The sequence below is a fragment of the Solimonas marina genome (genome assembly GCF_012241385.1).
GTDB lineage: Bacteria > Pseudomonadota > Gammaproteobacteria > Nevskiales > Nevskiaceae > Solimonas > Solimonas marina.
Window position 1 is genome coordinate 1 of record NZ_JAAVXB010000008.1, and the last position, 56,423, is coordinate 56,423.

The 56,423-nt window shown below is 64.6% G+C and carries 55 protein-coding genes and 3 tRNA genes (1 of these 58 running past the window's edge); 33 read left to right on the plus strand and 25 right to left on the minus strand.

What is annotated here, in order from left to right; genetic code table 11:
• Positions 1 to 147 precede the first annotated feature (147 nt).
• The 4 genes from G7Y82_RS13845 to hemP all read right to left on the minus strand — a co-directional run bounded on the left by G7Y82_RS13845 (position 148) and on the right by hemP (position 3,410).
• The gene (locus G7Y82_RS13845; protein WP_168148733.1) at positions 148 to 1,293 is read right to left on the minus strand and encodes an acyl-CoA dehydrogenase family protein; all 1,146 of its coding nucleotides are present in this window, start codon (positions 1,291 to 1,293) and stop codon (positions 148 to 150) included.
• 16 nt (positions 1,294 to 1,309) lie between these two features.
• Positions 1,310 to 2,122: a heme ABC transporter ATP-binding protein gene (locus G7Y82_RS13850; protein ID WP_168148734.1), complete on the minus strand. Its 813-nt coding sequence runs from the start codon at positions 2,120 to 2,122 to the stop codon at positions 1,310 to 1,312.
• Complete coding sequence (locus tag G7Y82_RS13855) at positions 2,122 to 3,159, minus strand: FecCD family ABC transporter permease (RefSeq protein ID WP_168148735.1); 1,038 nt, start codon at positions 3,157 to 3,159, stop codon at positions 2,122 to 2,124. Before G7Y82_RS13855 ends, G7Y82_RS13850 begins: the two co-directional genes overlap by 1 nt.
• A gap of 71 nt (positions 3,160 to 3,230) precedes the next feature.
• Entirely contained in the window at positions 3,231 to 3,410 is a 180-nt protein-coding gene (hemP, locus tag G7Y82_RS13860) for a hemin uptake protein HemP (protein ID WP_168148736.1), read from the minus strand.
• 139 nt (positions 3,411 to 3,549) lie between these two features.
• Here hemP and G7Y82_RS13865 point away from each other — a divergent pair.
• The 5 genes from G7Y82_RS13865 (at position 3,550) to G7Y82_RS13885 (ending at position 7,631) form a co-directional block, all read left to right on the plus strand.
• Positions 3,550 to 3,634 (plus strand) — tRNA-Leu (locus G7Y82_RS13865).
• A gap of 40 nt (positions 3,635 to 3,674) precedes the next feature.
• Positions 3,675 to 5,006 (plus strand): trigger factor, encoded by a 1,332-nt coding sequence (gene tig / locus G7Y82_RS13870; RefSeq protein ID WP_168148737.1) that lies wholly within the window; start codon positions 3,675 to 3,677, stop codon positions 5,004 to 5,006.
• A gap of 107 nt (positions 5,007 to 5,113) precedes the next feature.
• Positions 5,114 to 5,743, plus strand: a complete 630-nt coding sequence (gene clpP / locus G7Y82_RS13875; RefSeq protein WP_168148738.1) for an ATP-dependent Clp endopeptidase proteolytic subunit ClpP — start codon at positions 5,114 to 5,116, stop codon at positions 5,741 to 5,743.
• 90 nt (positions 5,744 to 5,833) lie between these two features.
• Positions 5,834 to 7,105 carry an ATP-dependent Clp protease ATP-binding subunit ClpX gene (gene clpX / locus G7Y82_RS13880; protein WP_168148739.1) on the plus strand — a complete coding sequence of 424 codons (1,272 nt, stop codon included), beginning with the start codon at positions 5,834 to 5,836 and terminating at the stop codon, positions 7,103 to 7,105.
• A gap of 52 nt (positions 7,106 to 7,157) precedes the next feature.
• The gene (locus G7Y82_RS13885; RefSeq protein ID WP_168148740.1) at positions 7,158 to 7,631 is read left to right on the plus strand and encodes a thermonuclease family protein; all 474 of its coding nucleotides are present in this window, start codon (positions 7,158 to 7,160) and stop codon (positions 7,629 to 7,631) included.
• A 6-nt stretch (positions 7,632 to 7,637) separates the two neighbouring features.
• Here the strand turns inward: G7Y82_RS13885 and G7Y82_RS13890 are convergent, their stop codons facing one another.
• Positions 7,638 to 8,528: a LysR family transcriptional regulator gene (locus G7Y82_RS13890; RefSeq protein ID WP_168148741.1), complete on the minus strand. Its 891-nt coding sequence runs from the start codon at positions 8,526 to 8,528 to the stop codon at positions 7,638 to 7,640.
• A gap of 140 nt (positions 8,529 to 8,668) precedes the next feature.
• On the opposite strand from G7Y82_RS13890, the gene cysC reads away from it, so the two are divergent.
• The 5 genes from cysC (at position 8,669) to G7Y82_RS13915 (ending at position 11,885) form a co-directional block, all read left to right on the plus strand.
• Complete coding sequence (gene cysC, locus G7Y82_RS13895; RefSeq protein WP_168148742.1) at positions 8,669 to 9,286, plus strand: adenylyl-sulfate kinase; 618 nt, start codon at positions 8,669 to 8,671, stop codon at positions 9,284 to 9,286.
• A 35-nt stretch (positions 9,287 to 9,321) separates the two neighbouring features.
• Positions 9,322 to 10,509: a sulfate adenylyltransferase gene (sat, locus tag G7Y82_RS13900; protein WP_168148743.1), complete on the plus strand. Its 1,188-nt coding sequence runs from the start codon at positions 9,322 to 9,324 to the stop codon at positions 10,507 to 10,509.
• Positions 10,510 to 10,614: 105 nt separating this feature from the next.
• Positions 10,615 to 11,583 carry a DHH family phosphoesterase gene (locus G7Y82_RS13905; RefSeq protein WP_168148744.1) on the plus strand — a complete coding sequence of 323 codons (969 nt, stop codon included), beginning with the start codon at positions 10,615 to 10,617 and terminating at the stop codon, positions 11,581 to 11,583.
• A gap of 134 nt (positions 11,584 to 11,717) precedes the next feature.
• Positions 11,718 to 11,793, plus strand: a tRNA-Ala gene (locus G7Y82_RS13910).
• Positions 11,794 to 11,809: 16 nt separating this feature from the next.
• A tRNA-Glu gene (locus tag G7Y82_RS13915) sits at positions 11,810 to 11,885 on the plus strand.
• Positions 11,886 to 11,977: 92 nt separating this feature from the next.
• On the opposite strand, the gene G7Y82_RS13920 is transcribed toward G7Y82_RS13915, so the two are convergent.
• Both G7Y82_RS13920 and ppsA read right to left on the minus strand, forming a co-directional pair.
• Positions 11,978 to 12,652 carry a ribonuclease T2 family protein gene (locus G7Y82_RS13920; RefSeq protein WP_168148745.1) on the minus strand — a complete coding sequence of 225 codons (675 nt, stop codon included), beginning with the start codon at positions 12,650 to 12,652 and terminating at the stop codon, positions 11,978 to 11,980.
• Complete coding sequence (gene ppsA / locus G7Y82_RS13925) at positions 12,649 to 14,985, minus strand: phosphoenolpyruvate synthase (protein WP_240954305.1); 2,337 nt, start codon at positions 14,983 to 14,985, stop codon at positions 12,649 to 12,651. The genes G7Y82_RS13920 and ppsA overlap by 4 nt, the downstream gene beginning before the upstream one ends.
• Before the next feature lie 219 nt (positions 14,986 to 15,204).
• Between ppsA and ppsR the strand changes: the two genes are divergently transcribed.
• The 3 genes from ppsR (at position 15,205) to recR (ending at position 18,511) form a co-directional block, all read left to right on the plus strand.
• The gene (gene ppsR, locus G7Y82_RS13930; protein ID WP_168148747.1) at positions 15,205 to 16,023 is read left to right on the plus strand and encodes a posphoenolpyruvate synthetase regulatory kinase/phosphorylase PpsR; all 819 of its coding nucleotides are present in this window, start codon (positions 15,205 to 15,207) and stop codon (positions 16,021 to 16,023) included.
• Positions 16,024 to 16,127: 104 nt separating this feature from the next.
• On the plus strand, positions 16,128 to 17,825 hold the full coding sequence (locus tag G7Y82_RS13935) for an alkaline phosphatase D family protein (protein WP_168148748.1): 1,698 nt from the start codon (positions 16,128 to 16,130) through the stop codon (positions 17,823 to 17,825).
• Between the two features lie 86 nt (positions 17,826 to 17,911).
• On the plus strand, positions 17,912 to 18,511 hold the full coding sequence (gene recR, locus G7Y82_RS13940; RefSeq protein WP_168148749.1) for a recombination mediator RecR: 600 nt from the start codon (positions 17,912 to 17,914) through the stop codon (positions 18,509 to 18,511).
• A gap of 30 nt (positions 18,512 to 18,541) precedes the next feature.
• Here the strand turns inward: recR and G7Y82_RS13945 are convergent, their stop codons facing one another.
• On the minus strand, positions 18,542 to 18,877 hold the full coding sequence (locus G7Y82_RS13945) for a 4a-hydroxytetrahydrobiopterin dehydratase (protein WP_168148750.1): 336 nt from the start codon (positions 18,875 to 18,877) through the stop codon (positions 18,542 to 18,544).
• A 131-nt stretch (positions 18,878 to 19,008) separates the two neighbouring features.
• Here G7Y82_RS13945 and orn point away from each other — a divergent pair, with 131 nt between their 5' ends.
• A complete protein-coding gene (gene orn, locus G7Y82_RS13950) occupies positions 19,009 to 19,563 on the plus strand; it encodes an oligoribonuclease (RefSeq protein WP_168148751.1) in 555 nt (184 codons plus the stop codon).
• A gap of 12 nt (positions 19,564 to 19,575) precedes the next feature.
• Here orn and G7Y82_RS13955 read toward each other — a convergent pair whose 3' ends face one another.
• The 11 genes from G7Y82_RS13955 to G7Y82_RS14005 form a co-directional block, all read right to left on the minus strand.
• A complete protein-coding gene (locus G7Y82_RS13955) occupies positions 19,576 to 20,958 on the minus strand; it encodes an ATP-binding protein (RefSeq protein ID WP_366515669.1) in 1,383 nt (460 codons plus the stop codon).
• Positions 20,937 to 21,614, minus strand: coding sequence for a response regulator transcription factor (locus G7Y82_RS13960; RefSeq protein ID WP_168148752.1), 678 nt, complete (start codon positions 21,612 to 21,614; stop codon positions 20,937 to 20,939). Before G7Y82_RS13960 ends, G7Y82_RS13955 begins: the two co-directional genes overlap by 22 nt.
• 42 nt (positions 21,615 to 21,656) lie before the next feature.
• Positions 21,657 to 21,926: a hypothetical protein gene (locus G7Y82_RS13965; protein ID WP_168148753.1), complete on the minus strand. Its 270-nt coding sequence runs from the start codon at positions 21,924 to 21,926 to the stop codon at positions 21,657 to 21,659.
• A 286-nt stretch (positions 21,927 to 22,212) separates the two neighbouring features.
• Entirely contained in the window at positions 22,213 to 23,568 is a 1,356-nt protein-coding gene (locus G7Y82_RS13970; RefSeq protein ID WP_168148754.1) for a DUF1329 domain-containing protein, read from the minus strand.
• Entirely contained in the window at positions 23,565 to 25,970 is a 2,406-nt protein-coding gene (locus G7Y82_RS13975; RefSeq protein ID WP_168148755.1) for an efflux RND transporter permease subunit, read from the minus strand. Before G7Y82_RS13975 ends, G7Y82_RS13970 begins: the two co-directional genes overlap by 4 nt.
• A 59-nt stretch (positions 25,971 to 26,029) precedes the next feature.
• Positions 26,030 to 26,665 carry a TetR/AcrR family transcriptional regulator gene (locus tag G7Y82_RS13980; protein ID WP_168148756.1) on the minus strand — a complete coding sequence of 212 codons (636 nt, stop codon included), beginning with the start codon at positions 26,663 to 26,665 and terminating at the stop codon, positions 26,030 to 26,032.
• Between the two features lie 136 nt (positions 26,666 to 26,801).
• Entirely contained in the window at positions 26,802 to 27,011 is a 210-nt protein-coding gene (locus tag G7Y82_RS13985; RefSeq protein ID WP_168148757.1) for a hypothetical protein, read from the minus strand.
• Between the two features lie 15 nt (positions 27,012 to 27,026).
• Entirely contained in the window at positions 27,027 to 27,455 is a 429-nt protein-coding gene (locus G7Y82_RS13990; protein ID WP_168148758.1) for a PspC domain-containing protein, read from the minus strand.
• Positions 27,442 to 27,681: an envelope stress response membrane protein PspB gene (locus G7Y82_RS13995; protein ID WP_168148759.1), complete on the minus strand. Its 240-nt coding sequence runs from the start codon at positions 27,679 to 27,681 to the stop codon at positions 27,442 to 27,444. The genes G7Y82_RS13990 and G7Y82_RS13995 overlap by 14 nt, the downstream gene beginning before the upstream one ends.
• 3 nt (positions 27,682 to 27,684) lie before the next feature.
• Positions 27,685 to 28,353, minus strand: a complete 669-nt coding sequence (locus tag G7Y82_RS14000) for a PspA/IM30 family protein (RefSeq protein ID WP_168148760.1) — start codon at positions 28,351 to 28,353, stop codon at positions 27,685 to 27,687.
• Between the two features lie 38 nt (positions 28,354 to 28,391).
• On the minus strand, positions 28,392 to 28,673 hold the full coding sequence (locus G7Y82_RS14005) for a hypothetical protein (RefSeq protein WP_168148761.1): 282 nt from the start codon (positions 28,671 to 28,673) through the stop codon (positions 28,392 to 28,394).
• 198 nt (positions 28,674 to 28,871) lie between these two features.
• Here G7Y82_RS14005 and pspF point away from each other — a divergent pair, with 198 nt between their 5' ends.
• The 8 genes from pspF (at position 28,872) to G7Y82_RS14045 (ending at position 37,909) form a co-directional block, all read left to right on the plus strand.
• Positions 28,872 to 29,930, plus strand: a complete 1,059-nt coding sequence (gene pspF / locus G7Y82_RS14010; protein WP_168148762.1) for a phage shock protein operon transcriptional activator — start codon at positions 28,872 to 28,874, stop codon at positions 29,928 to 29,930.
• A gap of 267 nt (positions 29,931 to 30,197) precedes the next feature.
• Positions 30,198 to 30,830 carry an ANTAR domain-containing response regulator gene (locus G7Y82_RS14015; protein ID WP_240954306.1) on the plus strand — a complete coding sequence of 211 codons (633 nt, stop codon included), beginning with the start codon at positions 30,198 to 30,200 and terminating at the stop codon, positions 30,828 to 30,830.
• Positions 30,827 to 32,053 (plus strand): CmpA/NrtA family ABC transporter substrate-binding protein, encoded by a 1,227-nt coding sequence (locus G7Y82_RS14020; protein WP_168148764.1) that lies wholly within the window; start codon positions 30,827 to 30,829, stop codon positions 32,051 to 32,053. Before G7Y82_RS14015 ends, G7Y82_RS14020 begins: the two co-directional genes overlap by 4 nt.
• Positions 32,054 to 32,215: 162 nt before the next feature.
• The gene (locus tag G7Y82_RS14025) at positions 32,216 to 32,416 is read left to right on the plus strand and encodes a hypothetical protein (protein ID WP_168148765.1); all 201 of its coding nucleotides are present in this window, start codon (positions 32,216 to 32,218) and stop codon (positions 32,414 to 32,416) included.
• Entirely contained in the window at positions 32,385 to 34,058 is a 1,674-nt protein-coding gene (locus G7Y82_RS14030; protein WP_168148766.1) for an amino acid adenylation domain-containing protein, read from the plus strand. The genes G7Y82_RS14025 and G7Y82_RS14030 overlap by 32 nt, the downstream gene beginning before the upstream one ends.
• Positions 34,055 to 36,913 (plus strand): tetratricopeptide repeat protein, encoded by a 2,859-nt coding sequence (locus G7Y82_RS14035; RefSeq protein ID WP_168148767.1) that lies wholly within the window; start codon positions 34,055 to 34,057, stop codon positions 36,911 to 36,913. The genes G7Y82_RS14030 and G7Y82_RS14035 overlap by 4 nt, the downstream gene beginning before the upstream one ends.
• Positions 36,885 to 37,580 (plus strand): tetratricopeptide repeat protein, encoded by a 696-nt coding sequence (locus tag G7Y82_RS14040; protein ID WP_168148768.1) that lies wholly within the window; start codon positions 36,885 to 36,887, stop codon positions 37,578 to 37,580. The genes G7Y82_RS14035 and G7Y82_RS14040 overlap by 29 nt, the downstream gene beginning before the upstream one ends.
• A 47-nt stretch (positions 37,581 to 37,627) precedes the next feature.
• A complete protein-coding gene (locus tag G7Y82_RS14045) occupies positions 37,628 to 37,909 on the plus strand; it encodes a hypothetical protein (protein WP_168148769.1) in 282 nt (93 codons plus the stop codon).
• 63 nt (positions 37,910 to 37,972) lie between these two features.
• Here the strand turns inward: G7Y82_RS14045 and G7Y82_RS14050 are convergent, their stop codons facing one another.
• The 6 genes from G7Y82_RS14050 to G7Y82_RS14075 all read right to left on the minus strand — a co-directional run bounded on the left by G7Y82_RS14050 (position 37,973) and on the right by G7Y82_RS14075 (position 42,611).
• Positions 37,973 to 38,959 (minus strand): FAD:protein FMN transferase, encoded by a 987-nt coding sequence (locus G7Y82_RS14050; protein ID WP_168148770.1) that lies wholly within the window; start codon positions 38,957 to 38,959, stop codon positions 37,973 to 37,975.
• A gap of 69 nt (positions 38,960 to 39,028) precedes the next feature.
• Positions 39,029 to 39,313 (minus strand): EF-hand domain-containing protein, encoded by a 285-nt coding sequence (locus tag G7Y82_RS14055; protein WP_168148771.1) that lies wholly within the window; start codon positions 39,311 to 39,313, stop codon positions 39,029 to 39,031.
• Positions 39,314 to 39,387: 74 nt separating this feature from the next.
• The gene (locus tag G7Y82_RS14060) at positions 39,388 to 40,242 is read right to left on the minus strand and encodes a PepSY domain-containing protein (RefSeq protein WP_168148772.1); all 855 of its coding nucleotides are present in this window, start codon (positions 40,240 to 40,242) and stop codon (positions 39,388 to 39,390) included.
• Positions 40,243 to 40,271: 29 nt separating this feature from the next.
• Positions 40,272 to 40,820 carry an FMN-binding protein gene (locus G7Y82_RS14065; protein WP_240954307.1) on the minus strand — a complete coding sequence of 183 codons (549 nt, stop codon included), beginning with the start codon at positions 40,818 to 40,820 and terminating at the stop codon, positions 40,272 to 40,274.
• 230 nt (positions 40,821 to 41,050) lie between these two features.
• Positions 41,051 to 41,524: a group I truncated hemoglobin gene (locus G7Y82_RS14070; protein ID WP_168148773.1), complete on the minus strand. Its 474-nt coding sequence runs from the start codon at positions 41,522 to 41,524 to the stop codon at positions 41,051 to 41,053.
• A 31-nt stretch (positions 41,525 to 41,555) separates the two neighbouring features.
• Entirely contained in the window at positions 41,556 to 42,611 is a 1,056-nt protein-coding gene (locus G7Y82_RS14075; RefSeq protein WP_168148774.1) for a DUF3034 family protein, read from the minus strand.
• A gap of 922 nt (positions 42,612 to 43,533) precedes the next feature.
• Here G7Y82_RS14075 and G7Y82_RS14080 point away from each other — a divergent pair.
• The 11 genes from G7Y82_RS14080 to moaCB all read left to right on the plus strand — a co-directional run.
• A complete protein-coding gene (locus G7Y82_RS14080) occupies positions 43,534 to 44,847 on the plus strand; it encodes an OmpA family protein (RefSeq protein ID WP_240954308.1) in 1,314 nt (437 codons plus the stop codon).
• 317 nt (positions 44,848 to 45,164) lie between these two features.
• Complete coding sequence (locus G7Y82_RS14085) at positions 45,165 to 46,529, plus strand: NarK family nitrate/nitrite MFS transporter (protein ID WP_206370719.1); 1,365 nt, start codon at positions 45,165 to 45,167, stop codon at positions 46,527 to 46,529.
• A 40-nt stretch (positions 46,530 to 46,569) separates the two neighbouring features.
• Entirely contained in the window at positions 46,570 to 49,131 is a 2,562-nt protein-coding gene (nirB, locus tag G7Y82_RS14090) for a nitrite reductase large subunit NirB (protein ID WP_168148776.1), read from the plus strand.
• On the plus strand, positions 49,131 to 50,717 hold the full coding sequence (gene nirD / locus G7Y82_RS14095) for a nitrite reductase small subunit NirD (protein ID WP_168148777.1): 1,587 nt from the start codon (positions 49,131 to 49,133) through the stop codon (positions 50,715 to 50,717). The genes nirB and nirD overlap by 1 nt, the downstream gene beginning before the upstream one ends.
• A gap of 62 nt (positions 50,718 to 50,779) precedes the next feature.
• Positions 50,780 to 53,494 carry a nitrate reductase gene (locus G7Y82_RS14100; RefSeq protein WP_240954309.1) on the plus strand — a complete coding sequence of 905 codons (2,715 nt, stop codon included), beginning with the start codon at positions 50,780 to 50,782 and terminating at the stop codon, positions 53,492 to 53,494.
• A gap of 20 nt (positions 53,495 to 53,514) precedes the next feature.
• Positions 53,515 to 54,108 (plus strand): molybdenum cofactor guanylyltransferase MobA, encoded by a 594-nt coding sequence (gene mobA / locus G7Y82_RS14105; protein WP_168148778.1) that lies wholly within the window; start codon positions 53,515 to 53,517, stop codon positions 54,106 to 54,108.
• Positions 54,081 to 55,070 carry a GTP 3',8-cyclase MoaA gene (gene moaA, locus G7Y82_RS14110; RefSeq protein WP_168148779.1) on the plus strand — a complete coding sequence of 330 codons (990 nt, stop codon included), beginning with the start codon at positions 54,081 to 54,083 and terminating at the stop codon, positions 55,068 to 55,070. The genes mobA and moaA overlap by 28 nt, the downstream gene beginning before the upstream one ends.
• Positions 55,071 to 55,074: 4 nt before the next feature.
• Complete coding sequence (locus G7Y82_RS14115; RefSeq protein ID WP_206370720.1) at positions 55,075 to 55,323, plus strand: MoaD/ThiS family protein; 249 nt, start codon at positions 55,075 to 55,077, stop codon at positions 55,321 to 55,323.
• Positions 55,324 to 55,373: 50 nt separating this feature from the next.
• On the plus strand, positions 55,374 to 55,721 hold the full coding sequence (locus G7Y82_RS14120) for a zinc ribbon domain-containing protein YjdM (protein WP_168148780.1): 348 nt from the start codon (positions 55,374 to 55,376) through the stop codon (positions 55,719 to 55,721).
• A gap of 27 nt (positions 55,722 to 55,748) precedes the next feature.
• Entirely contained in the window at positions 55,749 to 56,261 is a 513-nt protein-coding gene (locus tag G7Y82_RS14125) for a molybdenum cofactor biosynthesis protein MoaE (RefSeq protein ID WP_168148781.1), read from the plus strand.
• Positions 56,262 to 56,283: 22 nt separating this feature from the next.
• Positions 56,284 to 56,423, plus strand: partial view of a bifunctional molybdenum cofactor biosynthesis protein MoaC/MoaB gene (moaCB, locus tag G7Y82_RS14130; RefSeq protein ID WP_168148782.1) — the start only. It continues 784 nt past the right edge of the window; 140 of the gene's 924 nt are visible here — the first part of the coding sequence; its start codon is at positions 56,284 to 56,286; the stop codon falls past the right edge of the window.

A 56,423-nucleotide genomic window follows, 5' to 3' on the forward strand; every position in this document is an offset into this window, starting at 1 on the left:
TTCGGCCTGGTCGGCGACCTGTTCCAGGTCGTGCCGGAGCTGCAGTCCAAGGTCTGATCCCGCAGCTGCGGGATCACCTGAGAAAAAGGCCGGCGTCATGCCGGCCTTTTTCGTTGCGGCGGCGCCTTCCGCAGCGCGACCTGCGCCTCAGTAACCGAGCTGCCGCGCGGCGAGGTCTTTCATGATCTCGCGCGAGCCGCCGCCGATGGTCAGCACTTTGGTTTCGCGGTAGATGCGCTCGACGGCGCTGCCGCGCAGGTAGCCGGCGCCGCCGAGCACCTGCATCGCCTCCGACGCGACGGCCTCGAGCGTCGACGTCGCCAGATTCTTCAGCAGGCACAGTTCGGCGATCGGCACATCGCCTTGCATGACGCGCCAGGCGAGCAGGTCGAGCTGCGCCTTCACCGCGTCGATCTGCATGCGCATGTCGACCAGCTTGTGGCGGATCACCTGACGCTGGATCAGTGGCCGGCCGAAGGTTTCGCGCTGCCGCGCGTAGGCCAGCGACTCGTCGTAGCAGACCTCGGCGAACGCCCAGGCCTGCGCGGCCAGCATGATCCGCTCGTGGTTGAAGTTGCGCATGATCGCGACGAAGCCCTGGTTCTCCGGGCCGATGCGGTTGGCGACCGGCACGCGGCAGCCGTCGAAATACAGCGTCGCGGTGTCCGAGCAACACCAGCCCATCTTCTGCAGCGGCGTGCGCGACAGCCCCGGCGTATCGCCCTCGATCACCAGCAGCGAGATGCCGCCCAGACCGTCGCCGCCGGTGCGCACCGCGACGGTGAGTAAATCGGCGCGCATGCCGGAGGTGATGAAGGTCTTGCTGCCGTCGACCACGTAGTGCTCGCCGTCGCGCACGGCGCGGGTTTTCAGATTGGCGACGTCGGAGCCGCCGCCGGGTTCGGTAATCGCCAGCGCGGCGATCTTGTCGCCAGCCAGCACCGGTTCGGCAAAGCGCTTCTTCTGCTCGGCGCTGCCGAGCGCCGCGACCGGCGGGGTGGCGATGCCGTGCGACATCAGGCTGGCGATCAGGCCGCCGCTGCCGGCTCGCGCGAGTTCGCCGGTCAGGACGATTTCGTAAAACAGATCGGCGCCGTCGACGCCGCCGCAGTCGGCGGGAAAACCGATCTGCAGCAGCCCGGCGTCGGCCGCCAGACGATGCAGTGCGCGCGGCAGTTCGCCGTCCGTTTCCCAGCGCTCGATGTGCGGCGTGATCTCGCGCGCAACAAAACGCCGCACCTGCTCGCGAAAGTCGGCGTGTTCGGCCGTGTAGAAGGGGCTGCTGGCGCCCATGACGGGTCTCCTCTCTTTATTGATGATTTTGGGCGTGCCTGCACTCCGCGCTCGCGGCCGCGCGGATTGCCAGCCACGGCGCGTCGCGGGTGTCGTGCAATGCTTCGGCCTGCAGGCCATAAAGCTGCTGCATCAGGTCCGGCGTGATGACGCCGCGGGGGGCGCCGCCGGCGATGGGGTGGCCGTCGGCGATGACACTGACGTGATCGGCATAGGCCAGCACCAGATTCGGATCGTGCAGCACGGCGATGACGCCGACGCCTGCCTGTGCCCAGCGTCGCGCCAGGCCCAGGCAGGCGTGCTGGAAGGCGAGGTCCAGGTGGGCCGTCGGCTCGTCGAGCAGCAGATAACGCGGTGCGTCGGAGGGTTCCCAGATCTGTGCGAGCACGCGCGCCAGCTGCACACGGGCACGTTCGCCGCCGGACAGCTCAGCGTACGAGCGAGATGCCAGTCGCGTCATGCCGCAGGCTTCGAGTGCGGCGTCGACGATCTGCCGCTCCCGGGTCACGGTGCCGCGTCGTGCGTGCAGGCGGCCGAGCGCGACCACCTCATGGGCCAGAAACGGGAAGCTCAGGCCGTGCTGCTGCGGCAGCAGCGCGCGGCGCTGTGCCAGCGCGGCGCTGGACCAAGCGCTCAGCGGCTTGTCGTCGAGCGTGACGCGGCCGCTGCTGCACGCCCATTCCGCCGACAGCAAGCGCAGTAGGCTGGACTTGCCGGCGCCGTTGGGGCCGAAGATGGCATGCAGCTGCCCCGGCATGAAAGACAGGTCGATCGCGTCGAGGATGCGCTGGCCGTTGCGGGTCAGGCCAGCCCGTTCGGCGCGCAGCATCAGACCAGCTCCGGCAGGCGGCGGTCGCGCAGCAGCAGGCCGAGGAAGAACGGGGCGCCGAGCAGCGCGCAGACGATGCCGACCGGAATTTCGGCGGGCTGGACGACAGCGCGCGCCATGGTATCGGCGATGGCCAGGAGCAAGGCGCCACCGAGTGCCGACAGCGGCAGCAGGCGGCGGTGGTCGGGGCCGATCCACAGCCGCAGCATGTGCGGCACCATCAGCCCGACGAAGCCGATGATGCCGGCCAGCGCCACGGCGATCGCCGTGCACAGCACCGCCAGGCCGATCGCGACGATGCGCAAGCGCCGCACGTCGACGCCCAGATGGCCGGCTTCGGCATCACCGAGCAATAGCGCGTTGAGCGATGGCGTCAGACGCCAGAGCAAGATGATGCCGATCACGATCGCTGGCGCACCGATGACCAGCTCCGGCCAGCCGGCGCGCGCGAGTGAGCCGAACAGCCACAGCGTGATTGCACGTAGCGTCGGGTCGTTGGCGGTGTAGGCGATCAGGCCGAGCAGGCCGCCGGCCAGGGCATTGATCGCCAGACCCGCGAGCAGCAGGGTCACCGCCTGGGTCTGGCCGTCGACGCGCGCGATGCGAATGACGAGGACGGCGCTGCCGATGCCGCCGGCCAGTGCAGCCAGCGAGACCAGCAGCTGCGGCGCCACCGGCAGGGCGGCCAGCTGCCCGAGCCCGGCCAGGCAGGCGGCGGCCGCAACGGCCGCGCCGCCGGACACGCCGATGAAGCCGGGATCGGCCAGCGGATTGCGGAGGACCGCCTGAAAGACGCAGCCGGCGACCGCCAGACCGCTGCCGACAACCAGCGCCGCGAGTACGCGCGGCAGCCGCAGCGTGAACAGCACGCTGTGCTCGGCCGGCGACAAGGTCGACGGCGACAGCAGCACGTTGATGGCCTGCTGCCAGGGCAGCGGAAAGGGCCCGGTGCCGAGCGCCCAGACGACGACGACGGCGAGGCCTGCAATCAGAATCAGCGCGCTGGGCCACGCGCGGCGGCGGGGGACGGTGGTCATGCGCCGGCATTGTGCCAGCGCGTCCGACTGGCGGCGCGGCCGATGTGCCGCGCCGCTGCGTCCGAACTGCGTTATTTGTTGAGGATCAGCCGATCATTGCGCGTGCGCAGCAGGCGATACTCCTGGCCGCGGTGCTCGATGATGATTTCCCGAAAGCCGCGCAGCAGTTCATCGCTACGCACACGAGGCGCCTGGCCGGTGATCGGCGTGCTGATCGAAGTGGTAGGGGGCGTCGCGCGAAAATCGTCCATGGCACATCTCCTCAGTGGGTGAGAAGATGATATTGATTCTCATTACATAGTCAAGCGGTGCCGTGGATCCTCAGCGGCACGTTCGGTTATTCGAAGGGCCGTGCCAGCGCTCAAGCGACTGATATACTTGCGCCCCTTTGCGAGAGTGGCGGAATTGGTAGACGCCCGGGATTTAGGTTCCCGTGCCGCAAGGCGTGCGAGTTCGAGTCTCGCCTTTCGCACCAGTTCTTTTCTTAATAATCATTAGCCTTCAGAGTGTTACGAATGGAAGTTCAAGTCGATTCGCCGGGTGGACTGCGCCGGCAGATGCGTGTCCGCGTCCCCGCCGACCAAGTTGCCAAGGCCGTTGACGAGCGACTGAACAATGTCGCGCGCCGCGCCAAGCTGCCGGGTTTCCGCCCGGGCAAGGCCCCGCGCAAGGTCATTGAGCAGCAGTACGGCGCCTCGGCACGCATGGAAGCGATCTCCGACATCGTCCAGCAGACCTACCCGGAAGCGCTGGGCCAGGCCGGCGTCAACCCGGCGGGGCAGCCGCAGATCGAAATCCAGGCCGAGAAGGCCGGCGAGCCGTTCGAGTACGTCGCGAACTTCGAGGTCTACCCGGAAATCACGCTGAGCGCGCTCGACGCGCTGCAGATCGAAAAGCCGGCGGTCGAGATCACCGATGCCGACATCGATCGCCTGGTCACCAACCTGCGCAAGGCTCGCCGCACGTTCGACGCCGTCGAACGCCCGGCTCGGGAAGGCGATACCGTCAAGCTCGATTTCCTCGGCAAGGTCGACGGCGAGGCGTTCCCGGGCGGTGAAGGCAAGGACATCGAGTTCGAGCTCGGCGAAGGTCGCTTCCTGCCGGACCTCGAGAAGGGCATCGCCGGCCACGCTGCGGGCGAGAGCTTCACGGTCGACGTGAACTTCCCCGAGGACTACCGCGCCGAGAACCTGCGCGGCAAGACGGCGCAGTTCGAAGTAACGCTCAAGGAAGTCCGTGAGCCGAAGCTGCCGGACGTTGACGCCGAGTTCCTGCAGGCGCACCAGGTCGACGAGGCCGCCGGTGAAGCGGGCCTGCGCGACAAGTGCAAGCAGGCGCTGGAGAAGGAGCGCGAGAAGGCGGTGCGCAACCGCCTGAAGAACCAGGCGCTGGAACAGTTGCTCAAGGCCAACCCGATCGATGTGCCGGAAGCGCTGGTGCAGCAGGAAATCCCGCGCATGCGCAGCGACGCCGCGGCGCGCATGAACATGGGCAACATCGAGCCGGAAAAGGCAGCCGAACTGCTGCCGGATGCGCTGTTCGAGCAGGGCGCCAAGCAGCGCGTCGCGCTCGGTCTGCTGATCGGCGAGGTCATCAAGGCCCGTGACATCAAGCTCGACAACGCGCGCGTCGAAACGGCGCTGGACGGCATCTCCGGCGACTATGAGCAGCCGGACCAGGTCAAGGCGTACTATCGTTCGCGCCCGGAAATGATGCAGGGTCTGCGCGCGATGGTGCTCGAGGATCAGGTCGTCGACAGTCTGGTCGATGGTGTGACGCCGATCGAGGTGCCGATGTCGCTGGAGACGCTGCTCAATCCGCCGACGCCGGAACCCGCGGCTGAATAAGCCACAATCGGTGATCGAGAACGCGCCTTGAATGGCGCGTTTTCGTCTCCACTGCGTCTCAAGGGAACCCTGGCGGTTCTCCTCACTCCAATAACCAGAGCCACGCCATGACCGATACTGTGACCCGCGCCCAGCACTCCGCCCAACTGGTCCCGATGGTCGTCGAGCAGACCGCCCGCGGCGAGCGCGCGTTCGATATTTATTCGCGGCTGCTGAAGGAACGGATCATCTTCATCACCGGGCCGATCGAGGACTACATGGCGAACCTCGTCGTCGCCCAGTTGCTGTTCCTCGAGTCCGAGAATCCGGACAAGGACATTCATCTGTACATCAACTCGCCGGGCGGCGTGATCACCGCCGGCATGTCGATCTACGACACGATGAAGTTCATCAAGCCCGATGTGTCGACCATGTGCGTCGGTCAGGCGGCCAGCATGGGCGCGTTCCTGCTCGCGGCCGGTGCCAAGGGCAAGCGCTATGCGCTGCCGAATGCGCGCGTGATGATCCACCAGCCGTCCGGCGGCGCGCAGGGCCAGGCCAGCGATATCGAGATTCAGGCCCGCGAGATCCTGTATCTGCGCGAGCGGCTCAACGGCATCATGGCTGAGCACACCGGCCAGCCGCTCGAGAAGATCGAGCGCGATGTCGAGCGCGATTACTTCATGAACGTCGAGCAGGCCAAGGACTACGGTCTGATCGACCATGTGGTGGTCCAACGGGGCGGTTCAGCCGCCTGAACGGGCGCCGTACGACGGCGGTTTTGCAGAAAAATGACCCTGTGCTATACAGGAGTCGACGGGCGACTGAAGCCCGGATGAGGATGTGAGATGACGAATGAAACGCGGAGCAACGGCACCCACAGCGGTCGGGTCCTGTATTGCTCCTTTTGCGGCAAGAGCGAGCACGAGGTGCGCAAGCTCATCGCAGGGCCTTCGGTGTACATCTGCGATGAATGTGTCGACCTGTGCAACGACATCATTCGCGAGGAGGTCCACGCCAAGCCGCAGACCAAGGGTCTGCCGAAGCCGCAGGAAATCCGCGCGGTCCTCGACGAGTACGTGATCGGGCAGGAGACTGCCAAGAAGATTCTGTCGGTTGCCGTCTACAACCATTACAAGCGCTTGTCGCTCAAGGGTTCGGACGGTGTCGAGATTGCCAAGTCGAACATTTTGCTGATCGGCCCGACCGGTTCGGGCAAGACGCTGCTGGCCGAAACGCTGGCGCGCCTGCTCGATGTGCCGTTCGCGATCGCCGACGCGACGACGCTGACCGAAGCCGGCTACGTCGGCGAGGACGTCGAGAACATCATTGCCCGCCTGCTGCAGAAGTGCGACTACGACGTCGACAAGGCGCAGCGCGGCATCGTCTACATCGACGAAATCGACAAGATCTCGCGCAAGAGCGAAAACCCGAGCATCACCCGTGACGTGTCCGGCGAAGGCGTGCAGCAGGCACTGCTGAAGCTGATCGAAGGCACGATCGCTTCGGTGCCGCCGCAGGGTGGGCGCAAGCATCCGCAGCAGGAGTTCCTGCAGGTCAACACGGCCGGCATCCTGTTCATCTGCGGCGGCGCGTTCGCGGGCCTCGACAAGGTCATCCAGCAGCGCTCCGAGCGCACCGGCATCGGCTTCGCCGCCGAGGTCAAGTCGGACAAGGACAGCAAGCACGTCAACCAGCTGATGTCCAAGGCCGAGCCGGACGATCTGATCCGCTTCGGCATGATCCCCGAGTTCATCGGTCGTCTGCCGGTCTGCGCGGTGCTCGAAGAGCTCGACGAAGAAGCGCTGATGTCGATTCTCAAGGAGCCGAAGAACGCGCTGGTCAAGCAGTACGCCAAGCTCTTCACGATGGAAGGCGTGCAGCTGGAGATCCGCGAGGACGCGCTGCGTGCGATCTCGCGCAAGGCCAAGGAGCGCAAGACCGGCGCTCGCGGTCTGCGCACGATCATGGAGAACATGCTGCTGGACGTGATGTACGACCTGCCGTCGATGCAGAATGTCAGCAAGGTGGTCGTTGACGAAGCGGTCGTGAAAGGCGAGGCCAAGCCGTTCATCGTCTACGAGAACAGCGAGCCCAAGCGTGAGAGCACGGCGGCCTGAGCCTCCGCTTTCATTGCCGCACCAAGAGCCCCGCAATGCGGGGCTCTTTGCTATGGGTGCGCGGATCGTGGCGGCCCTGGCACTGCTCGCGGTTGCGCGAGCGTCGGCCTGGGACTGCGCGGCGGCGACGGTGCTGCGCGTGCACGATGGCGACACCATCACCGTGCGCTGTGGCGACGCGGCGCCGGTCAAGGTCCGCTTCGCCGACATCGACGCCCCGGAGCTGCATCAGGCCCATGGCGAGGCCTCGCGCGATGCACTCACGCGGCTGATCGGTGGCCGGCGTGTGCAGCTGCAATCGCGGGCCGTCGATCGCTATCACCGCATCATCTCGGCGGTGCGCGTGGGCGACGACGATCTCGGGCTCGAGCTGGTCGGGCAGGGCCTGGCCTGGTGCGGGCAGCGCCCGACCCACGTCTGCCGTCAAGCGTTGCGGTCCGCACAAGCTGCGCACCGTGGCCTGTGGGCCGATGTCAATCCGCAGCCGCCGTGGCAGTGGCGGCGCGAGCATCCGCGAAACGATTGAGGGCGGTTAATGAGCTGTCGCGCCGGCATGGCGCAGATAGGGCAGAAAGGCTTCGAGGGTCGGGCCGGGCGCCACGTCCTTGAGCTGCACGCGATACAGCGGCCGGCGGATGTGCAGGCCGCGGACCGGCACCACGGTCAGCGTATGCGCACGCAGTTCGGTCTGCACCGCGCGTGACGAGAGGATGGCCAGGCCGACGCCGGTGGCAACGGTATGTTTGATCGCCTCGGTGCTGGCCAGCGTCATCGCCGGACGCACGGTCAGCCCCTTGTCGGCCAGCGCCTTTTCGGTGACGGCGCGCGTGCCGGAGCCGGTTTCGTGCATCAGCAGCCCCAGCCGCGTGAGCTGTGCCAGTGTCGGCGGCTGACGCGTCGCCGGATGCGACGGGGCGGCGATGACCACCAACTCATCCTGCGCGAAGACGCGATAGTCGAGCATTTCGCTGCGCTCGATGCCTTCGGCAAAGCCAATGTCGATCTCGCCGGCCAGCAGCTTGTCCTCGATCGCTTGGGTGTTCTCGACCTGCAGCGCCAGCTCGACGCCCGGATGGTCATGACGAAACGCCGCGAGCACGTCGGGCAGCATGTAGGCGCCTATCGTACGGCTGGCGCCGATCGCGATACGGCCGCGCGCCACCTGGCGCAGATCGCGCAACACTTGCTCGGCCTCGGCCTCGATCGCAAACAGGCGGTTGGCGTAGCCGAGCAGCAAGCGGCCTGCTTCGGTCGGGCGCATGCCGCGTGGCAGTCGCTGGAACAGGCTGACGCCGAGGGCGCGTTCGAATTCCGCCAGCTGCTTGGAGACTGCTGACTGGCTGATGTGCAGGTGCCGCGCGCCGCCGCTGACGCTGTTGTTGGCGGCCACCGCCTGGAAGATCGCGAGGTGGTTGAGATTCATCGTCGCCGGCCTGCTTTGGCATGATTAAAAGAGAACGATTGATTGAATATATTAAATTTTTAATATGGACGTCAGGCGCCTATCATGAGCGCCCTTGCGCCGTGATGCGCATGCAATCACTTCAAGAACCGCACCCTCACATGACCGAACAGAAAGCAACGAACGTCCATTGGCACGAAGGCGAGGTGACGCGCGCCGACCGCGGCAAGCTGCTCGGGCAGCAGGGCGCGACGATCTGGTTCACCGGCCTGTCCGGCTCCGGCAAGAGCACGGTCGCCGTGGCGCTCGAAAAGGTGCTGCACGCGCAGGGCCGCCTGGCCTACCGCCTCGACGGTGACAACGTGCGCATGGGCATCAACAAGAACCTCGGGTTTTCGGCCGAGGACCGCGCCGAGAACATCCGCCGCATCGGCGAGGTCGCCAAGCTGTTCGTCGACGCCGGCGTGATCGTGCTGTCGAGCTTCGTCTCGCCGTATCGCGCCGACCGTGATCTGGTGCGCAAGCTGCACGAGGAATCGGGCATGGCCTTCATCGAGGTTTACGTCGACGTGCCGCTCGAAGAAGCCGAGAAGCGCGACCCCAAGGGTCTGTACAAGAAGGCGCGCGCCGGCCAGATCAAGAATTTCACCGGCATCGATGACCCGTACGAGGCGCCGGCGCAGCCGGAAATCGTGCTTCCGAGCCACGAGATGAGCCTCGAAGCCGAAGTCGAAGCGCTGCTCAAGCTGCTCGCCGAGCGCGGCATCGTCGCCGCCTGAATCCACCTGTATCCGCAAGAAAAATCTCAACGAACATGATCAAGCCCCACGGTTCCGACGCGCTGCAGCCGCGTTTCGTCTACGACACCGTCAAGCACGAGGCCCTGAGCAAGGAGGCCGAGTCGCTGCCGAGCCTACTGCTGAACTCGGCTGCCGCCGCCAACGCCGTGATGCTCGGCGCCGGCTACTTCAACCCGCTGTCCGGCTACATGAACCTGGCCGATGCGCTGTCGGTGGCCAAGGACCTGAAGACCACATCGGGTCTGTTCTGGCCGGTGCCGATCGTCAACATCACCAAGGAGTCGGGCATTCAGGCCGGTCAGCGCATCGCGCTGCGCGACCCGAACGTCGAAGGTCACCCGGTGCTGGCGGTGATGGACGTGCAGGCCGTCGAGACGGTGACCGACGAGCAGTTGCGCGACATGGCCAAGGACATCTTCGGCAACCTCGACGACGGCCATCCGGGCGTGCAGACTTTTTTGTCGCTCGGCAACACGATGCTGTCTGGCCCGGTCGATGTGCTGAACTTCAGCTATTTCCAGAGCGAGTTCCCGGATACCTTCCGCACCGCCGTCGAAATCCGTAACGAGATCGCCGAGCGTGGCTGGAACAAGGTCGTCGCGTTCCAGACGCGCAATCCGATGCATCGCGCGCACGAGGAACTGTGCCGCATGGCGCACGAGCGCCTCGGCACCGATGGCATTGTCATCCACATGCTGCTCGGCAAGCTGAAGAAGGGCGACATCCCGGCGCCGGTGCGCGATGCCTGCATCCGCACGATGGTCGAGAATTACTTCCCGAAGAACACGGTGATGATCACCGGCTACGGCTTCGACATGCTCTATGCCGGCCCGCGCGAGGCGGTGCTGCACGCGGTGTTCCGCCAGAACATGGGCGCCAGCTATTTGATCGTCGGCCGCGATCACGCCGGCGTCGGCGATTACTACGGCCCGTTCGATGCGCAGACAATCTTCGACGAGAAGGTGCCGGCCGGTGCCCTCGACATCGAGATCTTCCGCGCCGACAACACCGCGTACAGCAAGAAGCTCGACCGCGTGGTGATGATGCGCGAGGCGCCGGATCACACCAAGGAAGACTTCATCGCGCTGTCCGGCACCAAGGTCCGCGAAATGCTCGGCAAGGGCATTGCGCCGCCGCCGGAGTTCTCGCGCCCGGAAGTGGCCAAGGTGCTGATGGCGTACTACCAGAGCATCGACGGCTGATCGCCGGCGCTGTTGCTGCTTGATTCAGGCCGCGCCTTTACCGCAGGGCGCGGCCTTTTTTCGATCCGCTGCATTGTGGATCCCTGATTCCGAACGGAGACCGGCATGGCCGATATCGATGTCTTCAATGGTGATGCCGATGGCATCTGTGCGCTGACGCAGCTGCGCTTGGCCGAACCGCGCGACGCGCGCCTGGTGACGGGCGTGAAGCGCGACATCGCGCTGCTGGCGCAGGTCGAGGCCGGCGCCGGCGATCGCGTCACCGTACTCGACATCTCGCTCGACAAGAACCGCGACGGCGTCGTGCGCCTGCTGGCGTCCGGGGCCGAGCTGCTCTACGTCGACCATCACTATGCCGGCGAGCTGCCGACCGGTGAGCGTCTGACGGCCCTCATCAACGAGGCGCCGGACGTCTGTACCAGCCTGCTCGTCAACGGCCACCTGAAGAACCGCTACCTGGCCTGGGCCGTGGTTGGTGCGTTCGGCGACAACCTCAAGAAGAGCGCCGAGACGATGGCCAAGGGCCTCGAGATCAATGCGGAGCAACTGCGCCAGCTCGAAGACCTCGGCACGTACCTGAACTACAACGGCTACGGCGAGTCGGTCGGCGACCTGCATTTCGCGCCGGACGCGCTGTTCCGCTTGGTCAGCCAGCACGAGTCGCCGTTCGGCTTCATCGGCGGCGATGGCCATGAGCATTTCGCCAAGCTGGCCGACGGCTATGCGACGGACATGGGCCGCGCCGCGGCGACGCAGCCGGAAACGACGTCGACCGCGCATGCCGCGCTATTCATCCTCCCGGATGCGCCGTGGGCACGTCGCGTCAGCGGCGTCTACAGCAATGACCTGACCAACCAGCATCCGGACCGCGCGCACGCGGTGCTGACCGAGAAGGCCAACGGCCACTACCTGATCAGCGTGCGCGCGCCGCTGAACCGCAAAAAGGGCGCCGACGAGCTGTGCCGGCAGTTCCCGACCGGCGGCGGTCGCGCGGCGGCGGCGGGCGTCAACGACCTGCCGGCCGATCAGCTGGGGGCATTCACCGACGCGTTCACCACGCAGTTTGCGATCTGAAATCGTGCTGGAAACAATGGTCGACGGGGCTGGTTGCCGGCCCCTCGATCGGGGTTTCAGACAGGCTGAAAAGAAAATATCGCAAAGAGGCTTTTCAACGTGCTTTCATTGGGTATAATGCGCGCCCCTGTCGTGGGGCTATAGCTCAGCTGGGAGAGCGCTTGCATGGCATGCAAGAGGTCGTCGGTTCGATCCCGACTAGCTCCACCAAATTCAGGACTGCCTCGTCCCCATCGTCTAGAGGCCTAGGACATTACCCTTTCACGGTAAGTACCGGGGTTCGAATCCCCGTGGGGACGCCAGATCTGCATGACGTGTGCATGCGACGCGGCACACGTAAAAAAGCCAGCCTAGCGCTGGCTTTTTTGTTGTCCGCTCTCGCAGCGACGCTGGCTTAGTTGTAGCTGCTGCGCGCGCGTAGCTTGATCTTGCCGTCGCAGTCGTCTTCGACCTCGGCCAGGCATTCATGCGGCTGCATGTCGCGTCCGTAGCAGATCTTCACCTCGCGCAGCCAGTGCCCGGCGCAATTCAACGCGAAGTCGTTGCGTTCGAATCGTGGATTGGTCTGCTGTAGCGCATCGAGCAGCGCCGAGCGTGTGGTGACCGCCTGCTCGTCGGTCCGATCAAAGGACGATGGTATTTCCAGCTGTCGCCGGGCGCGGTCGATGGTGTCGAAATAGGCGCGCTGATCGAGGCCCGAGCAGCTGCCGTGTTGACGCCACTCGTGCTGGATGCGCCGATGGTCGAGCATCAACGCCTGCATGTCGTCGATGACGGCATCATCAACGCGCGCCAGGCGCGGCCCGCAGTCTTCCGGCGAATCACCGTGCTCGTTCTTCGGCGCCAGCCCATAGACGAAAAAGCCGCTCTCGTCGCCGCGCTGGCACATGTCTTCGGCGAGATTGTTCTTGCAGAACTCTGGGAGCCACGACAGCGTCAGGACCCAATAATCAAAACGGCCGGGGCTAGCCCCGGCCGTGATCGATTGCGAACTGCAGCTCGCGGCGAGCAGCGCTCCGCAGAGCGCTGCCAGCAGCGGGTGTCGCGCCTGACGTGGCGTTGTCGTCAAGCCTTCTGTCCAGCCAGGAACAGCCAGGTCTCGACGACCGTGTCCGGATTCAGCGACATCGACTCGATGCCCTCGTCGAGCAACCAGCGCGCCAGATCCGGATGGTCGGACGGGCCCTGGCCGCAGATGCCGATGTACTTGCCCTGCTTGCGGCAGGCGTCGATCGCCATGTGCAGCATGCGTTTGACCGCTTCGTCGCGCTCGTCGAACAGATGCGCGATCAGACCCGAGTCGCGGTCCAGGCCCAGCGTCAGCTGCGTCATGTCGTTGGAGCCGATCGAGAATCCGTCGAAGTATTCGAGGAACTTGTCGGCGAGCACGGCGTTGCTCGGCAGCTCGCACATCATGATCAGCTGCAGGCCGTTGTCGCCGCGCTTGAGGCCGTTGGCCGCGAGAATCTCGTTGACCTGACGCGCCTCGTCGATCGTGCGCACGAACGGGATCATGATCTTGACGTTGGTCAGGCCCATCTCGTCGCGTACGTACTTGAGGGCTCGGCACTCGAGTTCGAAGCACGGGCGGAACGATTCGGCGATGTAGCGCGACGCGCCACGGAAGCCGATCATCGGGTTCTCTTCGTGCGGCTCGTAGCGCTTGCCGGCGATCAGGTTGGCGTATTCGTTGGACTTGAAGTCCGACATGCGCACGATCACCGGTTCCGGCGCGAACGCGGCGGCGATGGTCGCCACGCCTTCGGCGAGGCGCTTGACGAAGTATTCGATCGGATCGCCGTACGGCGCGATCATCGGGTCGATGATGCGACGCAGATCGGCCGGCTGCTTGTCGAGTTCCAGCAGCGCCTGCGGGTGAATGCCGATCTGGCGGTTGATGATGAATTCGAGGCGGGCCAGGCCAACGCCCTTGTTCGGCAGTGATGCGAAGTCGAACGCCTGCTCGGGCGTGCCGACGTTCATCATGATCTTGACCGGGACGTCCGGCATCTTGTCGAGCGCGATCTCGTCGACGGCGAAGTCGATGTTGCCCTCGTAGACGAAGCCGGTGTCGCCCTCGGCGCACGAGACCGTGACCTTGGCGCCGTCCTTGAGGATGTCGGTGGCATTGCCGCAGCCGACGACCGCCGGAATGCCCAGCTCACGGGCAATGATCGCCGCGTGGCAGGTGCGGCCGCCGCGGTTGGTGACGATCGCGCTGGCGCGCTTCATGATCGGCTCCCAGTCCGGGTCGGTCATGTCGGTGACGAGTACGTCGCCGGCCTGCACGCGATGCATTTCCTCGATCGAGTTGAGCATGCGCACGGTGCCGGCACCGATCTTCTGGCCGATCGCGCGGCCCTCGGTCAGCTTCGGCCCCTTGCCCTTGAGCTTGTAGCGGCGCAGCACGTTGGCCGACGCGCGCGACTGCACGGTCTCCGGACGCGCCTGCAGGATGTAGAGCTGGCCGTCGACGCCGTCCTTGCCCCACTCGATGTCCATCGGCCGGCCGTAGTGCTCCTCGATCGTCAGCGCCTGCACGGCCAGCGCCTCGACTTCCGCATCGTTCAGCGAGAAGCGGTTGCGCTCCTCGGTCGAGACCTGCGCGAATTCGATGGTCTTGCCGATCGACTTGTCGGCCGAGTAGATCAGCTTCTTGGCTTTCTCGCCGAGGCCGCGCTTGAGGATCGCCGGCTTCTTGGCGCGAATGTTCGGCTTGTAGACGTAGAACTCGTCCGGGTTCACCGAACCCTGCACGACGGCTTCACCGAGGCCGTAGCTCGACGTCACGAACACCGCCTCACGGAAGCCCGATTCGGTGTCCATCGTGAACATGACGCCGGAAGCGCCGAGGTCCGAGCGGACCATGCGCTGCACGCCGGCCGACAGTGCGACCGAGGCGTGATCGAAATTGTGGTGAACGCGATAGGCGATCGCGCGATCGTTGTACAGCGACGCGAACACCTCCTTGATCGCGTGCAGGACATTGTCGATGCCCTGGACGTTGAGGAAGGTCTCCTGCTGACCGGCGAACGAGGCGTCCGGCAGATCCTCGGCGGTGGCCGATGAACGCACGGCGACCGAAATTTCCTTGCCGGATTCGGCGACCAGCTCGTCGTAATGCGAGCGGATGTCTTTCTCCAGGTCGGCCGGGAAGGGCGCCTTGAGCACGGCTTCGCGGATCGCCTTGCCGGTCTTGGCCAGCGCGGCAACGTCATCGACGTCCAGTGACGACAGCATGCCGTTGATGCGGTCGGCCAGACCTTCGTACGTCAGAAACTGGCGATACGCATCGGCGGTTGTCGCAAAGCCGTTGGGAACCCGGACGCCGGACTGCGCCAGATTGCGGATCATTTCGCCGAGCGAGGCATTCTTGCCGCCGACGATTTCGACGTCGTGCATGCCAAGTTCGGAGTACCAGAGGACGTTACGGGTCACAATTGAATCTCGCTGATGGGTGGGGTTGTGCACGTCGGGAACCTCGGGGCTGAAGGGCAAACGCCTCGAATATCCTTGCTCGACACTGTCTCAAAACTGAAAAAGCATGGCTAAAGACCGGGCGGCCAGCTCGCCGATGGTCCCCGGCTGGCAAATCCGCTCGAAAAACAAGACACTGCGCGAATGACACAGCGATCCGTTTTCTTCGTTTCCGATGGCACCGGCATTACGGCCGAAACTCTCGGCAACACGTTGTTGACGCAATTCGATGGCTTGGCGCTCGAAAAAACGACGCTTCCATTCATCAACTCCGCTGAGCGGGCGCGCAGCATAGTCGACTATATCAATTTCGTCGCGACCGAGACGGGAATGCGGCCGCTGGTCTTTAGTACGACCGTTAACGACGAAGTGCGGGAAATTCTCCGTAACGTCAATGGCTTGTTCCTCGATCTTTTTGATCATTTCATCCATGTCCTGGAGGCTGAGGTCGGTCAGGATTCGTCGCACGCCACCGGCCGCGCGCACGGCGGCGCCAACACCGCGCGCTACAACGCGCGGATCGCGGCGATGAACTACACGATGGAGCACGACGACGGTGCGTCGACGCGCGAGCTCGACAAGGCCGACGTGATCCTCATTGCCCCGTCGCGCTGCGGCAAGACACCGACCAGTCTGTATCTGGCGCTGCAGCACGGTATTTACGCCGCCAATTTTCCGCTGACCGAAGACGATCTCGAAAACCTCAAGGTGCCCAAGACCCTGCAGGGCCGTGAGCATCTGTGCTTCGGTCTGACCATCGATCCCGAACGGCTCGCGCAGATCCGCAACGAGCGCCGACCGGGCTCGCGCTATGCATCGCTGGCGCAGTGCTCGTACGAGTTGCGGCAGGCCAGTCAGCTCTATGACCGGCTCGGCATCCCGTCGGTGGACTCGTCGAACATGTCGGTCGAGGAGATCGCCGCGACCGTCATGCAGGAGAAGAACCTGCGTCGTTTGAATTAATTTCTGACGGCTTTGTCAGTCAAATCATTGAAATGATTGCACATTAGGCTCCCCGGTTTGCGGCCGCCATGCAGCGCGCCGGTTCAGGGAATCAGGGAGCTTCCATGTCGGGTCCTCGCAAGCCGCGCCGTCGCGGCTATTCGCGTCGTGCGTTTCTGAAAAAGGCCGGCATGTCGTCGGCCGCCGCCGGGCTGCTGCCGCTGTTGCCGGGCTGCGGTTCCAGCGACGCGCCGGGCGGGCGTTCCGGCGGCAGCAAGGCCGAGTTCCGTCATGGCGTCGCCAGTGGCGACCCGCTGCCGGATGCGGTGATGCTGTGGACCCGCGTCAGCGGCATCGAACAGTCGCAGGCTGTCGACTACGTGGTGGCGCGCGACACGAGCCTGGCCGATGTGGTGCTGCGCGGTAGTACGACGACCGACGCCTCGCGGGACTATACGGTGAAGGTCGACGCGACGGGCCTGGAACCCGGCGTCACGTACTACTACCGCTTTTCGGCAGGCGCGGCGGACTCTCCGGTCGGCCGTACCAAGACGGCGGCCGACGGTAGCGTGCAGCGCCTGCGCGTCGGCGTCGTTTCCTGTGCGAGCCTTGCGCACGGATATTTCAACGCCTACGGCCGGCTCGCGCAGCGCGCCGACCTCGACGTGATCCTGCATCTGGGCGACTACATCTACGAGTACGGCACCGGCGAATACGGCGATGTGCGCGACTACGAGCCGTCCTACGAAATCCTGACGTTGGACGATTACCGTACCCGGCACGCGCAGTACAAGCAGGACGCCGATGTGCAGGCCATGCACCGCCAGCATCCGATGATCGCGGTCTGGGACGACCACGAGACTGCCGACAACTCCTGGCGTGACGGCGCCAACAATCACACCGAAGGCGCCGAAGGGGCGTGGACCGACCGCAAGGCGGCCGGCATCCAGGCGTATTACGAGTGGATGCCGATCCGCCAGATCGATCCGACCACGCGCACGCGCATTTTCCGCACCTTCCGCTACGGCGATCTCGCCGACTTCGTGATGCTGGACACGCGTCTCTACGACCGCGATCTGCAGGCCGGTCTGACCGACGCCAGTTCGATCAACGACGAGGCGCGCACGCTGATCGGCCCGACGCAGATGGCCTATCTCGGCAACGAGCTGGCGGCGCCGGGGGTGACCTGGAAGATCATCGGTCAGCAGGTGATGTTCGGTCAGCTGCGCATTCCGAGCCTGCCGGAGCTGTCGGTGCTGACCAACATCCCGGTCGCGCAGCTGCAGGAGTTGTTGCAAGGACTGCCGGTCATCAGCACTGGCGGGCTGGTCATCAACACCGACCAATGGGATGGCTACGGCGCCGAGCGCTCACGGGTGTTCGACCTGCTCGAGGCTTACCAGGTGTCGAATCCCGTGGTGCTGACCGGCGACATCCACACCTCGTGGGGCATGGACCTGTCGCGCGATCCGGCCAATCCGCTGGTCTACAACCCGCTCACTGGCGAGGGCTCGCTCGGCGTCGAGTTCGTCAGCACGTCGGTGACGTCGCCCGGTCTGGAAGCGCTGGCGCAACTATCGCCGGTGATTCAGGCCATGAACCCGCACATGAAGTACATCGACCTGGCGCAGAAGGGATATCTGTTGCTCGACATCACGCCGGAGCGCACACAGGGCGAGTGGTGGTACGTCGACACCGTGGCCGCGACCAGCGACGGCGAGAGCTTCGGCGCCGGCTATGTCGTGGCGGCGGGCAGCCATCATCTTGTGGCTGCCGATGCGGCAACCGAACCGGCCCTGGATGCGCCGCCGCTGGTCAGCTGAACCGGGCGCTGGCCGCAGCGGCGCGGACGTTATTGCGGGTATTCTGTGCGGATGATCCTTGTTGTTTCTGCCCGCGCCCTGACGCCGTGAGCCTCTACAGTCCGCGCCTGACCCGCTTGATCGATGCGCTGCGACGCCTGCCGGGCGTCGGCCCGAAATCTGCGCAGCGCATGGCCTTTCATTTGCTCGATCGCGACCGCGATGCGGCGCGGCTGCTGGCAACGGCGCTCGACGATGCGCTGTCCGGCATCGCCCGCTGCCCGGATTGCCGGATGTTCAAAGAGGACGACGAATGCCGTTACTGCGGACCGGCACGGCGTCAGAGTGGGCAGCTCTGCGTCGTCGAAGGGCCGGCCGATCTCGTCGCCATCGAGCAGGGCACGCCGTTTCGCGGCCGTTACTTCGTGCTGATGGGGCGCTTGTCGCCGCTGGATGGCATGGGGCCCGACGAGTTGGGCCTGCCGCGGCTGGCCGAGACGCTGGGCGAGGGCGATGTGCAGGAACTGATCATCGCCACCAACCCGACCGTCGAGGGCGAGGCGACGGCCTACTACCTCGCCGAAATGGCCAAGAGCCGCGGCATTCGTGTCACGCGCATTGCGCACGGCGTGCCGATGGGCGGTGAACTCGAATACGTCGACGGCGGCACGCTGTCGCATGCGCTGAGCGGTCGCCAGCCCGTCTGAGTGGCGGAAGTGCCCGGCGCCTGTCCGCGCTTATTCGAGCAGGGCGTCCACCTTGGCGGCGCAGATGAAGTCATTCTCCGTCAGGCCATCGACCGCATGTGTCCAGTAGCGCACGCTGCAGGTGTTGTAGCCGAAGCTGATGTCCGGATGATGGTCCGAGGTGTGGGCGATCCACGCCACGGCGTTGACGAAGGCGGTGGTCTGCCAGTAGTTGTCGAACTGGAACAGCGCTTCGACGGCCTTGCCTTCGCGCGCCCACTTCCAGCGTGATTCGAGCTGTTCCTTGAGCTTCGCCGCAGCCGCCAGATCGAGTGACGGGACTCCGCCTTCACAGGGCTTGCAGCGACGTTCAGCGAGTTCTTTCATGGTCAATTCCGGCAGTGCAGTCCGTGATTTTAGTCGGGGAACGGGCTGCGGTCGCGGATTAAATTTTTGCATCTGGATGAACGGCCGATACACTCGTTCTCCCTGCCGCCGACAAAAGCGAACGATTGCCTGTGAACCAGAATCCGCAGCATCTCATCTGGATCGATCTGGAAATGACCGGCCTGGTTCCGGAGCAGCATCGCATCATCGAGATCGCGACGGTCGTGACCGACGTGCACCTGACGGTGCTGGCCGAGGGCCCCGTGCTGGCACTGCGCCGCGAGCCGGAGGAGTTGGCGATCATGGATGACTGGAACGTCAACCAGCATGGGCGGTCGGGGCTGATCAAGCGCGTCAAGGACAGCGAGATCGACGACGCGCAGGCCGAGCGCGAGACGATTGCGTTTCTCGAAAAGTGGGTGCCGGCCGGAAAATCACCGATGTGCGGCAATTCGATCTGTCAGGATCGGCGGTTTCTGGCGCGCTGGATGCCGGCGCTGGAACGCTTCTTCCACTACCGCAATCTCGATGTCAGCACGCTCAAGGAGCTGTGCTCGCGCTGGGCGCCGGAAATCGCGCGCGGCTACAACAAGCAGAGCAAGCATCTGGCGCTCGACGACATCAAGGAGTCGATCGAGGAGCTGCGCTACTACCGCAACCACTTCCTGCGCTTTCCGGCCATCTGACGCGGCTGAATTTCAGCGGATCGGTACCAGCACACTGACGCGGCCGCCGCCGAACATCGAGCGCTCCAGCAGCAAACGGCCGCCGTAGGCCTGCACGATTTCATTGACGGCGGCCAAGCCGATGCCTTGGCCGGGCAGGCGGGTGTCGGCGCGGGCGCCGCGTTCGAGCAGCTTTTCCGGCGCCTCGCTCGGAAAGCCCGGACCATCGTCGTCGAAGTCGAGGCGGCAGATGTTGTGATCGACCTGCGCCGCAACGCGCACACGCTGGTTGCCGTACTTGGCAGCGTTTTCGATCAGGTTGCCGAGCATTTCGTAGAGGTCGCCTTGATCGGCGCGCAGGCGCAGTATCGGATCGAGTTCGTTTTCGAACGTGATGTTGCGGCTCGCGTAGACCTTGCTCAGTGCCGACATCAGCTTGTCGACCAGTGGTTTGAGTGCCACCGGCTCGGTCAGCGTGCGGCTGCCGGCAGCGGCGGCACGGCGCAGCTGATGATCGACGATGTGCTGCATGCGGCCGACCTGCTCGTCGAGCTGGCGTTGTTGGGCGCCCGGAATGTCGGGTTCGCTGCTGATGCCCCTTAATACCGCGAGCGGCGTCTTCAGCGTGTGGGCGAGATCGCCCAGGGCATTGCGATAGCGGGTCTGCTGGTTGCGCTCGCTGACGATCATCGCGTTGAGGTCGCGCGTCAGCTGCTTCAGCTCGTCGGGGTACGACCCTTCGATTTCGCCCTGCAGACCGGATTCGATCATGTGCAGTTCGCGGCCCAGGCGCTTGAGTGGCGCCAGACTCCAGCGCAGGATCAGCAGCAGGATCACCACCAGCGCGACGACAGTGCCACCGAGCCAGGTCCACAGCGTGCGACGGAAGATGCCAAGTTGGCGATCGAAGGCGCTGGTGTCGTCGATGACGCTGACGGTGTACAGCCGCGGCGTGTTGCGGTCTGAGTCGATCCAGCGCAGGCCGAAGCTGAGACGGAACGCGTCGGGCTTGTCGAGACGCTGGAAGTTCCACTGACCAACCGCCAGCTGCGGCGGTGGCGGCATGTCCAGCGACTGATTGGAGCTCCAGACCATGATGCCGAGCTCGTTGAACAGCGCCGCCTGCAGACCGGACAAGGGCTCGCGCAGGCGCCGGTCCGGCACCGCGTCGAGCGAGATCGTCAGTTCACCGTCCGGCGTCGTCGACGCCGCGCCGAGCAGCGCATAGATCAGGCCTTCGAGCTTGTCCTGCTGCGCCTGCAGCAGTGCACTCTCGAAGGCCTTTTCCAGCGCCAGGCCGCCGAGGCCGACGAAGGCGAGCAGGACGATCGCCGTCGAGACCAGTAGCCGGGCGCGTAGGGACGTGACGCGCGGGCGGCGCGCGGCGGTCGCCTTCAGGCGCGCGGCAGGTCCCACCGGTAACCCGCGCCGCGCAGCGTCGTGATCGGGTTGTACTGGCTGTCGGCGTCCAGCTTCGAGCGCAGTCGGCGGATGAACACCTCGATGACGTTGCTGTCGCGTTCCTCGTCTTCGGTATACAGATGCTCGGTCAGCTCGCTCTTCGAGATGACCTTGCCGGCATGCGTCAGCAGGTATTCGAGGACGCGAAATTCATAGCTGGTCAGATCGACCGGCTTGCCGTCGACCATGACCGACTTGGCGCTGGTATCGACGACGTATGGGCCGGAGTTCAGCGTCGCTTGCGTCCAGCCGCCGACACGACGCACCAGCGCGCGCACGCGGGCGATCAATTCCTCGCGATGGAAGGGCTTGACCAGATAATCGTCGGCACCGGCCTCGAGGCCCTCGACCTTGGTCTGCCAGCCGTCGCGAGCGGTCAGGATCAGGATCGGGTACTTGCGGCCGGCCTTGCGCACCTGGCGGATCAGGTCGATGCCGGGCATGCCCGGTAGACCGAGATCAACGATCGCGATGTCGGCCGGATACTCCTCGGCCATGTAGGCGCCGTTGTCGCCATCGGCGGCGACGTCGACGGCAAAGCCGTCGTCACTGAGAAACTTGGAGACCTGCTCGCGCAGATCCGGATCATCTTCGATTACGAGCGCACGCATGGACGCTATCTCTCCCTGTGGTGCCGCCGCAGGCCCGGCCTGCTATGGATCAACCTGATAGATACGAACTTCACCGTTCTTCAGCATCTTCACCCGATACCCGGCGCCATCCGGCTGTACCGCCAGCACCCGTCCGCCGTGGCGGCGCTGGATTTCCCGCGCTGCCATGTCCGGCGACAGTTTCGGCGCACCGCCGGTTTCGCGGGTGCCAAGCATCGGAAATGGCAGTGACATGCCGTTGCCGCGCTGCTTGCCTGGCTCCCGATCCTTTCCAGGATGCGCAGCCGCCGCGATCGCCGTGTTGAAGAGCACGGCGCTCGCCAGACAGATCGCAGTGAAGGTAGGCAGACGCATGAATGGACAGGTCAGGGATCGGTTACCCGCGCTCCCACACTCCGGACCGCATGCGGCGGTCTCGAAGGGCGGAGCGCCCAGGGCAGGACGTTCCGGCGGCGATGTATTGCGAAATCATCATGCGCCTCCGGGCGTGGGCATCGATGCACATACTGTGCCTGCAGCGTAGCGCGATTAACTGAATTCGTCCTTAATTTTTTCGTGCTATTTCAGGAACTAAGGCGTTCACAACGGAGCCGGCCTGTCAATTTGCAGTGGTCGCGAAGCGCTTCAGCGCCGGTGGCGTGAAGTGCGAGGGATCGGCGTGCCAGTCGTACTCGATCAGCTTTTTCTCTTCATTCGTGAGGCCAACGATGACGTAGCGGCGTGACTGCAGGTCGTAGTGAACCTGCACGCCGTTGACGACCACCGGCACGTTGGCGAATGCGATCGAATGCGATTCGGCCGTGCGCCAGAACGCACCGCGCTCGTCGTACATGTCCTCGGCATGGACGATCCACGAATCCTCATCGAGATAGAAGATGCGCTTCTTGTAACGGTGCGAGTAGCCGGGTTTGACGTTGGCTTCGATGACCCAGACGCGATGCAGCTCGTAGCGCGCGAGGTCCTGATTGATGTGGCCGGCGCCGATGATCTGTTTGTACTTCAGCTTCGGGTCGTACAACAGGTAGCTGTTGTACGGAATCAGCATTTCCTTCTTGCCGACCAGCTTGATCGTGTAGCGATCAAGCGGACCGTTGAACATGTCGAGCTGGTCCTGCGTCATCAAGCCGTCGTAGAGCGGATTGTCGTAGCCGACCTCACCGATGCGGCGTGGCCGGCCGACGGTATTGTTGTAGACCCAGACGCCGGTCTGATTGGCGATACGGTCGATCGGCACGTGCAGCAGATGCGCTTCGCCGGCGAGATTCGGCGGTGCGATGGTCTTCTGCAGCGCGAACAGGTTCATGCCGTCGATCGACTTCACCGTCGCGTCCGGATCGTTGTACATGAACGCCAGTTCGACGTAGTCGCGCTGTGTGACGAAGCTGCCGTCCGGCGCCGTCACCGCCGAATCGATGTAGCCACGAAAGCCGCGCGTGTTGTAGCGCATGATGTGATTCCACATCACCTCCGTGCCGTTCTTCGGAATCGGGAATGGGTAGCCCTGCGCGGTGCAACAAAAGCCGTAGCCGTTGTCGGTCAGGTCCACGGTCGTCGCGTTTTTCTTGGTCGCGTCGTAGAACCACTGGGGATACGACGCGCTGCGGCGCGTCGGATAGACGTTCATCTTGTAATCGGGATACGTCTTGAATAACGCCTTGTAGCCTTCGGTGAGGATGCCGGCGTATTTCGTGTAGTTCTGTGCCGTGATCGTATACAGCGGCTTGTCGGCGGCGAACGGGTTGCTGCCGCGCGGCATGTCCTTCTGCGGCAGGCCGCCGGTCCAGGCCGGGATCGTGCCGTCGGCATTGCCGGCGCGTTCGGCGCCGAGTGGCGTCAGCTCCTTGCCGAGTTTGGCGGCTTCGTCGGCCAAAACCTTGGCGCTGGACGGCAGGCTGATCAGCAGGCCGAGCGCCAGCAGCGGCAGGGCCAGTGTGCAGGGCAGGGTGGATCTCATGTCGTTTCCGGCCGCGAGGCGGCCGCCTCCTTCCTTGAATCATCATGCGCCGCCGGCGCGTCCGGCGGCAGGCGTCGGTGCAGGGCCAGCCAGGCCAGTGCCGGCAGCAGCACAATGGCACCGAGCAGGTTGGTGCTGAACATGAACAGCAGCAGCAGGCCCATGTCGGCCTGAAACTGCAGTCCCGAGAACAGCCAGGTGAAGACGCTGAGCAGCAGTGATGCCGAGGTGAAGATCACGGCCTTGCCGGTGTGCCGCAGCGCGTCGAAATAGGCCTCGCGCAAGCTCGTGCGCTCGGCGAGCCGTCTGGAGAACACGCTCCATAAATAGATGCTGTAGTCGACGCCGATGCCGACGCCGAAGGCGGCCACCGGCAGCGTCGCCGGCTTCATGCCGATGCCGAGCGTCGCCATCAGGCCGTAGGTCATCAGCGAGCACAGCACCAGCGGCGTGAGAATGCACAGCACCGCGACGCCGCTGCGGAACGACAGCCAGGCGAACAATGCCAGCGTCGCGTGCACCCAGATAATGACCAGCAGCTCGCGCGCGCGGATTTCTTCGTTGGTCGCGGCCCAGACGCCGACATTGCCGGATGCCAGCTTGAAGTCGACGCCTTGGCCGACGTTGTCATGCTGGAAGGTTTTCACGGCGTCGACAATCTGCGAAATCGTCGTCGCACGATGATCGCGCGTGAAGATCAGGACCGGCATCACACTGCAGTCCGGGTTCGACAAACCAAGCTGGCTGGGGATTGGCGAGACCAGTTCGGACAAGCTCTGCGTGCGTGGCAGCACGCGCCATTTCGGCGCCGCTTCAAACCAGCCGGAGCGTACCTGTTTGGCCAGCTGCGGCAGCGACAGTACCGAGCGCACGCCCGGCGTGTTTTGCATGTGCCAGGCGAAGCGGTCGATCGTTTCCATGGTCGCTGGATCGACGCAGCCGTATTGCTTGGTAACGGCGAAAACCTTGAGGATGTCGACGCCGATCGCGAAGTTGCGGCCGATCGCGCGCGAGTCGACGTTGTAGCGGCTGTCCGGGCGCAGCTCCGGCACGCCGGCCTGTCGGTCGCCGACGATCAGCTTCGGATACATCCACAGTGCCCAGCTCAGCGCCAGCAATGCCACGAACAGCGTCGGGATCGCCGCGCGCGCGGTGGCGAAGGCCGACAGCCGTTGCCAGAGCCGATCGGAGAGGGCGACGCGACGCTGCTGGCGTGCGCGAAACGCGTCGACGTCACGTACCCGCGCCCACGACAGCACGATCGGCAGCATCATCTTGTTGGTGATGATGACGGCCGCCATGCCCATCGCCGCGTTGAACGCCATCTCGCGGACGATGTCGATCTTGATGAACGCCAGCGTCGCGAAGCCGATCACGTCGGTGAGGATCGCCACGGTGCCGGGAATGAACAGTTGGCGAAAGGTCGCGATCGATGCGTCGCGCGACGCCAGGCCGTGCACGGCGACCTCGTAGCGCCAGGCGTTGACGTACTGCACGCCGTGCGACACGCCGATGGCCAGGATCAGGAACGGTACGAGGATCGCGAACGGGTCGAGTCCGAAGCCGGTCAGCTTCAACAGGCCCAGCTCCCAGATCACGGCACACAGTGCCGCGAACAGTGGCAGCGTGGCCAGCCGCCACGAGCCGCAGAACATCCACAGCAGTGCGAAGGTCGCCAGTAGTGCAATGGCAAAGAACATCATCACTTCGTGGCCGGCATCGCTGACGTCGCCGACAACCTTGGCGAAGCCGATGATGCGGATGTCGAAGCGGTCGTTCTCGTACTGCGTGCGGATCGCCTCGAGTTTGTCGGCGACCGCGCGGTAGTCGAGCTTCTTGCCGGTCGACGGATCGTGCTCGAGTAGCTCCGCCGTCACCATCGCGCCGCGCTGATCGAGCGATACCAGACGGCCGATGACGCCGGCCTTGCCGACGTTCGAGCGGATCTGCGCCAGCATTTCCGGCGTTGGCCGGTAATTGCGCGGAATCACGTCGCCGGTCGAAAAACCGTCCTCGACGACTTCCATGTAGCGCACGCCAGGCGTGAACAGCGAGGTCACCCGGGAGCGGTCGACGCCGGGTAAAAAGAACACCGCATCGGTGACCTTGTGCAGCGTGTCGAGGAAGTCCGGCGTGTAGATGTCGCCCGGCACGCCGGGCTTGAGCATCACCGCGATCGAGATCAGATTGGCACCGCCGAAAGCCTTCTCGTACTGCTTGAAGACCTTCATGTACGGGTGATCGAGCGGAATCTGCTTCTCGAAGCCGGCATCCGGCTGCAGTCGGCTGGCGAGGACGGCCATCGCCAATGTGAACGCCATCAGGATCGCGAATGTCAATCCGCTACGGGCATAGACCAGCACTTCGGCACTGCGCAGAATCCGCTCGGCGTAACGGCCCACCTCGTCCTCCGTCTTGTCGTCTGCGTGCCGGTGCGGCCGGCGGTCACTCAGGCGATGGATCAGATCGCGAGCGCGAGTTTCAGCAGATCATCTGTTTTTGCGTAGGCGCGGAACAGGGTTCGCGCCAGAACGGCAAGAATGCCACGCATTTCATCGGCGCTGTATTGCCGTAGCGGCACAACGCAAGCTTCGATCAGTGCAATGACGGCACGCGCCATTTCGTCGGCTTCGCCGCTGAGTTCCAGCAGTCCGCGCTCTCCGGCTTCCTGGAATTTGTGGCGCAGCACTTCGATCGCGGCGTCCTCGAAGCTGCGCTGCGCGGCGGTCAATGCCGCCGTTTCGGGACGCGACGGAATCAGCCAGTAACCCGCCACGCCCTTTTCGACGCGTGGGTCGCGCAGCAGCTTCTGCAGGCCGCTGAAAACATGCATGACCGCCAGCACCGGGTCGGCTTCGGCGCGCATCGGGTCGAAGACGTATTGGTCGAAGATCGCGTGGAGACGCTTCAGGCAGTCGAGGTAGAGCGCTTCCTTGCCGTCGAAGTGCCAGTACAGCGCGCCCTTGGACAGCTTGGCGGCGCTGGCGATATCGCCGATCGAGACGCCCTCGTAGCCGTAGCGACCGAACAGTTCGAATGCGTGATCCGTGATGGCCTTGATCGTGTCGAACTGTTCGTGAGCGGGTTTGCGGGGCATGGCGATTCTGATGGCGAAGCGGCGATTTTACAGGCCCCGTCAGCAAGATGGCGACCGCAGAAGCCTGCGGTCGCCATCGGAGTTTGCCGAAAATGCTGCACTTCGTCCGCGGCGCGCAGCCGCCGCGAGCGTGAGGCTAGTGCGCCGGACGGTGTCCGAGCAGGCGTGCCGGCAGATAGAACAGGGCCGCGACCAGCGCGAACATGCCGCCGACGCAGATACCGATGAGGCGTAGCGGCAGGCAGATCAGCCAGACCAGTGGCGCGATGAATAGCGCCAGCAGCGCCAGCGGCCAGCACAGCACCAACAGCAGGAGCCAGCCGACGGTGAGTAGCAGGGTATTCATGCTTGTGCTCCTTACTCAGGTTTCGAGTTCGCGGAACTGGCGGCGCAATTCGAGTTCTTCGTGCGTGACGCAGGCCTCGATCTGCTGCAGACGGCGTTCGAGATGATCGAAGCGCGCCTTGGCCGCTGCCGGGGAAACAGCGGGGCCGCCGGGCGGGCTGCCGGATGGGCCGCGTGACGACGGTCCTCCGTTGCGCGGGCTGCCGCTCGTGGCGTTGCCGTCGGCCGGGTCCATCAGATACCACAGCGCGATGTAGACCACGCCGACCGGGAAGAAACCGCTGAAGATGAAGGCGAGAATCACCAGCACGCGGATGATTTTCACGCTCCAGCCGAAGTAGTCTGCGACGCCGGCGCAGACGCCGGCAATCCAGCCGTCCTCGGGGTAGCGGCGCATGGCCGACAGGCCGCCGTCGTGATCGCGGGGGGCTTTAGCGGTGCTCATGATGCTTTTCTCTCCAGCCGGGGGCTTCGACGTCGAGCAGGCGCTCAAGCGTGTCGATACGTTTTTCCATGCGATCCGCCAGATCGACCAGATCCTGATTGACGGTCCCCACGGGCTGCTGCGTATCACGCCGATGTGCGAGGTGGCGGAACAGCAGCACCGGGAAGACAACGAAAATGCCGGTGACGGCGATCAGCGGAATCAGATTGTCCAGAAAGGTTTCCACCCATCACTCCTGCGCGTTGTTCTTGCCAGCCCTGGCGCGCAATCTTGCCAGTTCATCTTCGATCTTGTCGTCGGCGAGGCGCGCGAATTCGTCGCGTAGCCGGTCGGCGCCCAGTTCGTAGGCGTCGACCCGTGATTCGAGTTCGTCGGCGGCGCGTTCAGCGTCGTCCAGTGCGGCCTGGGTCGTGGCGCTGCGCTTGTCGTCCATCTGCTCGCGCAGCTTGATGCGCGAACTGGCGGACTGGCTGCGCAGGTTGATGTTCTTCTGTCGTTGCCGTGCTTCCGACAGCTTGGCGCGCAGCTTGGCAATGTCCTCGTCGAGCTTGCCGACTTCGAGTTCGACCTGCTTGAGCTCGCGCTGCGCCTCGTCGATACGATCGCTGGCGCGGCGCTTGGCGGCGAGGGCGCCGCGCGCCAGATCGTCGCGATCCTTGCGCACCGCCAGCTCGGCCTTGGTTTCCCAATCTTCAGCCTCGGCGCCGAGGGTCTCGATCGCGCGCTGAAGTTCCTTTTTGCGGGCCAGAAAGCGCACCGCGGTCGACCGGACTTCCACCAGCGTGTCCTCCATCTCCTGGATGATCAGCCGCGCCATCTTCTCCGGATCCTCGGCCTTGTTCAGCAAGGCGCTCAGATTCGAGTCGATGACATCACGCGTTCTCGAAAAAATTCCCATCAATCGTTCCTCTGGAACTGCCGCTCGGGCAGTTGGACCTAGCGCTGCGCGACCATCAGCGCTGGCGTTTCGGTGTTGATCTGCGGCATCAGCAGGCTGACGTTGCCGGCGATATTGTCCCGCACCTGCGTCTGGCTGTTCTGCAGCGCCAGCTGCAGGTGGCTGTCGATCTGACGGCTGGCGACGCTCTGTACGAAGCCGGCCTTGGTCTGGGTCGGCACCTGGCCAACATAGGTGGTCAGGCTACCGAAGGTGCTGACGGTCATGATGGCGGCGACGGCGGCGCTGAAGATCGGCGCAGAGTAAGTGGTGTTGAACATGGCGTGTATCCCCTTTGTTGTTTCGGTGCAGCGGTGTGTGTGGGATCAATATCGCCAGCTCCGTGCCAGTCATGCCATGACCGTTAACATGTTGAAATTAAATGATTTATAGTTTTCCTGGTGGCAGCTCTGCGATGGCGTCGTGAGTTTTTGTGCCGACATGTGGTGATATTCGCCAACTTCTAGCACAATGGCCATATGGAGCTCCGCGACTCGCCCGATCCGATCCTCGGACAGGCCGACAATTTTCTCGCCGTCCTTGAACGAGTGTCGCGAATCGCGCCGCTATCCAAGCCCGTGCTCATCATCGGCGAGCGCGGTTGCGGCAAGGAGTTGATCGCGGCGCGCGTCCATTATCTGTCGGAGCGTTGGGCGCGCCCTTATGTGAAGTTCAATTGTGCCGCGCTCAACGAGGAGTTGCTCGAGTCCGAGTTGTTTGGCCACGTCGCTGGCGCGTTTACCGGTGCCGCCAAGGCGCGCATCGGTCGTTTCGAGCTGGCCCACCGCGGCTCGATCTTTCTCGACGAGTTGGCATCGATGTCCCTGCGCCTGCAGGAGAAGCTGCTGCGCGTTGTCGAATACGGCGAGTTCGAGCGTGTTGGCTCCAGCGAGACCATCAAGGTCGACATCCGCCTGATCGGCGCCGCCAACGTCGACCTGCCGGCGATGGCCCGCGCCGGCAAGTTTCGCGAGGATTTGCTCGACCGTCTGTCGTTCGACGTCATCACCGTGCCGCCGCTGCGCGAGCGGCGCGAGGACATTGCGCTCCTCGCGCAGAAATTCGCGGAAGGCATGGCCAAGGAACTGGGACGTGAGTACTTCGCCGGTTTTGCGCCGGCCGCGGAGCGGGCGATGCTGCAGTACGGCTGGCCGGGCAATATTCGCGAATTGCGCAATGTCGTCGAGCGCGCAGTCTATCGGCTTGAGCACGAGCGGCATTCGGTCGAGAGCATCGAATTCGATCCATTTGCCTCGCCATATCGACCGCGCGGCATGGCCTCGCAGCTCGCGGTGCCGGCGGCCGACCCACAGCCTGCCGCTGCGCCGCCCACGCCAACCCCAACCCCAGTGCTGGACGCGACGCCCGAGCTGCCGGCCGTGTTCGGCGAGGCGGTCGCCGCCTTCGAGACCCGGCTGCTGCGTCAGGCGCTTGAAGACAGTCGCTATAACCAGCGCAAGGCGGCCGAACTGCTGCATCTGACCTACCACCAGCTGCGCGGTTTGTTGCGCAAATACAAGCTGTTGGACGGCGAATAATCAGAAATTTCCTACATCCGTCTGGCACGGAAATCGCTGCGCTATGGACAGGGGCTGCGGCAATGTGGCCGTGCCGGTGAGAGCCGGCCCCGGCTCCGTTTCGATTTTTGCGTTTCTTTTCTTTTATCGCAGGGCAATGGCGTCCGCTGCGTGATGGGTCAGCTGCCAGCTGTTGGGCGGCGTCGGCCTACACCTCACGAATGTGCCACTGGGATAAGGGGATTGCAGATGCTCGACGAAGCGGAGCGATCGAGAAGTAGACGTGATATGGCGGCGGCCAGGCCCGCTGCCAGCCTGCGCATGGTGCTCGTCGATGACGATGCCGATCGCGCAGCTTTCGTGACGCAGGCGCTGCGCGCCACCGGTCACGACGTCATTGCCAGATTGTCGGCCAATGAAGACCTGCTTGCCGCTGTTCGCCGCCTGCGTCCGGACGTGATTCTCGTCGACATGGACAATCCGGCGCGTGACGTGCTCGACAACTGTGCGGCGGTCACGCAGCAGGTGCCACGCCCCATCATTTTCTTCGCACGCGACTCGGAACCGGACACGATTTCGCGCGCGGTGCGTGCCGGCGTCAGCGCTTACATCGTCGACGGCATGGCTGCGCACCGCTTGAAGCCGATCCTCGACGTCGCGATCGCGCGCTTTCGCGAGCATCAGAAGCTGCGCAACGAGCTCGACGACATGCGGACACGGCTTGCCGATCGGCGCGATGTCGAGCGCGCCAAGGCGATGCTGGCTCGGGTGCGCAAGCTCGATGAGGCCGAGGCCTATGCCTTGCTGCGTCGCAGTGCGATGGCGCGGCGCGTGACCATCGGCGAGGCGGCGCGCACCGTGTTGGCGGCTGCCGAGCTGTTCGACGCCGATGTCAGTGAGTCCGGCGGAGGTGTTGCGTGAATCTTGTCATTCCATTCCGGCCCGAAATCACGCACCTCACGGTCGGCTACATGCCGCTGCTCGATTCGGCGCCCCTGTTGTGGGCGGCGCATCGCGGCTACTTCCGCGCGGCCGGATTGGATGTCGAGTTGGTCGGTGAGGTGTCGTGGGCGAGCCTGCGCGACCGGCTCGCCTATGGCGCACTCGATGCCGCGCAGTGCCTGGCGCCGATGCCGGTTGCCGCGACGCTCGGCGCCGACGGTGTCGGAGTGCCGATGGTCACCGGCTTGTGCCTGTCCCGCGGGGGCTCGGCGATCACGTTCTCGCGCTCGATGGCGGACCGCCTCGGCATCAACGGCACCATGAGCGTCGCCGACAGCTCTGCGGCGGTGGCACGCTATGTCCGCGGCGGCGGTCGCTTGCGTCTCGCGCACGTGTTTCCGTTTTCGATGCATCACTATCTGCTCCGCGACTGGCTCGCGCTCGGCGGGCTCGATCTGATGCACGGCGGCGATGCGGCGGGTATCGAGTTCTCGGTGGCGCCGCCACCGCAAATGGTGCGCTTGCTTGAAATTGGTGCGGTTGACGGCTTTTGTGTCGGCGAGCCTTGGAATACCGCGGCGGTCAAAGGAGGGCTCGGGTATGTCGTGACGCCGACCAGCGAGATCTGGGACGGTGGCGCCGACAAGGTGCTGGGCGTTACCCACGAGTGGGCGCAGCAGTTTCCCGATACGCACCGCGCGCTACTGTCGGCGGTAATGGCGGCGCTCGCGGAAATGGCGAGTCGCGATGTAACGGCGGAACTGACGATGCTGCTGCATCGCATGAAGGTCGTCGCGGTGCCGGAGTCGTGGATTGAGGCCGTGCTGCGCGGCCAGGGCATGGGCAGCCCGCCGCGCTTTGCGACCGGATTGCATGCGTTTCCGCGCCGATCGCAGCTGATGTGGTGCGCCCTGCAGATGTTGCGCTGGCGCCAATGGGCGCAGCCGATCAGTTTGTCGAAAGTGACGAGTGCGGTTTGCGATGTGTCGGCGTACTGCGACGCCGCGGCTGCGCTGGGCTTTCCGCGTCCATCGGTGGATTCGGTCCGTGAGGGTGCCGGCCGCGTGGCGCTGGGCTCGGATGGTGCGTCGATCGAGTCTCGCTTTGTTGATGGCTCGGAGCTTGATCCGGCCAACCCTGCGGCCTATCTGACCGCGCGCGGCTGGCCACTCGACGAGGCGCAGAGCGCCGTCGCCGGCTGAAGTGGGTGTCGTGCACGCGCGGTCGCGCATGGCACGGCACTTGCAGTTTCGATTTGCGCGGATGCCGTTCTCGGGCATCCGCATACCGGGCCGCCGAAGGCCCGGGCCTCACAGCGGCCAATGACGTCCGCGACTTTCCCAGCATTTGCCAGGAGTGGTCGTATGTCATCGGACGTCATCTTGTTCCCCTTCATCGATCCGGCCGTGCAGATCATCGTTATCTGCGCTGCGGCCTTCGTCGTCTTTTTTTTTCTTTCTGCGTTGAGTGATGTGCTGCGCATGCGTCGCCATGCGCCGCGTGCCGAACGTTCTGCCCAAGCTGCCGAACCACATGCCAGCATCGCGTCAAATTCGTCTCCATAGCGCCGGTTACCGATGCCGCATCCTCACGCTGGCTGTCGTTGCGTGGCTGGTCAGCGCGTCGGCGTCGGCGGCTGATTCGTTGCCGTCGATCACCGCGGACGCCCTCGAGCTTGCGGTTGCGTCACAGCAAGCGTCGGTCCCCGAGCGCCCGGCGCTGTATGTCGGCTCGACGCTCAAGGGTGCTGTTCTGCGCGATGTCCGCGTGTGGATCGATCGGCAGCCGGTCGTGCGGTATCAGTTCAGCGAGGCGCAGGCCCGCGCGCTCAACGCCGGCGGTCTGTGGCGCCTGGCCGTGCTGCCGGGCGACGGCGCCGCGCATCATCTGGTCGCCGAATTTCGCGCCAGCCAGGACGATGGCCAGCTGCAACATCAGTTGATCGTCGCCCAGCTCGACCGTTCACTGGTCGGCGGCGCCGGTGTCGCGCAAATGCTGGTCATCGGCGGCGGCGGCCTGCTGCACCATGCCGATCTGGCGCTGGCGAGCGTCGGCAGCGACGCGCTGGCCCGTGAGGCCGATACGCTGCTTGCCGGTGGCGAGCCGTTTGCCGCCGCCGTGCGCTATGCGCTGGCGCCGGGCGTCGATCCGCTGCGCGTGCAGGCGGCACGCGCGGCTCTGGGGCTGGTGGCGGCCGACGCGCCAACCGTACCGTTGTTGTCGCAGTTCAATGCGGTGTTGGCCGCTGGCGGTGACGTCGATGCCGGCCTCAAACAGGTCGCCGACGGCAGCGCGGTGCGCGATGTCGGCTTGTCCGTCAAGGATCTCGCCAACGTGACACGCGGCTACCGCGCCCTGCGGGCCGGACAGCACGACGAGGCGACGACGGCGTTTCGCGCGGTGCGCAGTCCCGGACCGTATTCGAATGCCGCGTTGCTGGGCCTCGGCTGGACTTATCTCGTGCCGCATCGCGGTCTGGTTGCCGCTGCCGATATTCCGCTGCGACCGAGCGGCGCCGATGCCGTGGCGCAGGCGCGCCGCGCATCGCCGTTTCGCTACCTGCAGGCCGTCGCTGAGGGTGCCCATGCCGACGACGTGCGTGCCGCGCTGGTGCCTTGGGTGGAACTGATCGGTCGTGACCCGCTGGACCCTGCGGTGCAGGAAGGCATGCTGGTCGTGCCCTATGCGCTGGATCACGTCGGGGCGCATCGCCAGGCGCTCGACTATTACAGCCGGGCGGTGCAGAAGCTCGAGGCGGCGCGGACGACGCTCAAGCAAGCTGCCGCGGATGTCGACGGTGGCCGAGAACTGGGTGACGTCGATGCGCGTGATGCCGATGCGCGCAGTGGCTGGTCGCGCCAACTCGTCGAACGCAGGGACGACCAGCTTGCGGTGCCGGTGCGCAGCTTGATCGATGCGCCCGCCGTTGCGGCGGCATTGCACGATTACCGGCAGTTGCAGGAAATCGATCGCGTGCTGTCTGCTGATGAGGACCGGCTCGATGCCAGCGGCGCCGATCTTCGCGCTCGCATTTCGGCCTTGCGTCGGCGGGTCGCAATGGCGCGCGATGCAAGCGCCGCTCAGGCGCGCGCGGCGATGCACGACGAGCTGGCGCGGCTCGATCGGCAGACGTCGGTCTATCTGGCCGAAGCCGAGTTCGCCATCGCGCGTCTTTACGATCGCGCGCCACATGGGGATGGCTCGTGAGCGCACGCCACTGGCATCGTGCATTGGTGCTGTGTGCGCCGGTCGTGGTGATGACGGTCGCGCATGCCGCCGATGCGCCGACCGTCGGCACGCTGACGAAGAACAATGGTCTGCGCGAGAGCGGTCACTTCATCGTCAAGACGCCGGACATCCTGCGCATCGAAAAGTCGCCGCCGGTGACGCCTGACCCGCAGCAGGCCATGGCCTACTACGACCGGGTGATGGCGCTCGACAGCGCTGATCCGCAACTGCGAGCCGAAGCCATGCGTCGCGCCGCTTATCTGCGCATCGAGCTTGCCGACGACGGCAGTGGCAAGATCGATGCGCCCAAGCTCCGTGAAGCGGTGACGATCTATCAACGCTTGCTACAGGCGCAAGCGCACGATCCGGCCAACGACCTGGCGTTGTATCAGCTGGCCCGCGCCCAACAGTTGCTCGGCGACGACACGCAGGCGATCGCGCGTCTGCAGGAGCTGGGGCAGCAATATCCACAGTCGGCACTGGCTGGCGACGCGAGTTTTCGCGCCGCCGAACTGTTGTATGTCCGCCATCGCTATGCCGAGGCCGAGCCGCTGTACCGCCAGGTGCTGGCGATGGGCACGGATACGCCGTACTACGCGCCAGCGCAATACAAGCTGGGCTGGAGTCTCTATCAGCAGGATCGCCATGCCGATGCGGCGGCGGTGTTCGTGGCGTTGCTCGACGCCGACCTGCCGCCGGGTTCGGTGAGTGACGATGCACAGCAGGCGATCGCGACCGTGCCGCGCAGCAAGGCAGAGTTCGCCGGCGACGCTTTGCGCGTCAGTGGGCTGGCGTTCGCCGCGATGGGGGGCGGTCCGGCGATGAATCGCTACTTTGCAGAGCACGGCGAGCCACGCTTCGCGCCGTTGCTGTATCGCTCGCTCGGAACGGCGCTGCTCGACAAACGTCGCTATACCGACGCCGCTCAGGTTTACACCGCCTACGTCGACCGCCATCCGGACGATCGCATCGATCCACGCTTTCAACAGTACGCGATCGAAGCGCTCGCGGCAGGTGGTTTCGACGAGCCCTTGCTCGACGCCAAGCGACAGTATGCGCAGCGCTACGCGCCGGGCGCGCCGTACTGGCATGGGCAGGCGCCGCCACAGGTCGTGATCGCGCACCTGCGTGACGATCTCGAGGATCTTGGCGAAACACAGCAGGCGCGGGCACAGCAATTGCCGGTCGGCGATGTCCAGCGTGCACCGGCGTTCCTGGCTGCGGCCGACTGGTATCGTCAACGCCTCGCGCTCGATCCGCCGGATGCGCCGTCGGCCGATATCGCGATGCACTACGCCGATGCCCTGTTCGATGGCGGCCAGACCGAGTCGGCGGCGCAGGCCTACGAACAGGTCGCCTATGGGCCGACCAATCCGCGCGCGGCGGAAGCGGCGTACGCGGCAGTACAGGCATATCAACGGCAGGCGCATGAGGTCGATGCCGCGCGGCGGCCCGAGGTGTTGAAGCGGTCCGTGGCGTCGAGCCTGCACCTGGCGCAGCAGTTTCCAGCACATCCGCGGCGTACCGCGGTGCTGACGCGCGCAGCCGAAGATCTCTACGAGTCGCATGACGATGCGCAGGCCATTGTCGTTGCGCAGCGGGTCCTCGATGAGCGCGCGGCACCGCCCAGTGACGCACAGCGTTGCGAGCTGCTCGGCGTTGTCGCCAACGCCCAGTTTGCGCGCCACGACTACGCTGCGGCGGAGCAGGCCTACACCGCCTTGCTGCACGCATTGCCGGCCGGCGCCGAGCAGCGCGATGGCACCGGCGAAAATCTCGCGGTTGCGGTCTACCGTCAGGGAGAGGCCGCGCGCGACGCGGGCAAGCTGCGCAGTGCCGCCGAGGCGTTCGCACGGGTCGGCACGCTGGTGCCCGACGCGAAGATTCGGGTGCAGGCCGATTACGATGCGGCGGCGGCGCTGATGGCGCTGAAGGACTGGCCGTCGGCCGAGCGCTCACTGGAGAGCTTCCGCGCACGTTATCCGCAGCACACGTTGGCGGCCGATGCTGACAAAAAGTTGGCGTACGCGTATGAGCAGGATCGCAAGCCGTCGTTTGCCGCCGACGTCTACGCGCGCATTGCGCGTCGCGACAGCGAGAGCGCGGCGGTGCGCAGTGAAGCCGCATGGAAGTCGGCGACGTTTTACGACGATGCGCAGATGAGCCGCGCGGCCGTGAGCGCTTATCAATACGCGATCGGCGGTGAGGTGCGGACCGATTTTTCGCATGATCTTCAGGCACGGCGGCGGCTCGCCGATCTGGAGCGCGATACGCTCGGCGACGAGGCGGCCTATCGACAATGGCTGGCATCGATCGTCGCCACCGATGCCGGTGCCGGCACGCACCGGACATCGCAGTCGCAGCAGATGGCTGCCCAAGCCGAGCTGGAGATCGGTCGTCTCGATGCTGACGCGGCGCGCCGCACCACGCTGACGATGCCGCTCAAGCGCAGCTTGCCGCAGCGCAAGCAGGCCATGCAGGCCGCCATCGATTCGTTGATGCGCGCGGCGCAGAGCGACGATGCGGATATCACCACGGCCGCGGCCTATGAGATCGGCAACGTCTACCGCGATTTCAGTCGCGCACTGCTCGACTCGCAACGGCCACAGAACCTGCAGGGCACCGCACTCGAGCAGTATCAAATTCTGCTCGAGGAGCAGGCGGATCCCTTCGATCAAAAAGCGATCGATGCGTATTCGGCGAACTTGAATCGGGTTCAGCAAGGTATCTGGAACGAGTGGACCTCCCGGAGCGCTACGGCGCTGACGGCGCTGGCCCCGGCGCGATATGGCAAGAATGAGATGCATGATGATCGATACGACGCACTGCAATAGCGCAGCACGGACGACGCTGGCCACGAGCGTGCTGGCCATGGTGCTGGCTGCATGTTCGACGGTGGACGGTCCCTCATCGGGACGACCGGCGCCGACGGCGCAAGCCGTGCCATCGGTTGCGGTCGCACGCTCGGCGCGCGATCCGCAGGATGACGCGCAGGCCCGCTTCGACGGGGCACTGAAGCTGATGAATGACGGGCGTTACGCCGAAGCTGAAACCGCGTTGCAATTGCTCGGTGAGGATTTTCCGCAGTATTCGGGGCCGTTGACGAATCTCGGCATCCTTTACGTCAAGCAGAAGAAGCGCAGCGCTGCGGTCGACGCCTTCCGCCGTGCGATCAAGGCCAAGCCGAACAATGCGATCGCGTTGAACTGGCTGGGCGTGCTGAGCCGCGAGCAGGGGCGTTATCGCGATGCCGAGCGGTATTACCAGCTTGCCGCTCGCGCGCGGTCGGACTACGCCGCACCGCATTTGAATCTGGCCATCCTTTACGACGAATCGTTGCATCGGCCGCAGGATGCCGTCGACGAATATCGCGCCTACCAGAAAATCGCCGGTGATCAGGATCAGCCGATGGTCGAAGTCTGGGTCCATCAGATCGAAGATCACTTGCCGTCGCCATCGCGATCGATGACGGCTTCTGCGACCGAGCAGGTGATTCAGTGATACGCCGTCGTTGCATCAAGTCGGGGTCGGCGACAGTGCTGGCGGTGATGTCGCTGCTGGCCAGCGTCGCGGCGCTGGCGGACCCAGCGGCGGCGAAGGCCACGAAGCCGGCGGCCGAGGTCGGGACCACGCTGATCGGTGACCGTGACTCGGCAGTTGGGCTGTATCTTTTGCCGTGGAAGGACGAAGCGCCGAGTGACATCGATCGGCCGCCGTTGCACTTCGAGCTGGCAAACAAGCCGGTCGATCCCACGACGTTCGCCGCGCGTATCCAGCGTGAAGACGACAATGCCGCGTATCGTCGTGTGCGATTGGAGCCGAAGTTCTGATTGCCGCCAAGCAAAATCCTGGAATCAGAAAAGTCAGAAAAATAGAAACGTGAAGAACATGCACTACGCAGCGATGCGTAGCTGGCTGCCGTCCTGCGGCCTGAGTCGCGCAGCCAGTGCCGGAGTGGCGATCAGCTCGTCGTGTTCGGTCAAAACCAGGACCTGATCGATCTTCATGCGCGCAGCAAGTTCGCGCCAGGCTTGGGGGCCGGCGACGAACAGCGCGCCGCCAGCGGCGTCGGCAATCGCCGCGTCGGGATGCACGACGGTCAGGCTACGCAGCCCTTGTACCGGCCAGCCTGTGCGCGGGTCGAGCAGGTGAGAATAGCGCTTGCCCCCATACTCGAAATAGCGCTGATCATCGCCATGCGTAATGACCGCCTCATCCGTGGCGTCCAGCGTTGCGAGCAAGCGGGGAATGGCCGATTCGCGCGGATCGCGGATGCCGACGCGCCACGGCCGTTCATTGCGGACGCCGCGCACCGCGAGGTTGCCGCCGGCGTCGATGCTGGCGTTTTCGTAGCCCATGCGCTTCAGCGACGTCAGCGCGCGGTCGACGATATAGCCCTTGCCGATGCCGCCGAAGTCCCAGCCAACGTTGCGCGCCGGACCGTAATGGTCGCTGCCATCGTAGTCCGGTGCGATTCGCAGCGAGGCGAACAAGGCGTCGATCTCGATCTGTGGCGGCGGTTCGTCACGCAATCTGGTCATGTCGTCGAAGCCCCAGAGCCGAACCAGTGAGGCGATGCGCGGTTCGAAGCGGCCGCCACTCAGGCGGTGGATATTCCATGCCCGATCGAACAGCGGCTTCAGATGCTTGGGAATTTCCGCACGCTGGCCAGCGGCGAGGCGACGATTGAATGTTGCCAGTGACCCTGCACCCCAGGCCCAGGCATCGTGCCCGAACGACAGCAACTCGCTTTCGACGACCGCCAGGGCTGAATCCGCTGCGACGCGACCGCGGGGTTCGACGATCACCGTCGCGGTGACAAACGTGCCCATCGCCATGAAGCGACGCTGCAATGGCGTCGGCCTGCGTAGCCATCCCATGGCTCGAGCCTTTCCTTGTCAATGGAGGCGGGAGCGGCGGGGGCCGCTCCCGAAAAGGATGCCGCGCGTTTATTGCGGCGGCATGTAGTACTCGTCGGACGTCAGCTGACCGTCGTGATTGGTGTCGCGCGTGTCGAAGCGTCTGGCGAGCTGCGAGCCCGGCGTCACTTCGTCTTTCTGGATGATGCCGTCGTGGTTCTTGTCGACCCACTCCTGATTCTTGGGGGCCATGTCCGGCGCCCCATATTTGCCGAAGCCGACGGTCTTGTCGTCGTGGCCGCCCGGCATTGATTGCGCAAAGGCGGACACACTGAAAAGCAGCGCGGATACGGCAACGATCGAATACATCTTCATCTCACATCTCCCTGGCACTACGACGTTGATGGAACGACAGCAATCAACTTCGACAACCGATCCATGGTTGCCCTTTATCGCGACGTCAGCCGCTTGCGATTCTGGCGGATGCGCCACCACATCCAGATCCCGCTGATGGCGAGCACGATCGCGACAAAGCCGATGATGGTGATGATCCACGCGCCGATCGGGCCGAACAGGCGGCCGGTGTGCAGGTCGATGAGCACCTGCTCGACGATGATGCGTGGCTTGGAATAGGGCAGCGCTGCCTGTTGCTGCGCAGCTGGCAGCGCGCGTGCTTGTGACCAGTCGACGTCGGTCGGCGAGACCGGCGTCCAGGTATTGCCTTCGTCGGCGCTCTGGTAGGCGTCGAGATCCTGGACGGCGATGGTGTGAGGGTCGGACTTGAGCGTGCCGATACGCCGAACCGACGATACCGGCAGGATCGGCGGCATCAACTTGTCTACGCGCTGTCCGTCCGGCGTCACGAGCACGACGCTGTCGGGCGATGCGATATACAGAATCGGCATGTCCGGTGTGCCACCGAAGACCAGGCCCAGCGGCGCGGTCACGGCACTCGGCAAAGGCTTGCCGTCGATCAAGGTGTAGTCGTTGGTCTGTGCGAGCCAGTGCCCGCCAGCCGAAAAGCCACTGTCCGGAGGCGCTGCATGCAGGCCATACAGTTGCGTCAGCCATGGCCAGTCGACACGGGCAGTGTCCAGGCCGAGATCGACGCTGCGCGTCAGCAGAATGCCGGTGACTGCCAGCCATAGCAAAAACGCAAAGGCAAGCAAGCCGGCGCGCGAGTGCCACTCGCGCAGCAACATGATGATGTTGCGCTTCGGGCGCTGCGCGCCGCTCGGCGGAACGCGTCGCCACGCAGCAAGTTGCGGCAGGAGACGCCGCCGGGCTGGCGTTTGCGTGCTCATCGCTTCGCGTATCGTGGAGCTGCCGATGCTCATGTCGCCATGGCATCGAAGGCGATGGCGGCACGCGCCATGCGCTGCATCATTTTCACCGACAGCGTCGCACCGGAGATATTGTCGACCGGCTTGTCGAGGCCGTTGCCGGCAGCCTTGGCACCAATCAGCTGGCGCAGGAACGACGGCTCACCGACTTGTTCGCCACGCGATTCGCGATAGATCAGCACGCGCGCGTGTTCGATGCTGCCGCCAGATACGACGAAACCGCAGGTGGTCGGCACGTAACCATCCTTGCCGACGTCGTCGAAGATCCAGGCGCTGCGTCCGCCAGCTTTCCAGTAGCGCAGGCGTGCCTGCGGATATGGGTGGCCGAGGATTGCAGAGACCTGCGATTGTTTGGCGCCGTCGAGCATCAACATCGACGGGGCCGGCGCTGGATCCGGCGCAAAAACTTCGGAGATGAACGCCTGTGGCGTCTGAAACGTCTTGTACAAGTCGACGCTGTAGTCGTCGGCGCGAGCCTTGCGTGCAGCCAAGCCGACGATGGGGAGTGCCAGCAGCGCCTTGAGTGCCGAGCGACGCAAAGGGGAATTCGGGGCTGCATCGTCAGTCGCGACTTGATGCAGACGGGAGAGGGTGACGCGAGTATCGAGATGCGCGTCGCTATGCGGTGCTTTCTTAATTGTCACGACGATTCCGGCAATGTGAAGGCAGGATTTGAATTCGAATGTCGCCGCCAGCGACACCGGATCGCTCCGGTATCGCTGGCCGACGACGTGTGAAGCCCATTGCTGAGCAGGTGGCTGTGAGCGATTTACTTCGTCACGATCACGCGCGTGAACGGGGCCAGCGCGGCAATCAGGTCATTGCACGAGTAGTAGGGAATGTCGTTGCGCTCGCAGGCGTTGTAGGCCGCTTCGACCACCGCGTTGAACTGCGTCATCGTGATGCCGAGATCGGCGTGGGCCGCACTCATGCTCGCACCCTGATAGTTGTTCGGACCACCGAGCACCATCGTCTCGAGCTGCGTGTTCAGCGCGATCTGACGGTCGGCGTTGCCGAACTCCTTGAAGATGTAGTTGATGCGGTTGTCGAGCATGATGTAGTAGAACAACGACTCGACCCAGTTGTGGATGCCGTCGACGCCGCCGAAGTCGGCGACCGCCGAGCTCGGGATGCCGAGAATCGGCTTCGTCTTTGTTTCGCCGGCGAAGGCCGGCTGCGTCGCCGCGGCGGCCAGCATCGTCGCACCGGCGGCGATGGCGAGAGAAATCTTGCTGCGTTTCATGTCGATATCTCCTTGATCCCTGGAAGCGGGATCAGAACGTCAGATGCGTCGAGAAGTAGAAGCCGTTCTGGTCCGGCGCGACCGAAATGTTGCCGAACATCAGATAGGCCACCGTGAACGAGATGTGCTTGTTCGGGGCATAAGCCATGAACAGGTCATACCAGTCGCCTTCGTTCTTCTGCTTCAGCGAATCGCCGAGGTCGAGCCCGAGGTTCGACAGGACGTTGGTGATCGTCGTCAGGTTCAGACCGTTGATGTTGATGCTCTGGCCACCGGTGTTGTTGCCGTGCTGCTGCCACTCGCCGCCGATCGCGGTGTTCTTCGCGACCAGATGCGCGATCGAAACCTCCGCCCGGACCTTGCGCTTGTTCTTGCAGTCGCCGGTGCCCAGACCGTTGTTGTGGCAATAACCGAAGCCGGTCAGGCCGTCCTCGTTGGCGCTGGTGTAACGCGCCGTGACGTTGACCAGCGTGCTCAGCGGGAACAGAATCTTGGTCGCGGCCAGGTAGATCTCGTAGTCCTTGGTCTTGTCGGCGCCCAGTGTTTTTACCAGCTCCTTGTTGCCGTTGACCTTATATAGACCGCCGATCGAAACCTGCGGAATCCAACTGTCCGAGGTGTAGACCGCGTCACCGAACAGGCGCAGTTTCACACCATAGGTCTGCATCGGCAGCGTCGAGTTCCAGACATCGGTGCCGACGCTGTCGCCAAGGTCGACGGCGTCGAGCACCAGCGCCACCGTTTGCAGGTTTGGCAGGTTCAGCGACAGCCGGCTATCGACGTACGAAAGCTCGAGGCGGTCGTAGAAGCCGACGTTGACGCCGTAGAACGACACCTGGAGGGCGGGCAGGTTCACGTAGGTGAAGCCGGCGCTGCCGTTGATGCCGTCCCGCGTTTCGTAGCCACTGATCGTGGCCCACGGCACAGCGCCACCACCGCCGGCGCCATCGACGGTGAACACACCGCCGGTCAGCAGGACCTTGCCATTGTTGTACCAGCCGGCCCATGCGGAACTGCTCGCGAGCCCGGCCACCAAGATTGCCGCGCACTGGAAAATGCGCAAGCCGTTCACTCGTACCCGTTTCATCTGCCCCAACTCCTTAGTATTGCTAGATATGGAATGCGTGAAGCCCTTGAAGTCCAATCCGCTGCAGGCGGTTTTTGTGATTTCTGGGCCAAGCCACCAAACACCGAAGCAAAAAAAAACGTCCACGCAAGTCGGCTGGTTTAGCCTCATGCGTGGACGTCGGTGTCCCTTGTTTGGATTCGAGCGGCTTTGCCCGATTCCCTTGACGCGCCTAAGACGCGAGTCCTTCGCGTCTGCAATTAGTCGTGCAAAGCATGTGCCAATGTTTGCAAGCCGACGTTCGGTGTGCGTCAAAGCGCGCCAGTTTGATCTGTGTGTGGTGCTGGCTACTATGCTGTTGATGTAGGCAAATCACCACCTGAAGCGGTTTCGAGCTGACCTCGTATTGCCATGGGGCGTGGCGTGCAATGCCCGGCGATCCTGGGAATCGTGTCGGCACCCGCGATGCGCTGCGAACCATCATGGAGCGGCGTGATGATCCATAAGCGTGATCGGTGATCGTTATTTGTGCGAGACGTGTTGATCGTCAGCTCGGCGACAGTGCGTGGTGCTCAATATGAACGACATGGAATTTCGTCATGCATCGCGTCGCACTCCTTATATATAAGGTCGACAGCCATGATGTCTGGGTTTGCATGGCACATGCATTGCTCCTTATTATTCGTGGAAAGAGCAGTCTCGCTGCTCTAGGCAACAGCGCCGACCGGACAAAGAAGTCCACGCATCCCGAAAGGGGTGCGTGGATTTTTTTTTGGTCGTCATCCGGCTGAAGGTGGAAGTCATCTGGCGCTGCTGGATTCGGAGTCATCAAAAGCAACAAGGGGATGTTATGAAAAGGGCTGGAAGTGGTTTTCGTATCTGCCTGATCCCGCTTCTGGCGGTGTCGGCCTTGGCGAGCGCTGCGGCGCACGCCGATGGGTGGTTGGATGACACCTATGTCGCGCCGATGGCGTCTTACTCGATCGCCGACGACGACCGTCATCAGAAGGACGCCTGGGGTGGGACGCTGGGCGCCGGATGGAAACTGTCGAACAAGCTTGAGGTCGAGCTGGTCGGCACCTATCTGAAGTACAAGGACAACGACGATACCTATCGTTGCGGCCTGCTGAGCCTGGCGAACTGCAGTTACGGCAGCGACACTGTTGCCGGCGGCGGCTTCGGCGCCAACATGCGCTTGTTCGACAGTGTCTTCGGCGGCCCATTCCTGCACGCGGATGTGATGAAGACCAAGGACGCGTATTACCACGCAGGCCTGGGTTGGGACGTGCCGCTGGGCCACAATGGCTTCGCCGTGCGCGCGGAAGCATTGCTGCAGGCCAAGACCGATTGGGATATCAAAGAACCGGTGTTCAATCTCGGCCTGCGTATTCCGCTCGGCCCGCATCGCGAACCGGTCGTCCATGATGTGCCCGAGCCGGTGCGTGTCGTCCCTGCGCCACCGCCGCCGCCGCCACCGCCCCCGCCGCCTCCGCCGTGCACGATGAATGGTACGAACGGTGTCGACTTCAGCGGTTGCAAGAAGGGCGATACCGTCGTCTTGCGAGGCGTCAATTTCGACTTCGACAAGTCGAGCCTGACGGTCAATGCCAAGACCTTGCTGGACCAGGTCGCCGATGCACTGACCAAGCGTCCGGACATCAAGGTCGAAGTCGAAGGCCATACCGATAGCAAGGGTTCCGATGCGTACAACATGAAGTTGTCGGACCGTCGTGCGAAGTCGGTACGCGACTATCTGATCAGCAAAGGTATCGCCGGTGATCGCCTGAGCTCCAAGGGCTATGGCGAGACCATGCCGATCGCGGACAACGGCACCGACGAAGGTCGTGAACTGAATCGTCGCGTCGAGCTGAAGGTCACCGAGTCCAGTGATGGCGCAGTGCAGGTAGAGCAGGAGGGCAAGGCGACAGAAACCTATGGCGACGACGAAACCTCGAGCGCGATGCCGGCCGCCCCGGCACCGATGGCCGAGCCGGCGCCTGCAGCGGCAGCCAGCGGATCAACGGTGTCGATCGACAACTTCGCGTTTGGTCCGCAGATGCTGACAGTCGCGGCGGGAACGACGGTGACCTTCACCAACAATGACGCGTCGAACCACATCGTCAGTTTTGCAGATGGCCAGAAGAGCCCGCGCCTGGCGCTGGGTGCGAGCTGGGCGAGGACTTTCGATCAGCCGGGTGAATATCCGTACTCCTGCGCGATCCATCCGAGCATGACTGGCAAGATCGTCGTGAAGTAGGACCCCGCTGGCAGGCTCGCCCGGTGATTGCACATCATCGGGCGGGCCTGCTGCGTGCTGGTGCATTGCATTGCATGCCAGCGGTGCTCAAAGGTGCGCGCCGTTGGTGCATTAGCGTGAGCAGTGTCATTTCTCGTTCATAAGTCGCGGTTACTGACCGCAAAATAGTTTTAAAAGTCGACATCTTGCGTGCCCCGAAATGGCATGCTGCTTGCCTGAATTATTGCAACCTGCCGGAGTCAGAGACGATCCGGAGGTTTTCTTGCGGTCAAAGACGCCCGCTTTCACGACGGTATTCATTCGTCTGGAGCTCGGGTATGTCCAAGGCCACGAAGATCAATCTCTTCAGTTTGCGCACGCCTCAAATGCGTGCGTTTCATCTCAGCTGGTTTGCCTTCTTCATCTGCTTTTTCGCCTGGTTCGCGGCTGCGCCGCTGATGCCGGTGATCAAGGGTGAGTTTGGTCTCAGCAAAGACCAGATTGCCAACATCACGATTGCGGCCGTGGCCGCGACAATCTTTGGCCGCTTGCTGATCGGTCCGCTGTGTGACCGCTATGGTCCGCGCCTCGTCTACACCTGTCTGCTCGGCCTGGGCGCGCTGCCGGTGATGGGCATTGCGCTCGTGCACAGCTACACCGGCTTTCTGATCCTGCGTCTTTTGATCGGCATCGTTGGTGCCAGCTTCGTCATCACGCAGTACCACACGTCGGTGATGTTCGCGCCGAACGTCGTCGGCACCGCCAATGCGGCGACCGCCGGCTGGGGTAATTCCGGTGGCGGTGTCACGCAGTCGGTGATGCCGATGGTGTTTACGCTGATCGTCGGCTTCGGTGTCGGAGAAGCGTTCGGCTGGCGCCTGGCGATGCTGGTGCCGGGCGTCGCGATGCTGATCACCGCCTGGTTGTACTGGCGCTACACGCAGGATTGCCCGCTCGGCAACTACAAGGACTTGCGCGCGCAGGGCGTCGAACTCGACAGCGGCAAGGCCAGTGGTTGGCAGGTGTTCCGCACGGCGGCGTCGAACTACCGCGTGTGGATGCTGTTCGTTACTTATGGCTGCTGCTTCGGCATCGAGCTGTTCGTCCACGGCGTCGCCGCCAGCTACTACGTCGATCGCTACGGTCTCGACCTCGAGCACGCCGGGATGGCCGCCGGATCTTTCGGTCTACTCGCGCTGTTTGCCCGTGCGATCGGCGGCATCATTTCCGATCGGGTCGCCCGCATCAAAGGTCTCGATGCGCGCGCGCTGTTGTTGTTCGTGCTGATGCTCGGTGAGGGCATTGGCCTGCTTTGGTTCTCGACCACGGATACCGCGACGATGGCGGTGGTCGCAATGGTGTCGTTTGGCTTGTGCACGCACATGGCCTGCGGCTCGACCTACGCCCTGGTGCCGTTCATCGATCGAAAGTCATTGGGTGGTGTCGCCGGCATCGTCGGCGCCGGCGGCAATGTCGGGGCGGTAGCGGCCGGCTTCGTGCTCAAGAGCACCGGCAGTGTGCAGCACACCTTTGCACTGCTTGGTGGCTTCGTTGTCATCGCATCGTTGTGTGCAATCGCCGTGCGCTTCTCCAAGGAGCACAAGGACAGCGAGGAGAAGCTCTATCAAGAGGCGGTCGCGCAGCGCGCGTCTGCTGCCTCCGCCGAACCCCAGCCGAGCGCTGCACTCGGCGGTACCGGCTAAAAGAGCAAAAAACAATAATTCAGATTAAGAGGTTGTCCTTATGAGTCATCGCAAGATCGTCGTCGTCGGTCACGGCATGGTCGGGCACAAGCTCGTCGAGTCGCTGGCCGATCGCGCCGAGCTCGAATTGACCGTGCTCGGCGAGGAGCCACGCGCCGCTTACGACCGTGTTCACCTGACTGATTTTTTCAACGGCAAGAGTGCCGACGACTTGTCGCTCGCGCGCCCGGATTTCGCCGACGCCTACGGTATCGACCTGCGCCTGTCGGCGAAGGTCACGGCCATCGATCGTGACGCCAAGACCGTCGCCCTCGATGATGGCCAGACGGTCGATTACGACCAGCTGGTACTGGCCACCGGTTCGTTTCCGTTCGTGCCGCCGATTCCCGGCCGTGATCGCGCCAATTGCTTCGTCTATCGCACGATCGAGGATCTGGAGGCGATGCGCGACGCCGCCGCCGGCGCCAAGACCGGTGTGGTCGTCGGCGGCGGCCTGCTCGGCCTGGAAGCGGCCAAGGCGCTGAAGGATTTGGGGCTGACGACGCATGTCGTCGAGTTCGCGCCGCGGTTGATGGCGGTGCAGGTCGACGACGGCGGCGGCCGTCTGCTGCGGCGCAAGATCGAAAGTCTTGGCGTGACGGTGCACACGCAGAAGAGCACGACGGAGATCGTCGACGGCGACCCGTCGAATGGCGGCGGTCGGCACAAGATGAAGTTCGCCGACGGCAGCGAGCTGCAGACCGACATGATCGTGTTCTCCGCGGGTATCCGGCCGCGCGACGAGCTCGCGCGCGGCGCCGGTCTCGAGGTCGGGCCGCGTGGCGGCATCGTCATCGACGACGCCTGCCGGACCTCCGATCCGGACATCTATGCGATCGGTGAGTGCGCGCTGTGGAGCGGCCGCATCTACGGCTTGGTGGCGCCCGGTTATGACATGGCGCGTGTCGCGGCCGATCACATTGCCGGCGACGGCAAGCTGCAGTTCCGCGGTGCCGACATGAGCACCAAGCTCAAACTGATGGGCGTCGATGTCGCGTCGATCGGCGATGCGCACGCGACGGTCCCCGGCGCGCTAGCTTATCACTTCAGCGACGAGTTGCGCGAGGTCTACAAGAAGCTGGTCATTTCCGCCGATCGCAAGACCCTGCTCGGTGCGGTGCTGGTTGGCGACGCGACCGAATACGGCGACCTGCTGCAGATGATGCTCAATGGGCTGGCCCTGCCCGAACAGCCGGAGGCGCTAATCCTGCCGCTCGGCGGTGGTGCGGCCGCGGCGCCGGCCGGCGCCGGCGTCGACGCGCTGCCGGCGGCGGCACAGATCTGTTCGTGCAACAACGTCTCGAAGCAGGACTTGTGCGATTCGATCGCCTCTGGCGCGACGACGCTGGCGGCGCTGAAGAAGAACACCAAGGCGGCATCGAGCTGTGGCGGATGTGCGCCGCTGGTGACGCAGGTGCTGCGGGCCGAACTCAAGCGTCAGGGCGTCACCGTCAATAATCACCTCTGCGAGCACTTCCCGTATTCGCGGCAGGAGCTCTACCACCTCGTGCGTGTCGGTCGGCTCGAAAGTTTCGATGCGGTCTTGCACAAGCATGGACGCGGTCTGGGCTGCGATATCTGCAAGCCAACCGTGGCGTCGATCCTCGCCAGCTGCTGGAACGACTTCGTGCTGCAGCAGCAGCACGCCAGCCTGCAGGATTCCAACGACTACTATCTGGCGAACATCCAGAAGAACGGCACGTATTCGGTGGTGCCGCGCGTGCCGGGCGGCGAGATCACGCCGGACGGTCTGATCGCGATCGGCGCCGTGGCCAAGAAGTACGGCTTGTACACCAAGATTACCGGCGGCCAGCGCATCGATCTGTTCGGTGCCGAGGTTCATCAGCTGCCGGCGATCTGGAAGGAATTGATCGATGCCGGCTTCGAATCCGGTCATGCCTACGGCAAGGCGCTGCGCACGGTGAAGTCCTGCGTCGGCAGCACCTGGTGCCGCTATGGCGTGCAGGACTCGGTGGGCGCCGCCATCGACCTGGAAAGCCGTTACAAGGGCCTGCGCTCGCCGCACAAGCTCAAGTTCGCGGTGTCCGGCTGCACGCGCGAATGTGCCGAGGCGCAGGGCAAGGACGTCGGCATCATCGCCACCGAAAAGGGTTGGAACCTCTACGTTTGCGGCAACGGCGGCATGAAGCCTCGCCACGCCGAGCTGATCGCGTCCGATCTCGATACCGAGACGATGATCCGCTACATCGATCGTTTCCTGATGTTCTACGTGCGCACGGCCGACCGTCTGCAACGCACCAGCGTCTGGCGCGACAACCTCGAAGGCGGTCTCGACTATCTCAAGGACGTGATCATTCACGACAGTCTCGGCATCGGCGCGGAGCTCGAAGCGGAGATGGCGCTGATCGTGGCCACCTACCAGGACGAGTGGAAGACGGCGATCAACGACCCGCAGACGCTCAAGCGTTTCCGTACCTTCGTCAACAGCGAGTCGCGCGACGAGGATGTGCTGTTCATCGAGGAGCGCGGCCAGATCCGGCCGGCGCGCGACGAAGAGCGCGGCCACTTCAAGCAGATTCCCGTCGTCGCGGAGGAAACGTGATGAACACGCCTGTGACCTGGCGGCCGATCTGCGCACTGGACGAGATCGTGCCGGACACCGGCGTGGCTGCGCTGGTCGACGGACGGCAGATCGCCGTGTTTCGCATGCGCGTCGACGACCGCGTCTACGCCGTTGCCAATCGCGATCCGTTCTCCGGCGCCAATGTGCTGGCGCGCGGCCTGATTGGCGACCTGCAGGGTGAGCGCGTCGTCGCGTCGCCGATCTACAAGCAGCACTTCTCGCTGGCCACCGGTCGCTGCCTCGAGGATCCGACGCGGAACATCGAAGCCTATGCGGCACGCGTTTCCGACGGCATGGTCTGGGTCGATCCGCAGCCGCTGCGCACCTATCTGCCGGGGCCGAAGGCGCGCAGCGAAAAGCCGGTACTGGTGGTCGCCGGCAACGGCATGGCCGGCATGCGCGTGGTCGAGGAGTTGCTTGACGTGGCGCCGGATCTGTACCGCATCGAAGTGTTCGGTGCCGAGACGCACGGCAATTACAACCGCATCCTGCTGTCGCCGGTGTTGTCCGGCGAAAAGCGCACGGCCGACATCATGCTGCACCCGCCGGACTGGTACGCCGAGCGCGGCATCGTCTTTCACCCGGGCGATCCGGTGGTCGCCATCGACCGGCCGCGGCGCATCGTGCGCTCGAAGTCGGGGCAGCAGACGCACTACGACCGCCTGCTGCTGGCGACCGGCTCGAATCCGGTCGTGCTGCCGCTGCCGGGACGCGAACTGCCCGGCGTGACCACCTTCCGCGATCTCGACGATGTCGAGTTGATGATCGCTGCGGCGCAAAAGAGCCGCCGCGCGGTCGTCATCGGCGGTGGCCTGCTGGGTCTTGAAGCCGCACACGGTCTGTCGCGGCGCGGCATGGACGTCACCGTCGTGCACTTGATGGACCGCCTGATGGAGCGTCAGCTCGACGCGCCGGCGGCGACCCTGCTCAAGCAGAAGCTCGAAAGCCGCGGCATGACGATCGCGCTCGGCGCGCAGACCGAGGCGATCGTCGGCGACGATCGCGTGCGCGGCATCCGCCTCAAGGACGGCCCTGAGATTGCCGCCGATCTGGTGGTGATGGCGGTCGGCATCCGCCCCAACATCGAGCTGGCGCAAAGCGCCGAGTTGCGCTGCGATCGCGGCGTGCTCGTCAACGACACCATGCAGACCTTCGATCCGCGCGTCTATGCGGTCGGCGAGTGCGTACAACACCGCGGTCGCACCTATGGTCTGGTCGATCCGCTGTGGGGACAGGCGCATGTCTGTGCCGCACAACTCGCCGAGCGCGGCCATACGCGCTATGGCGGTTCGCTGCTGGCGACGCAGCTCAAGGTTGCCGGCATCGAGGTGTTTTCGGCCGGCAACTTCGAGCAAAGCGATGGATCCGACGATCTGGTCATGCACGACGCGCATCGCGGCATTTACAAGCGGCTGGTGATACGTGACAACCGTATCGAGGGGGCGGTGCTCTACGGCGATGCGCGCGACGGCTCGTGGTATTTCGAGCTGATCAGCGAGCGACGAGACATCGGCGCAATCCGAAACCGTCTGCTGTTCGGACGCGAGTTCGCTTTGCGCGACTGAGTGCGCCGCATGACCGGGAAACCCAGACACCGCCTCCGACGTACTGCCGGAGGCGGTTGGTAATGGCGCGTTCACGTTCCGCGATGCGAGCGGCCAACGCGCCGGTCTTGACGACCTGTCCGTACTGCGGCGTCGGCTGCGGTGTGCGCGTCGACAGTGTGAAGACGCCGGTGCGCGGCGATGAGCAGCATCCGGCCAATGCCGGGCGCCTGTGCGTGAAGGGCAGTGCGCTCGGCGAGACCTTGGGCCTCGATGGGCGCTTGCTGTATCCACTGCGCCGCGATCGCGCGGCGCCGGACGCATTGCAACGCATCGACTGGAACGCGGCGCTGGATGAGGTCGCGGCGCGTTTCGCGCGGACCATCGCCGAGCACGGCCCGGACAGCGTCGCGTTCTATGTCTCGGGCCAGTTGCTGACCGAGGACTATTACGTCGCCAACAAGCTGATGAAGGGCTTCATCGGCTCGGCGAACATCGATACCAACTCGCGGCTGTGCATGTCGTCGGCGGTGGCCGGACACAAGCGGGCCTTCGGCGAAGACATCGTGCCGGGCTGTTATGAGGACTTCGAACTCGCCGATCTGGTGGTGCTGGTCGGCTCGAACACGGCATGGTGTCATCCGGTGCTGTATCAGCGCATCGTCGCCGAAAAGGAGCGGCGGCCGCAGATGCGCATCGTCGTCGTCGATCCGCGGCACACCCCGACCTGCGATCTGGCCGATCTGCATCTGCCGCTGGCGCCCGGCAGCGACGTCGCGTTGTTCAACGGCCTGCTGGCGTGGTTGGCCCGGCACGATGCCGGCGATCGCGACTACGTCGAGGCGCACACGCAGGGCGTCGATGCGGCGCTGGCCTGTGCGCAGGCGACAGCCGGCGATCTCGATGCGTTGGCCGCGCGCTGCGAGTTGACGCGCGACAAGCTCGAAACCTTCTATCGCTGGTTTGCCGAGACCGAGAAGACCGTCACCTTGTTCTCGCAGGGCGTCAATCAGTCGCGCCAGGGCACCGACAAGGTCAACGCCATCATCAATTGTCATCTGTACACCGGCCGCGTCGGCAAACCCGGTTCGGGGCCGTTCTCGATGACTGGGCAGCCGAATGCGATGGGCGGTCGAGAAGTCGGTGGTTTGTCGAACACGCTGGCGGCCCATCTCGAATTCAGCGACGCGCAACAGCGCGATTGCGTCTCGCGCTTCTGGAACGCGCCGCGACTGGCGAGTACGCCGGGCCTCAAGGCCGTCGACCTGTTCGACGCCATGCACGCCGGTCACATCAAGGCGGTGTGGATCATCGCCACCAATCCGGTGGTCAGCCTGCCGGACGCCGATCGCGTTCGCGAAGCGCTGCGTCGCTGCGATTTCGTCGTCGTCTCCGACGTCGTCGCGTCGACCGATACCTCGCGTCACGCCGACCTGTTGCTGCCGGCGCAGGCCTGGGGCGAGAAGGACGGGACGGTTACCAATTCCGAGCGCTGTATCTCGCGGCAGCGCGCGTTCCGGGCGGCGCCCGGCGAGGCGCAGCCGGACTGGTGGGTGCTGGCCGAGGTCGGCAAGCGGCTCGGACATGCCGGCGCGTTCACATACGCCTCCGCCCATGAAATCTTCGACGAGCATGCGCGCCTGTCGGCATTCGAGAACGACGGCGAGCGCCTGTTCGATTTACGCGGCCTGGTCGGCCTTGGCGCGGCGGCCTATGACGCGCTGGCGCCGATCCGTTGGCCGGTTCTGCAGCCAGGGCAGGGCAGCGACCGTCTGCTCGGCGATGGCCGCTTTCCGATGCCGGACGGGCGCGCCGCCTTTGTCGCGACCGAGCCGCAACGGCCGGCGCACCCCGTCAGCGCCGCGTTTCCGCTGATTCTCAACACCGGCCGCGTCCGCGATCAGTGGCATACGATGACGCGCACCGGCACGGCGCCGACCCTGGGCGCGCACCTGCCGGAGCCCTTCGTCGACGTGCATCCCGGCGATGCGCTCACGCAGGGCGTGCGCGACGGTGCGCTGGCGCGGGTGAGCACCGAGTGGGGTTCGCTGGTGGCGCGCGTGCGCTGTCGCACCGAGCTGCGCCGCGGGCAGATTTTCGTGCCGATACACTGGAACGATCAATTCGCGTCCGACGCCCGCGTCGGCGCGCTGGTCAATCCGGTCGTCGATCCGATTTCCGGTGAGCCGGAATTCAAGCACACGCCGGCGCGCATCGAGGACTTCGGTTTTGATTGGTGTGGCGTGCTGTTCACCCGTGGTGACATCGAACGGACGCAGCTGGCGTGGTGGGCGCGGGTGCAGCTGGCGGGCGTACAGCGCTACGAGTTTGCCGGCCGCGGCGCGGTGGCCGATCGCGGTGCCTGGGCCCGGGCGGTGCTCGGTATCGACGACGCGACACCGGATTGGATCGAGTATCGTGATGAAGCCAACGGTGTCTATCACGCCGCTGCTTTCAGAGAGGGACGCTTGCACGCCTGCCTGTACATCGCACCGTCATCGGCGCTGCCGTCGCGACAATGGCTCGCCGAACGCTTTGAGCGTGCCCGCATCACCGGCCGCGATCGACTCAGCCTGCTGGCCGGGGCACCGGTTGGCGCGGCCGCCGACGACGGCCCGCTGGTCTGCTCTTGCTTCCGCGTCGGCCGCAACGCCATCGTTCGCGCCATTCGCGAGCGCGCGCTCAAGTCGCCCAAAGAGGTTACCGCCTGCCTCAAGGCCGGCGGCAACTGCGGCTCTTGCGTGCCGGAAATCCGCGGGCTGTTGGCTGATTGCGCATTGGCCGAGGAATCATCCTGAATCGCGAAGCGGCGCCGGCCGTGGATGCGGTGGTACTGGCCGGCGGGCGCGCGACGCGCATGGGCGGCGCCGATAAAGGGCTGTTGCCGTTGCGTGGGCGGCCGCTGGTGCAACACGTGCTCGACGCGCTGCGGCCGCAGGTCGCGCAATGCTGGATCAGCGCCAACCGCCACCTCGATCGCTACGCGGCCTTCGCCGAGACCGTCGCCGATTCCTGGCCGGACTACCGGGGGCCGCTGGCCGGTATCGCCGCGGCCGCGGATCGTTGTCGACAGGACTGGCTGCTGGCTGCGCCCTGTGACACGCCGGGCTTGCCGGCGGATGTTGTTGCGCAACTGCAGTTCGCGCTGCGCGATGGGGCGACGACCGCGGCGTACGCGGTGATCGACGATAATCCGCTGTATCCGTTCTGCCTGTTGCACCGCTCGCGCTTCGCCGATTTGCGTCTGGCGCTGGAGCGCGGACAATATGCCGTTGGACGCTGGCTCGCTGCCGCTGACGCGCGGGCCGTGGCCATTTCGGGCTGGCATGGCCCGCTGCTGAACCTGAATACGCCGGCGCTGCTGGCCGACGCACAGAATCCGGAATGCTGGAATCCTCATCCGCCAAGCTGATCGATCAACACGGACGCCGCAAGCGCAAGCTGCGGATTTCGCTGACCGATCGCTGCAATTTCCGTTGCCGCTACTGCATGCCCGAACAGCCGCAGTGGCTACCGAAGTCGCAGATCCTGACCATTGAGGAAATCGCCCAGTTCGCGCGCCTGATGGTGCTCGACGGCATCACCCACATCCGCCTGACCGGTGGCGAGCCGCTGCTGCGCCGTGGTCTGGTCGACTGCATCGAGGCGCTGACGGCGCTGCGGCCGTTGGGATTGCAGCGCATTTCGATGACCAGCAATGCGTCGCTGCTGGCGCCGCGTGCCGCCACCCTGCGCGCGGCCGGCCTCGACGATCTGAATATCAGCCTCGACAGTGTCGACGCCGCGACCTTTCGACATATGACCGGCCGTGAGCTGGCGCCGGTGATCGATGGCATCGACGCGGCGCGGGCCGCCGGCCTGCCGGTCAAGCTCAACAGCGTCTTGCTGCGCGACGACAACGGCGACCAGATCGTCGAACTCGTCGACTGGGCGCGCGCACGCGGCCTGCCGCTGCGCTTCATCGAGTACATGCCGCTCGATGCGCCGGGCCGCTGGCAGCGCCAGCAGGTGATCAGCGAGGCCGAGATCCTCGATGCGCTGCGTGTGCGGCACACGGTGACGGCGGTGCCACGCGGCCATGATCCGGCGACACGCTACCGCGTCGGCGACGACTACGAGATCGGCATCATATCCACCGTCAGCAACCCGTTCTGCGCCAGTTGCGATCGCCTGCGGATTACCGCCACCGGCGATTTCTACACCTGCCTGTTCTCGGCGACCGGCACGCCGATGCGTGAACTGCTGCGCAGCGGCATCGGCGACGACGCGATGCTCGACAAGATCCGCGATGCGGTTTGGCACAAGGATCGCGGCTACGCGGCGCGCCAGGGGCCGGTCGAACGGCCGGTGACCATGCACGCGATGGGCGGTTGACGGCGTGGCCATCACCTTTGAATTCCATGGCGTGCTGCGCCGGCTTGCGGGCGCCGGCGAATACGTGTTGGCGCTCGACACCGCCTCGCCAAGCGTTGCCGAGGCTTTGACCGCGCTGGCCGTCGCGCGCCCGGAACTGGCCGCCTCGCTGGGCCGCTGCGCCTGTGCCATCGACGACCGCCTGCTGCTGCGCCGCGACACGCTACGCGGTGACGAACGCATCGCCCTGCTGCCGCCGGTGGCGGGGGGTTGAGCGTTACCATGGTGCGGTTATTAATCAGCGAGTCTTGAGTTCAAGCGCCAATGAGCGATATGCCGCCGTGCCCGAAGTGCCAGTCCGCCTATACCTATGTCGACGGCAGCCTCTATGTCTGTCCGGAATGCTCGCACGAGTGGTCGACCGAGCCCATTGACGACACGGTTGCAGCCGAAGCGGTGTTCACCGTCAAGGACGCCAGCGGCACGCTGTTGCAGGATGGCGACTCGGTCACGGTGATCAAGGACTTGAAGGTCAAGGGATCCTCGCTGGTGGTCAAGGTCGGCACCAAGGTGCGCAACATTCGCCTGGTCGACAGCGACCACAACATCGATTGCCGGATCGACGGCGTCGGGCAGATGGGGCTGAAGTCCGAATTCGTTCGCAAGGCCTGAGGCCGCATCCGGGGGAAGAGAACAGCCATGACCACAACGAGGGATCCTGATCATCCGCGCATCCAGGACCGAACGCTGTCGCTGGAGTCGCTGCTCGCCGACGGCGCCTTCCCCGAGTGCGGCGGCCTGTCCTTGTTCGCCGGCACCGTCCGCGACCATCACGACGGCAAGGCGGTGCTGCGCCTGGCCTATACCGCGTATGCGCCGCTCGCCGAGAAGCAGATTCGTGAGATCGAGGCGGCGGTGGCCGCCAAGCACGGCACGCCGTATCTGCGCGTCGTCCATCGCGTCGGTGCGCTGGCCGTCGGCGAGACCGCGATTCTGTGCGTGGCGCGCGCGCCGCATCGGGCCGAGGCGTTTGCGGCCTGCAAGGAAGCCGTCGACCGCGTCAAACACGAAGTGCCGATCTGGAAGGAAGAGTTCTACGCAGATGGCACGAGCGCCTTCGTCGAGGGCTGTTGCATCGCGCCGGATGCCGACGAGTCGCAGGCGGCGTCGCATCGCCACGACGCCGACCATCATCACCACGCGCACGGCTGACGCCGCGCCGAACCATCGCACCATGAAAGACGTAGGAATGAAGCCAGAGTCGCTGCGCCGCGCACGCGCCTCGGCCGAACTGCTGGCGCCGCCGCATTGCATCGAGTTGTTGCGCAGCGGCGACACCGAGAAGGGCGACCCTTTGAAAACCGCGCGAGTCGC

Bases quoted from the DNA above. Each gene is read 5' to 3' on its own strand.
- G7Y82_RS13845 (WP_168148733.1), bottom strand. From the start codon at position 1,293: ATGGGCGCCAGCAGCCCCTTCTACACGGCCGAACACGCCGACTTTCGC.
- G7Y82_RS13850 (WP_168148734.1), bottom strand. From the start codon at position 2,122: ATGCTGCGCGCCGAACGGGCTGGCCTGACCCGCAACGGCCAGCGCATC.
- G7Y82_RS13855 (WP_168148735.1), bottom strand. From the start codon at position 3,159: ATGACCACCGTCCCCCGCCGCCGCGCGTGGCCCAGCGCGCTGATTCTG.
- hemP (WP_168148736.1), bottom strand. From the start codon at position 3,410: ATGGACGATTTTCGCGCGACGCCCCCTACCACTTCGATCAGCACGCCG.
- tig (WP_168148737.1), top strand. From the start codon at position 3,675: ATGGAAGTTCAAGTCGATTCGCCGGGTGGACTGCGCCGGCAGATGCGT.
- clpP (WP_168148738.1), top strand. From the start codon at position 5,114: ATGACCGATACTGTGACCCGCGCCCAGCACTCCGCCCAACTGGTCCCG.
- clpX (WP_168148739.1), top strand. From the start codon at position 5,834: ATGACGAATGAAACGCGGAGCAACGGCACCCACAGCGGTCGGGTCCTG.
- G7Y82_RS13885 (WP_168148740.1), top strand. From the start codon at position 7,158: ATGGGTGCGCGGATCGTGGCGGCCCTGGCACTGCTCGCGGTTGCGCGA.
- G7Y82_RS13890 (WP_168148741.1), bottom strand. From the start codon at position 8,528: ATGAATCTCAACCACCTCGCGATCTTCCAGGCGGTGGCCGCCAACAAC.
- cysC (WP_168148742.1), top strand. From the start codon at position 8,669: ATGACCGAACAGAAAGCAACGAACGTCCATTGGCACGAAGGCGAGGTG.
- sat (WP_168148743.1), top strand. From the start codon at position 9,322: ATGATCAAGCCCCACGGTTCCGACGCGCTGCAGCCGCGTTTCGTCTAC.
- G7Y82_RS13905 (WP_168148744.1), top strand. From the start codon at position 10,615: ATGGCCGATATCGATGTCTTCAATGGTGATGCCGATGGCATCTGTGCG.
- ppsA (WP_240954305.1), bottom strand. From the start codon at position 14,985: ATGCACGACGTCGAAATCGTCGGCGGCAAGAATGCCTCGCTCGGCGAA.
- ppsR (WP_168148747.1), top strand. From the start codon at position 15,205: ATGACACAGCGATCCGTTTTCTTCGTTTCCGATGGCACCGGCATTACG.
- G7Y82_RS13935 (WP_168148748.1), top strand. From the start codon at position 16,128: ATGTCGGGTCCTCGCAAGCCGCGCCGTCGCGGCTATTCGCGTCGTGCG.
- G7Y82_RS13945 (WP_168148750.1), bottom strand. From the start codon at position 18,877: ATGAAAGAACTCGCTGAACGTCGCTGCAAGCCCTGTGAAGGCGGAGTC.
- G7Y82_RS13960 (WP_168148752.1), bottom strand. From the start codon at position 21,614: ATGCGTGCGCTCGTAATCGAAGATGATCCGGATCTGCGCGAGCAGGTC.
- G7Y82_RS13970 (WP_168148754.1), bottom strand. From the start codon at position 23,568: ATGAGATCCACCCTGCCCTGCACACTGGCCCTGCCGCTGCTGGCGCTC.
- G7Y82_RS13980 (WP_168148756.1), bottom strand. From the start codon at position 26,665: ATGCCCCGCAAACCCGCTCACGAACAGTTCGACACGATCAAGGCCATC.
- G7Y82_RS13985 (WP_168148757.1), bottom strand. From the start codon at position 27,011: ATGAATACCCTGCTACTCACCGTCGGCTGGCTCCTGCTGTTGGTGCTG.
- G7Y82_RS13990 (WP_168148758.1), bottom strand. From the start codon at position 27,455: ATGAGCACCGCTAAAGCCCCCCGCGATCACGACGGCGGCCTGTCGGCC.
- G7Y82_RS14000 (WP_168148760.1), bottom strand. From the start codon at position 28,353: ATGGGAATTTTTTCGAGAACGCGTGATGTCATCGACTCGAATCTGAGC.
- G7Y82_RS14005 (WP_168148761.1), bottom strand. From the start codon at position 28,673: ATGTTCAACACCACTTACTCTGCGCCGATCTTCAGCGCCGCCGTCGCC.
- pspF (WP_168148762.1), top strand. From the start codon at position 28,872: ATGGAGCTCCGCGACTCGCCCGATCCGATCCTCGGACAGGCCGACAAT.
- G7Y82_RS14015 (WP_240954306.1), top strand. From the start codon at position 30,198: ATGGCGGCGGCCAGGCCCGCTGCCAGCCTGCGCATGGTGCTCGTCGAT.
- G7Y82_RS14025 (WP_168148765.1), top strand. From the start codon at position 32,216: ATGTCATCGGACGTCATCTTGTTCCCCTTCATCGATCCGGCCGTGCAG.
- G7Y82_RS14030 (WP_168148766.1), top strand. From the start codon at position 32,385: ATGCCAGCATCGCGTCAAATTCGTCTCCATAGCGCCGGTTACCGATGC.
- G7Y82_RS14040 (WP_168148768.1), top strand. From the start codon at position 36,885: ATGATGATCGATACGACGCACTGCAATAGCGCAGCACGGACGACGCTG.
- G7Y82_RS14045 (WP_168148769.1), top strand. From the start codon at position 37,628: ATGTCGCTGCTGGCCAGCGTCGCGGCGCTGGCGGACCCAGCGGCGGCG.
- G7Y82_RS14050 (WP_168148770.1), bottom strand. From the start codon at position 38,959: ATGGGATGGCTACGCAGGCCGACGCCATTGCAGCGTCGCTTCATGGCG.
- G7Y82_RS14055 (WP_168148771.1), bottom strand. From the start codon at position 39,313: ATGAAGATGTATTCGATCGTTGCCGTATCCGCGCTGCTTTTCAGTGTG.
- G7Y82_RS14060 (WP_168148772.1), bottom strand. From the start codon at position 40,242: ATGAGCACGCAAACGCCAGCCCGGCGGCGTCTCCTGCCGCAACTTGCT.
- G7Y82_RS14070 (WP_168148773.1), bottom strand. From the start codon at position 41,524: ATGAAACGCAGCAAGATTTCTCTCGCCATCGCCGCCGGTGCGACGATG.
- G7Y82_RS14075 (WP_168148774.1), bottom strand. From the start codon at position 42,611: ATGAAACGGGTACGAGTGAACGGCTTGCGCATTTTCCAGTGCGCGGCA.
- G7Y82_RS14085 (WP_206370719.1), top strand. From the start codon at position 45,165: ATGTCCAAGGCCACGAAGATCAATCTCTTCAGTTTGCGCACGCCTCAA.
- nirB (WP_168148776.1), top strand. From the start codon at position 46,570: ATGAGTCATCGCAAGATCGTCGTCGTCGGTCACGGCATGGTCGGGCAC.
- nirD (WP_168148777.1), top strand. From the start codon at position 49,131: ATGAACACGCCTGTGACCTGGCGGCCGATCTGCGCACTGGACGAGATC.
- G7Y82_RS14100 (WP_240954309.1), top strand. From the start codon at position 50,780: ATGGCGCGTTCACGTTCCGCGATGCGAGCGGCCAACGCGCCGGTCTTG.
- moaA (WP_168148779.1), top strand. From the start codon at position 54,081: ATGCTGGAATCCTCATCCGCCAAGCTGATCGATCAACACGGACGCCGC.
- G7Y82_RS14120 (WP_168148780.1), top strand. From the start codon at position 55,374: ATGAGCGATATGCCGCCGTGCCCGAAGTGCCAGTCCGCCTATACCTAT.
- G7Y82_RS14125 (WP_168148781.1), top strand. From the start codon at position 55,749: ATGACCACAACGAGGGATCCTGATCATCCGCGCATCCAGGACCGAACG.